The following is a 55,991-nucleotide window of genomic DNA, read 5'->3' as shown; positions in this document are numbered from 1 at the left end:
CGAATGCCAGAAACGTGCGCCGTAAGCGGGTTTCGGTAGGCGTATTCGGTGGGGTGTGAGCCGGATGTACTTACACCCAGTCCCCAGAGATGTGGCCTGGGGTGAAGCCGTTCCAATAGGTCATCAGTCACTGTATAGTTCAGTGTGTGCTGACTATTTCCTCACGCCTCGATGTCATGAACCGGCTCGGCCGGGCCATGGCCGATCCCACGCGTTCCCGAATCCTAATGTCTCTGCTCGGTGGACCGAGCTACCCGGCTGTGCTCTCTCGTGAGCTGGAGCTGACGCGTTCGAACGTGTCGAACCATCTCACCTGCCTGCGTGACTGCGGGATTGTCGTTGCCGAGCCGGAGGGTCGCCAGACCCGTTACGAGATCGCCGACCCGCATCTTGCGGCTGCGCTCGTCGCGCTCGTGGACGTGACGCTGGCGGTCGATGAGCACGCGCCGTGCGTGGACTCTGCGTGCACGGTGGCTGGCTGCTGTGGGACGGGGGCGGACGCGTGAGCGCGGCGTGTGGCTGCGAGCACGAGCCTGCCCAGCCTGCCACTGCGGCGGAGGATGAGACCGAAGAGGTGGAGCGGCCCTGGTGGAGGGACCGTGGGGTCATGGTGCCGGTCTTCTCCGGTGTCGCATTCCTGGCCGGTCTGATCCTTGAATGGTCCGGCCTCGAGATCCCGGCGCTGGTGTTGTTCTGGGCCGGTCTGCTCCTGGGCGCGTCGACGTTCACGCCCGGCGCGATCCGGAAACTGTTCAAGGGCAAGCTCGGTATCGGGCTGCTGATGACGATCAGCGCGATCGGTGCGGTCATCCTCGGCTACGTGGAGGAGGCTGCAGCTCTGGCGTTCTTGTACTCGATTGCTGAGGCGCTCGAGGACAAGGCGATGGACCGTGCCCGGGGCGGGCTGAGGGCGCTGCTGAAGCTCGTGCCGGAGACAGCGACCGTGCTGCAGGGCGGTGTCTCTGCGCAGGTGCCGGCGAGAGAGTTGACGGTCGGCCAGGTCATGGTGGTCCGCCCGGGTGAGCGGATCGCGACCGACGGGATCGTTCGTTCTGGTCGCTCCAGGCTGGACACCTCGGCGATCACCGGGGAGTCGATCCCGGTCGAGGTCGAGCCCGGCGATGCGGTGTCGGCCGGTGCGATCAACAGCGCCGGCGTGCTGGAGGTCGAGGCGACTGCTGCGGGCACCGATAACTCGCTCACGACGATCGTGGAGCTGGTGGAGAAGGCGCAGACCGAGAAGGGCGAGCGTGCGCGTCTCGCGGACAGGATCGCCCGCCCGCTCGTACCCGGCGTTCTGATCCTCGCAGCGCTCGTTGCGATCATCGGGTCGCTGCTGGGCGATCCAGAGGTGTGGATCACCCGCGCGCTTGTCGTGCTGGTCGCCGCTTCTCCGTGTGCGCTGGCGATCTCGGTGCCGCTGACGGTCGTCGCCGCGATCGGCGCAGCAAGCAAGTTCGGCGTGATCATCAAGTCCGGCGCCGTTTTCGAGCGCTTCGGCACGGTCCGCCACGTCGCGGTCGACAAGACCGGCACCCTCACCCGCAACGAACCTGCGGTCACCGCGGTGCTCACTGCGAACGGCGTGACCGAGACGCAGGCGCTGGCCTGGGCGGCCGCACTGGAGCAGCACAGCACGCATCCCCTTGCCTCTGCGATCACCGCCGCGGCCCCGGGCACACCGGCAGCTGCAGATGTGACCGAGCAGGCCGGGCACGGCATCGACGGCACTGTCGGCGGATCGAGAATCACCGTCGGCAGTCCTCGCTGGCTGGACGCGGGCGACCTCGGGAAGCAGGTCGCGGAGTTGGAGGAGCAGGGCATGACCGTCGTGATCGTCCACCGCGACGGAACCCCCGTCGCCGCGATCGGCGTCCGCGACGAACTGCGCCCTGAAGTCCCCGAGGTAGTCCGGACGCTCACCAACCAAGGCGTCGGCGTGACGATGCTCACCGGAGACAACGCCCGCACCGCTCGTGCACTGGCCGCGCAGGCCGGGATCAGCGACGTGCGCGCGGAACTGCGTCCCGAGGATAAGGCAACCGCGATCGGCGAGCTGTCAAAGGCGGGGCCGGTCGCGATGATCGGCGACGGAATCAACGACGCACCGGCCCTCGCTGGCGCAGACATCGGTATCGCGATGGGCGCCACCGGCTCCGACGCGGCAATCGAATCCGCCGACGTGGCCTTCACCGGCCATGATCTGCGCCTCATCTCGCGAGCGTTCGATCACGCCCGCCGCGGTCGACGGATCATCAACCAGAACATCATCCTGTCGCTGCTGATCATCACTGCACTGCTCCCGCTCGCGCTCTTCGGCGTCCTGGGGCTCGCGGCCGTCGTCCTGGTCCACGAGGTCGCGGAGGTCATCGTGATCCTCAACGGTCTGCGCGCCGCACGCACCCGCACGCCACGACTGGAAAGCTGATGCTCGCAACTATCGGTTCAGCGATCGGCCTGTTCGCGGCAACCAACATCGACGACATTGTCGTGCTCACCGTGCTGTTCCTGGCTTCCAGTCGAGGGAAGCCCCGGCCGTGGCAGATCGTCGCGGGCCAGTATCTCGGGTTCATCACCCTCGTCGTGATCAGCGTGATCGCCGCTCTCGGTCTCACCATCGTTCCGGACGAATGGGTCGGTTTCCTGGGTCTGATCCCGCTCGGCATCGGCATCTGGACGCTCATTCGCGGCCTGCGCCGTAACGGCGATGACGATGATGATGATGACTCCAAGATCACCGCGGTCGGACTATGGGGCGTCGCAGGGATCACGATCGCCAACGGGGCCGACAACATCTCCCTCTACACGCCGATCTTTCGCACCAGCGCCCCCAGCGACGTCGCGATCATGATCGTCGTGTTCCTGATCCTCGTCGCGGTCTGGTGCGCGGCCGGTCGGCTGATCGGTACCAACAAGGCTGTTACCGAGGGGCTGGAGCGCGTCGAGCACTGGCTCGTACCGGCCGTGTTCATCGGCCTTGGCCTGTTCATCCTGATCGAATCTGGGGTCATGGTCCGTCTGATCGAGGTGCTTGCATGACCTCCTCCCAGTCAGAGGCTCATCCGCCCGCTGCGCGCAAGCTGTCGTCGGCGCGGCGGCGGCAGCTCACTGGTGGAGCGCTCTTGATCGCCGTGGTCGTCGTGCTGATTGATCAGGGAACGAAGGTGTGGGCCGAAGCGACCCTCACCGAGCGTGAGCGCATCCCGCTGATCGGTGACCTGCTGGGTTTGCAGCTCGCCTATAACCCCGGAGCGGCATTCTCCTTCGGGGAAGGCTTCACCTGGGTGTTCGCGCTGCTCCCTGTCGCCGCCACGGTCACAGGGATTGTGTTCGCGTTCCGAGTGCAACGCGTGGGATGGGCGATCGTCATCGGCGCGCTCGGCGGCGCTGCCGCCTCACACGCAGGCGACCGCCTCGCATCCCATGGGATGCGAGACAGTTGACGCGCGCCGAAGTTCGCAGGCTCCAGGATCGATGCTCTAACGATCTGCACTCTTTCGACGGCGATCCGCCACAATGGGGTCGTGCTGAACACACATATCGGATATTCCAGCTTCGGCATCGTGGTCGCCGCCTGCCTACTGACCGGGTGTAGCGGTCCTGGCGCTGGCGTCGCCCAGACGACGAGGCCTGGCGTTCCTGAAGGCCTTGTCGTGGAGCCGTTGAGCGAAGGTCCCGCCGCGGCGTGGGTCGAGCGCGGCGCGACGTTCGCGATCGTCACCTGGGGCAGCAGCAGTTGTCCTGCCATCGCGACCGCCCTCTCCGCCGACGGCCCGGACCGCATCGCGGTGACCTTCGGGCCATCACCCAACGATCCCTGCACCGCAGACATGGCGCCGACAACACACGAGTTCGAGTTGCCGGAGGAGACCACCCGCAGCCCGGTCGTCATCGAGGTCCGGTACGAAGACTGGCTTGAGGCTGACACGCTCACGCTTGAGTAGCACTAGCACGACGCATCTCGCACGTGTCTCGCAACCTCGGTGTTTCGCAACCCATGGGTTAGACGACAGTGAGGAGTTACGCGCGACCGGTCGTATGAACTGCATGGCGCGGATACGCAACCAGAATTAATAGACGCTAGTCTCCTGCGCTCCGCGGCATAACGTCGAAGTTCACTCGAACAGGAACCGTGTCGATACGTGGATCGCAGTGCAATCGCTGTACAACCTCCGGTTCGGCAGCGACCACAAAAGAGTCCCCGTAAAGCCGTGCACCCCACGCCAAGCGGCCGCTATCGTCCCAGGCGAATTCCGGGATACGGCGGCCGATTTCTAGATCGGATGCCCGCGCGGTGGACGGGTAATATTCGTCACCGAATACACGGACGGGTTTTCGCGTCCGAGGTGCCTCCGGATATCCCATCCATCGCAACGATGACAGATTGATTGAGTCGATCGCGTCTATCAGGGCCGCTCGGGTTCCAGCATCCAGCTCACCCGTCGCAGGAGCATATTCCTGAATCCAGGGACGATCTTCGCGGACCTGCTCAACGACGTCTGACCATTCAAGCGAGGCTGTTTTATCGTCCAGGGAGACGAACTCAGACCAGCGCGCGAGCTCGTCAATTTCACGGCCTACGGGCAAGAACACTCGCAGCATCGGAAGATGCTGGTGGTGTTCGGGGATGAGGTCGTTCACGAGGTGCGGGTGCCCTTGCTCCGGGAACGGACTTTCGAAGAGAGCCCTAGACTTTTTGAAGAGAGCCATAGACGTAACTTACCGGCAGAGATTCGAACTCGGGCTGCCGCGCAGGTGAGGAAAGACGTCCTTACGTCTCACCACAGTGTTACGAGCCCGACATAGACAGCCGTCGGTAGGCCACTACTTCAAGTGCACGGTCACTGCCAGCCGAGCGTCTCGCAACCTCGGTGTCTCGTATCCCATGCGTTCTGAGACACCGAGGTTATGAGACAGTAAGGCCGACGAGAACGGACTGCGCTCAGCTTGTGACTCGTGTCGCCAGGTCAGCTCGCGACGTATTCACCGAACGCTTCCCGATGAACAGCCACGCCAGCGGTCCCGCGATTGGCACAAAGAGGGCAACGAGTGTCCACACGAGAGCTTGCAGCGACGAAAGCGATTTAGCCGAACGCGAGAGCGAGATTAGTGCGATCACGAGCAGAACAAACATGGCCACCGCCGTCGCCGACCAAACCACGTCGTACCACGCGGGGAGCAGCGGGTTCACAGATTCAGACATGCGGCGAGCCTAACGGGCAACCTTCTATGAGGTTAGGAGACAGACCCGGGATCTCTCGGAGGATCAGTAGCCGTTTCCTCTGGCTGGCCAGACATCGTGTCGGATGCTACTTTCCCAGAAGTGCAAGTCTGTGGACCACCAGTTGGCTCCTGTCAATACAATGGATGTGGCGCGTCGGGAAGTCTGGTCGACACCTCATCAGTCGACCAATCTCAGGAAGTTGCCCATGACGCGCGCGCCCTCATCCCAGACTCCTCGCCGGTTCCCTCAGTGGTCAGGCGCAGCAGAAACCGGGCGCGTCACCGCTCTGTTGCGGAAGGAAGCAGTAGGAGGGATCCTTCTTGTCGTTGCGGCAGCGGTCGCGATCATCTGGGCGAACTCCCCGGCATCCGAGGCGTACTTCACTCTCCGGGACTTGCGGATCGGGTACGAGCCTTGGCATCTTGAGCTGTCTCTCGGCGCATGGGCTTCCGACGGGCTCCTGGCGATCTTCTTCTTTCTCGTCGGCCTCGAGCTGAAGCGCGAAGTCGTCGCCGGTGATCTTCGGCGCTTCGGTACCGCGATCGTGCCCATCACGGCCGCTGTAGGCGGTGTGGTCGTGCCCGCACTCATCTACACAGCAATCGTGTGGCAGCAACCGTCGCTGCGCGAAGGGTGGGCGATCCCGACCGCAACCGACATCGCATTCGCTGTCGCCGTCCTCGCCCTCATCGGATCGCACCTCCCGAGTCCGCTGCGAGTGTTTCTCCTCACCCTCGCTGTCGTGGACGATCTCATTGCAATCGTCATCATCGCCGTGTTCTACACAGCCGATATCGAGTTAGTCCCGTTGCTCATCGCGGTCGCTGTTATTGCGCTCTATGGTGCGCTCGCGCAGCGGTATCGTGCTTTCTTCCGTGAGAAGGTTTTTGCGGCCTGGCTGATTCTTCTGCCTATCGGATTCATCGCCTGGGCTTTCCTGCATGCTTCAGGAATCCACGCGACTATCGCCGGAGTCGCATTGGCATTCACCATTCCCGTGCGCCCGAGCAGAAAAGACCCCAACCCTTCGACCGGCCCGGGTCTCGCCGAGGAATTCGAGCACCGGTTCCGTCCGCTCTCTGCCGGGCTCGCTGTGCCGATCTTCGCGTTCTTCGCGGCAGGGGTGGCCGTTGGCGGCATCGATGGGGTCATGCGCGCGGCCACCGACCCTGTCACCATCGGCATCGTCGTGGCGCTCGTCCTCGGCAAGCCCGTAGGCATTGTGTTGTCCGTGCGGCTCTTGACGCTCGCGCCCAAAGCCAAACTTGACTCCGCGCTCCGGTGGATAGACCTCATCGGTGTGGGACTACTCGCAGGAATCGGATTCACGGTCTCGCTCCTCATCGCCGAGCTGAGCTTCGGTGCCGACAGCCCGCACGGTGACGACGCCAAGATCGCGATCATGATCGCTTCTCTCCTCGCGTCGCTTCTCGCCTCGAGCATCCTGATAGCGCGCAACCGGCGCTACCGGGCAATCTCACTCGCGGAGCAGATCGACGAGGATCAAGACGGCACCCCTGATATTTACCAAGAGCCGCAGCAGCATAAGTAGGCACGCTCAATGCCACGACCAGCAACGGTGAGGAAGAACCCGCAAGCAACCGCAGATCATGTGAAAGCCTGATCCAACCAACGCGAAGATCGGAACCGCAATGCCTGCAGAGAGCGGGCGCAATCGATGTGCGAAGAGTTCCGCCTGTACCGGGACCAGGCTTCCCGACACTCCGTTGCTCAAGCGTAATCGTCAACCGGTTCCGACCTTGTAGTTGAACGACTAGTGTGGTCTCTCGGTGTGCCGGGAAGTCTGGTCGGCGTCGATGCAACGCGCTCGATATGACTAGAACGGATCCCCGTACGGATGACTTCACAAGCACAGGCAGATCGACCAGCACGACTGCTCCTGGCCACCCTGGGAAGCCGCGGCGACGTCGAACCCTTCGTGCACCTAGCACGCGCAGCGCAGAACGCCGGTTTCACTGTCCGCATCGCCATCCCGGATCAGCAAGACATCAACACCGACGGTCTCGATACCGTCAGCCTCGGCATCCGCTTCGCCGACCTCACACAAAAGCCGGGCACCTCGGCCAGCCGAAGCTTCCGGGAGCAGATCCGGCCCTCGATGAGCCGCGCCCTCGCAGCGTTCGTGGACACCGGCATGGACTGGACGCCCGACATCATCGTCTCGCACCCCAAACTACTCACCGCGCCCGTCCTCGCCGCCCGCTACGGCATCCCCCACCTCACCGTTGAGCTGACTCCCACAGTTACCTCAACCGCACAGTTCCCGGCCGCGGGCATAACATCGCGGTCATTGGGGTCAGTGCTCAACCGCGCCAGCTACAGGATCCTCGACATCGCCAGGGAAATGTTCGCCGCCGACGTCCGCACCGCACGCAGCCGACTCGGAATCCCCCGCGGGCGGCTCCCTGCCCCGGCTGCGTCGCTGGTTGCAATCAGCTCGAGCCTGTTACCACGCCCATCTGATTGGCCAGCAACAGCGCACATCACCGGCGACTGGCATCGCCCATCAAATGCTCGCATCTACGACGCTGAACTGCGGGAGTTCATCGAGGCGGATGCACCGTTCGTGTACGCCGGCTTCGGATCGATGACCGGCGGGGACGCCTCAGCCAGAGCCGAAGCGGTTATCGAAGGGGCCCGTCGTGCAGGTCTCCGTGTTGCCATGACGACAGGCTGGGGCGGCCTGCAACCACCCACGCGCTGTCTCGGCCCGGACGTGCTCGTCACGGAGTCCGCACCGCACGCTGCCGTCCTTCGACACGCAGTCGCCGCGATCCATCACGGCGGCGCGGGAACCACCCACGCCGTCGCCCGCGCAGGCATCCCCTCAATCGTCGTCCCGTTCATGGCTGACCAGCCGTTCTGGGCCGCGCAGCTCAGACGGATCGGACTCGCACCGGCACCCCTGCACCGCGACCGGCTCACCCCCGAACGCATACGCACAGCCCTCGCCACGTCCATGGACTGCGCCTCACGCGCCCGCACAGTCGCACAGCAAATGAGCGCGGAAGACGGCACCACACGAGCACTCTCACTCATCACCACTTACACCCGATCTCACCCCAGCGACACGTCACAACGCAGCAACCGTACAGACACGTCAGCACCCCGACCATGACGACGAAACTTTCCTACGAAGGGGACGATATCTTCCCCGAACGGCAGTCGCGGGACGACATGAAAGCATCGAACGCCACCTGTTTGATCTGGGGCGCCGACCTCACGAGCACCAATCGTCGTAGACAGGTCCGACACGAGCTGCGCGAGCACGCCATCGCAGCATTCGCCGCCACCCGAGCGCACGCTACCCTTCGGCATCTCATCGTTGCCTACCGATGCGCACTGCACCTTCGCGATCGTGTCCAGATCACTGCATACAGCGAGTCTCGACGAATCCATGCCGACCTCGAACTCAAACGCGCACGCGATATCGACGTCATCATGATCGACGTCACCGGACTCGTCGACAACCACCTCGCAGAGCAGCGATTCAATGAACTCGCCGTAAGGCGCGCAGGAGTCGCGGGATACGCCGCCATTTCGTGGAACGACATACGTCACCAATCCATCCAAGTCGCCAGCGCACAAGACATCGTCTAGCTCCACCAACCACCGGCACGCACCTCGTTAATCGTATATAGCCTGCTCGTCGTCGAAAAGGCATAGCTCGAACTCACCGCCCTGTCTCAGAACCCTAGAGAACCGAGACGTCTCATCGACGCCGCCGATCCGTGATGTCAGCCGAATAGCAAACGGTGTCCCGTATCCCATGGGATACAAGACACTATTGATCGACCGAATCTCGGTGGGACTAATGTTCGCAGCGATTCAGCGACTGCGGTTTGCATACGATGCGAAGGAGGCCTCATCATGGATCCGCTGGTTGCTTGGCACCTGAACATCGCTCTCATGGCCGTGCTTCTCGTGATCGTTGTGACGGCTGTCGTGTTTCTAGTCCGCCGGTTCTTGCGAAGGTACAGAAGCAACGAGGATCAGCAAAAGTGTGGAACACCCGAATCGCTCTCGTGAGGATTGGACGCACATCGGCGACGTCTCGCATCCCGGGATTCGGCGGCGCAGGAGTGAGGTGGTTTCAAGCGATGTAGCGCACTAGCGCTGCTCGAGTATGCGTGTGTCGATCTCTGGTCGGCCCTCGTTAAAGCCCGTACAAGTTTTCGTATACACAATTCTGTGAGTTTCGTATACGCTAATAGCATGAGTGAGCATCTACTGAACGGTAAGCCCGTGACCGACGAGCAGATCCAGGCGTGGGCGGACGAGGCCGAGGCCGGTTATGACCTGTCGAAACTCCCCAAGCCTCGACGTGGTCGCCCGCCCGTAGGCGATGGCCCGGGTGCGGTCATTCCCGTGCGTCTCGACGCGTCTACCATCGCGGCTCTGACCGCGCGAGCTGAAGCTGAGGGCATCACCACGCGCTCTGATGCGATCCGCGCCGCGGTGCGCGAGTGGGCACACGTTGCCTGACCTACACAAATCGGCCCGCAAGCACTACCGGCGTGACCAGCTTGATGACTCAGTTGTGCTCTACGCCACCGCGCACAGCAGGTCGTCTGATCGAGCTCGTCGCCCTGATCTACGACGACGGTTACGAGTTGATCATCCACGCCATGAAGGCGCGAGCTCAGTTCCTCGATGAACTGTAGACCAAGCTAGGTCGGTACTCACGCGTCGAATCTCCGCCATTGCCATCTGCGATTGAGGAGATACGTCCCTTTCATCGCGCGTTACGCCCGCCGGGCAGGTGTCTCGCAACCTCGGTGTCTCGAAACGCATGGGATACGAGACAAGCGACTACGGCGAGCGGCCAGACGAGACCGCGGTCAGCGTGGCGCCTATGTTCGGCATGCTGGTCGAGTCGGCCTGTTAAAAGATGAGGGCCTGCGACCGATTCTCGATTCGACATGGGACTGGACCGAGGCCAATCAGGCGCTTGCTCGTATGGAAAGAAACGAGAATGCGAGGAAGATCGTCTTGAGGATGACCGCAGATCATCACTAGTACTGCTGCTGGATCGCTGCCGCGATCGCTCCCACGTCGTCGTTCGCCTGGAATACGGCGTCGATGTACGCGTCTGGGCTCGCGAACGCGTTGTTCATGATCACCGTGAACAGCAGGGTGCGTCCGCTCTCGGCATCCATCACGCCGCCGAGGGTCTTAGTCACGATGCGGATGCGGGAATTGAAAGGGTCGAAGTCAGCGAGCGTGCCGGTCTTGGCGTAGACCTTGCCGGCAGCCTCGCTGTTGGGCTGCACCGTGGTCAGCGACCCGTCGACACCCAGGATCGGCAGCGTCTCGCGCCAGAGCTCGCCATCTGGGCGTTCAGCCATAATGCGCTGCACCTGCGCGGCGTTCTTCGCAGTGACGAAGTTGCCCGGGAGGCCCGACCCGTCGATCAGTGCGGCACCCTCAGTGTCGAGACCCGCCTCCTGCCAGATCTCCCCGGCGATCGCTATGCCGTCGTCGCACTTCTTCGAGCCGTTCGCGGCCGCGAGCCGGCAGACGAGGCTCTGCGCGCCACGGTTGTAGCTGATCTTCATGACGTACTTGACTTCTTCGGAGAGCGGGAGCGACTCCAACTCGGCGACCGCAGGGAGCGCCTCGACCTCATCCTCGGTTGGTAGTGCGCTGTCGGGATTCGTTGCGATCGGGTCGGTGGTGATCGCGACGCCCGCGCGCTTCAACGCCTCGATGAACGCCGTCCGGGCGTACGTCGCCGGGTCGTCGAAGACGTACACCTTCAGTGTCGGATCGGCATCGGCGGCGATCGTCCCCGTGACAATCAGTTTTCCGTCGCCGGTGTCGATTGGGTCTGCGAGCTTGGTCTCACCACCGGCTTCGACGGTCTCGACGTCCACGGTCAGCGTCCACGGAGCGACCGCGGGGATCAGCTCGCCCGTGGCGGGATCTCCCGCGGCTGCTCCCGGTGTGATCAGCACGTCGATGATGTTCTGGTTGATGTTGATCGGGGTGACGGGCTGCTCTGCCAGTTCGCCCACGAACAGGCGGTCATCGATGATCACATCACCACTGACGGCGTCGATACCCGAAGCCTTGACCTGCGCGGCGAGATCGTTGAGTCCGGTGAGCGGATCCTCGGGGGTGAGCGTCGCCCCGGGGATGGGGTTCGCGTCGTTGTGATCGAGCGCGGTGATGTCGACCGTACCGTCCGGCTTCGTGCGCCCGCCCATCGTGAGGTCGCCCTGGCCGACGAGGATCAGGTCGCCCGCGAGCGTCCCGTCGACGATGTCGCCCGAGGCCTTCACCGGGGTCGTGACGGTGCTGTCGGGTCCGAACTCGAGCCAGGCCGCCGCGGCGCTGTAGGTCTTGACGAACGAACCAGGTTCGGCCATCGCGTCGCCGAAGTAGTCGACCAGGACATCCCCGGTCTCGAGATCCTCGACGTAGATCTGCCAGCGGGCGTTCGCGTAGCGCTCCTCGTTCATGACAGTGAGCGCGGCTTCTGGGATTCCGCCTTCGTCGCCGGACCCCGACGCGGACTCGTCGCTGGCGGCATCCGACGTGCATGCGGTGATCGACGCGGCGACGAGGACCAGCGAGACCGCCGCGGCAGCCCCAGCCAATCGGCGGTTCACTGGGCGCTCTCTATCACTGCGGCGAGGCGACGGAAGAGCTGATCGGCGGGATGCGGTTGCGGGTTCGCTTGCGGATCGTAGTCCGACAGGTTGAAGAACACGGCGATCGTCGCTCCGGTCTCGTTGTTATGGAAGTTTGCGGCGGTGTAGCCGAGGCCTTCACCGTTGTGGCCCCACCATCCATCAGTCTGGCCGATGCCGAGCGCGTAGATGTCGTAGGGCGGACCCGCATCCAGAGGAGCGCCCTGCTCACGTTCGCTCTGGGTCGCGGGACTGAGGAACGCGCCTGTGGCGAGCATCTCGCCCCATGCGCGCGCATCGTCGAGAGACGTGATCATCGAGCCTGCGGGACCGAGTACGGAGAGATTCGGGATCCCTTCGTCCCAGCCTGTACCGGTCTCGGCGGGGGAATATCCGAGGGCGTGCGGCTCGGTCCATGCCGACACGTCGGTGATGTAGCGGGTGTCGGTCTGACCGAGGGGCGCGAGTATGCGCTCGTTCAGGACCTCGGCGAAGTCCTGGCCGGTCGCCACCTCGACGACCTTGCCGAGCAGGTTGGTGTTCGCGTTGGTGTAGACCTTCTCGGTGCCCGGCGCGAACTGCGCCGGTTGGTCGAGAACGTAGCTGTTCAGCTCGTCGAGGGTGAAGAGCCGGTCAGGGGCATCCACGTACCAGTCCTGCACGAACGCGTCCGTGAAGTAGTCGGAGTTGCCGCTGGACATGTCCGCCAGCTCACGCAGAGTGATCGTGTCGCCATCGGTGAGGCCCTCGACGTACTGATCGATCGTGTCGTCGAGGCTGATGACTCCCTCATCGACGAGCTGGAGGAGGAGCGTCACGGTGTACGACTTCGTGATGCTGCGGATGGGCCACTGCATCTCGGGCGTCACCGGCTCGTTGTTATCGACATTTGCGAGGCCCGCGACCTCGGTCCACGAGCCCGCCCCGGGGATCCACACGCCCACCGCGGCGCCGGGGACACCGTACTCGGCCATCGTGTCGTCCGTCGTCTTCTGCAGCTCGGACACCAGCTCGGCGGGCAGATCGCCTTCAGGCTCTGCGGGCCGATCGACCGCCGGTGGCGACCACTCTTGCGTCGACGGCTCCTCCGTCGGAGAACCGGCGCAGGCCGCGAGAAGCCCTACCGTCACCGCCGCGGACGCGAGTACCAGCGCCGCTCGACGAATGCGTCGCGTGCCGCGAGTGTGAGGAGTCAAAAGCTAACCGCCAACTGTGATCGGGGATGCTTGTCCGAAGCCAAGTAGGCAGCACTCGCCGTTTCTTGGCCCCTGCGGAACAGTGTGATGGACAGAAGAGGACATGACAAGGTCCGCTTGCGGTCACGTCCTGTTGCAGTCGTCCGGATGCGGCCAGGCGGTCTAAGAGAAGATCATCGGCATGTCATCGTCTTCTTCGGCGCCGCCGAAGTCGAGGTCGACGACCACCGGGACGTGGTCGCTGGGCTGCTCGCCCTTGCGCTCGTTGCGATGAATGGATGCTCCAGTGACGGCATCGGCCAGGGCGCGCGAGCCGAGCACGAAGTCGATGCGCACGCCCTCGTTGCGGGGGAACTTCAGGCGCTGGTAGTCCCAGTAAGTGAAGCCCTCCGGGATCAGCGGACGCACGACATCGGTCACACCGGCATCCTGAAAGGCGAAGAACGCGGCGCGCTCCTCGGGGGAGACGTGCGTGGAGACGCCCTCGACGATGTCGGGATCGCCGTTGTCGGAGTCGAACGGAATGATGTTGAAGTCGCCGACCAGGGCCAGTGGCAGATCGGGCTTCGACTGAAGCTCGGCAGCCGTCGCCTGACGCAGCTCATCGAGCCAGTGCAGCTTGTACCGGTAGTGCGGGTCATCGAGCGAGCGGCCGTTGGGAACGTAAAGGCTCCACACCTTCACGCCCTCGATCGTCGCGCCCAGCGCGCGTGCTTCGAGCGGAGCATCCGGACCTTCATGCCCCTTCGCGAAGCCCGGCATGCCGGCAAATGACGTCTCGACGTCGGTGATCGGCAGGCGGCTCGCGATCGCGACGCCGTTCCACTGATTCAGGCCGTGCGCCTCGACGTGGTACCCCGCTTCTTCGAACGGCGCGTAGGGGAACTGCTCCGGCTTGCACTTGATCTCTTGCAGCGCGAGCACGTCGATGTCTTCACGGACGGCGAAGTCGACGGCGCGGCCGACGCGGGTGCGGATCGAGTTGATGTTCCAGGTGGCCAGACGCATGCTTCCAGCCTACGGGCGAGGGCGGACACTGCAGACCTCGCACCGTGCCGCACGAGCGAGAGTCACGCAGTGAAGCAATGTGAAACCGAAGGAAATGCACGCGCGCGCGAAAGGCCGATCACCATAGTTTTATCGGCATGATTCAGCTCGACAAGCTCACCAAGGCGTTCGGAGAGGGCGCCGACGCGACCGTCGTCCTCGACCGCCTGGACTTCTCCGTCGACACCGGCGAGATCTTCGCCGTGGTCGGTCCTTCCGGCGCCGGCAAGTCGACGTTGGCACAGTGCGTCACGCTGCTCGAGCGGCCGACGTCGGGGCGAGTGATCGTCAACGGCGAAGACCTCACCGCCCTCGGAGAGAAGAACCTCCGCACTGCGCGCCGCCGTATCGGCACGGTGTTCCAGTCCGACGGCCTCTACGCCCGCAGGACCGCGGCAGAGAACGTCGCCCTGCCGCTCGAGTTCCTCGGCGTCACCAAGGCGGGGATCCGCTCGCGCGTCGCCGAGCTGCTCGATCGGGTGGGACTCGCAGATCGGACCGACCATTACCCGCACCAGCTCTCGGGTGGTCAGCGGCAGCGTGTGGGTATCGCCAGAGCGCTCGCGCTGCGGCCGAGTGTGCTGCTCTCCGACGAGGCGACAAGCGGGCTCGACCCCGACTCCACGGCATCGATCGTGAGCCTGCTCAAAGAGCTGCGCGACGAGCTGAGCCTGTCGATCCTGTTCATCACTCACGAGATGGACACCGTCGTGCAGATCGCGGATGCCGTCGCCCGACTCGATCACGGACGCATCGTCGAGTCGGGGCGGACCGTTGACCTGCTGCGTGACCCGAGTTCGCTGCTCGGCTCGCAGTTGCGCCCCGTGCGCGAACGGCAGGATGCCGCAACCGGCGAGGTGGCCATCGATGTCGTCTACATCGGTGATGTCGCCGGCGACTGGCTCACACGTCTCTCGCGCGAACTCGACACAGACGTGAACCTGCTCGGCGCCGCGGTCGAGACCGTCCGCTCGGCGGCCGTGGGAACCGCGCGCATCGCCGTGCCTGCGCACGCGCTCCCGCGGGCGCTACCGCTGCTGCGTGCCGCTGGCCTGCACGCAGCCGTGGTCGACGAGCAACCGGTCACCCTGCTCGCCGGCGCCGCCCCTGAACGCGAACTGGAGCTCTTGCCATGAGCCTGCTGAAGACCGCCCCTGAACGCGAACTGGAGCTCTTGCCATGAGCCTGCTGAAGACCGCCGCTGTGCCACTGTTCGAGATCCCTGCACTGGTGATCCCCGCTCTCGGTGAGACACTGGTGATGGTCGGCATCACCATGGTGATCGTCGTGATCGTCGGCATTCCGCTCGGGGCGATCGTGTTCAACCTCGCACCCGGAGGACTGTTTCCGCATCGCACGGCACACGTCGTGCTGAGCTGGATCGTCAGCATGGGCCGCTCGCTGCCCTTCCTCATCCTGATGGCGGCGATCATCCCGTTCACCCGTTTGATCACGGGCACGAACATCGGCATCCCTGCCGCGGTCGTTCCGATGTCGATCGCCGGCATCGCGTTCTTCACGCGGATCGTCGAGAACTCGCTGCGCAGCGTGCCGACCGACCGGGCCCGCGTGGCGATCGCCTCTGGCGCCTCGCCGGTGCAGGTCATCCACCGCGCACAGCTTTCTGAGGCCGTGCCGTCGATCGTCGGAGGCCTGACGATCAACACGATCGCGATGATCGAGTACTCCGCGATCGCCGGAACCATCGGCGCCGGCGGCATCGGTTATGTCGCCGTCACCTACGGCTACCAGCGGTTCGACCACACGGTGATGATCACCACGATCGTCATCCTGATCGCAACGGTGGCGCTCGTCCAGTTCATCGGCGATCGGGTGGCCCGCGCCCTCACCCCCGCCGCTCGCGTCGACGCCCGTCGCGCAGGCCGTCGCCTCACCGTCACAGCCTGAGCGGCACGCTTCCTCCCAACCCCCGCACTGATCAACCCCCGCACTGACCCATCCGAAACGGAGCACAACCATGTCCGCAACCCTCACCGAGACCCCGCCCGGCCCGCCCGGCGACGAGCACGGCTTCGCCGTCCGCACCCGGCGTCGCTGGCCCTGGATCGTCGGCGGGATCGTCGTTGTGCTCGGCCTCGCCGCAGCGCTCATCCTTCCGCGCTTCATCGGCGCCACCTCCCCGAACCTCGTCGAGGGAGCCACTCTGACGATCGTCACCGCGGAGGGCAACGCCTCGGAGCAGGCCCTTGTCGAGTTCGTCGCCGAAGAGGTCGCGCCGAAGTACGGCATCACGGTCGCGTTCAAGGGACTCGCCGACAGCACCACTCTGAACCGCGCGGTGAGCGAGGGAGAAGTTGCAGGCACTGTCTACCAGCACAAGCTCTGGCTCAGCCAAGTGCTCGAGGCGAACCCCGACTTCCGCGAAGAGGCCGCCACCCCTGTGTTCCGCTGGGGCTTCGGGCTGTGGAGCGACAAGTACACCTCAGTCGATCAGATCCCCGACGGAGCCAACATCTCGCTCTACTCCGACCCGGCCAATGAGGCACAGGGGCTGGGGGTGCTCGAGCGTGCCGGTCTCATCACGCTGGACCCGTCGATCGACAGGTGGAACGCGACGCAGGACGACATCATCGAGAACCCGAAGGGCCTCACCTTCACGCTGCTCGACTTCGCCGCGCAGTCGCGCTCACTGCAGGATCTCGATGCAGCTGTCGGCTACACCGAGTACTACCTGGCCGCGGGAATCGACGTCGAGAAGCAGATCTTCGCTCCGCCGGCGCCGGACGAGTTCGTGGGACAGCTGACGATCGGCTCCGACTACGCCGATGCCGACAACATCAAGAAGCTGGTCCAGGCGTTCCAGGACCCGGCGGTGCAGGAGTTCCTGCGCACCGATCCGAGCGTCAAGGACATCCTCCTGCCGCTGGATGCCGAGTAGCATCCGCACCACACCCGCCCCGCGGAGTGCTGACGTGGTCAGCGTTCCGCGGGGTCGGCGGTTCCCATCAGCACGCCCCGGGCGAGGGTGTGGAAGTGTCGGTTGAAGCCGAGCACCGCGGGCGTGGCCTCATCGTCGATGTCGAGCGCCTGTACGTCGAGCGCGTCGACCACGAAGAAATAGCGGTGGATTCCGGTGCCCGCAGGCGGAGCGGCACCGATGAAGCGCTTGAGCCGCGCCTCGTTCGGTAGGACTCGCGCGCCGGGCGGCAGTGCCGCAGTCGTGCCTTCGCCGCTCGCGAGCGTCGAAGTGTCAGCAGGCAGGTCGAAAGCCGCCCAGTGCCAGAAGCCTGAGCCGGTCGGAGCATCCGGATCGAAGCACGAGATCGCAAAGCTCTTCGTGCCCGCCGGGGCCTGCGACCACTGCAGTCCGGGGGAGCGATCCTCGCCGCCGCGATCGGTCGACCAGGCGAACAGCGGGAGCGGTCCACCGCCCTCGAAATCCGGACTCGTCAGCTCGAGCGGGGCGAACTCGCGGAGCGCGGCCAATTCGGCGTAGGGGTCGAAAGAGAACATGGGCCTCCCTGCGTTGTGGATCTCCCGTCACGATAGGACAAATGCGCATGCGTGGCCAGGACCGGTGCGCCATACACTGGATGCCGTGACTCTCGAAGCCGACCGCCAGTCCCTGCTCGCCCTGATCAAGGCTGAGGCGGTGTTCCACGGTGACTTCACGCTCTCGAGCGGCAAGCAGGCGACGTACTACGTCGATATGCGAAAGCTCACCCTCGATCACCGGGCGGCTCCCGCGATCGGCCGCATCATGCTCGACCTGATCGACGGTCTCGGCGCCGTCTCGGTCGGCGGCCTCACACTCGGCGCTGACCCGATCGCCAACTCGGTCATGCACGCCTCTGTCGCAGCCGACAATCCGGTGGATGCGTTCGTCGTCCGCAAGGAGCCCAAGGATCACGGCCGCGGCCGTCAGGTCGAGGGCGCGGATGTGGCGGGCAAGCGCGTCGTCGTTCTCGAAGACACCTCGACCACCGGGCAGTCCGCGCTGAAAGCCGTCGAAGTGCTGCGGCGTGAGGGCGCGGAAGTCGTTGCCGTCGCGGTGATCGTCGACCGCAAGACCGGAGCCCAGGCCGCGATCGAGGCCGAGGGCCTGCAGTGGCTGGCCGCGTTCGACCTCGACGATCTCGGTCTCGATCCGCAGTGATCCGCTGCGCGCTGGCCGTCGACGTCGGAGGCACCAAAATAGAGGCCGCCCTCGTCTCACTTGACGGCGAGGTCGCAGCCGGGAGCCGCAGCCGCGAGGCGACCGGACGCGGATCAACGCCGTCCTCCCTCGACGCGGCAGTGCGTGCCGTCATTGCCCACGCGCTTGCCGCACTGCCCGCCGACGCTGAGCTGATCGGCGTCGGAATCGGCAGTGCAGGGCCCGTCGATCGCCAAGCTGGAAAGATCTTCCCGGTGAACATGCCCCTCGCGCATGGCTACGCACTGGCGGATGCTGTGCGCACCGCGGCATCCGATGTTCTCGGTCGTGACGTGCACACCGTGTTCGGCCACGACGGCGGTGCGCTCGCGCTCGCCGAATCCTGGCTCGGGGCGACGCGCGACGCGCGCGCATCACTGTCGATCGTCATCTCGACCGGCGTCGGTGGCGGGTTCGTCGTCGCAGGACACTACATGCCCGGTGCGAGTGGAAACGCTGGCCACCTCGGACAGATGCGTCGCGAGGGCGGACTGACTCTCGAAGAGATCGCGTCGGGGCCGGCGAGTGCCGCCTGGGCGCGATCGCAGGGCTGGACGGGCTCTACCGGTGAAGATCTCGCACGTTCTGCGGCTGACGGCGACCAGGTCGCGCGCGCGGCGATCGAACGTTCCGCGCGCGCAGTGGGTCAGGTGTTGGCGGATGCCGCGACCCTGCTCGACCTCGACCTCATCGCAGTAGGCGGCGGGTTCTCGCGCGTCTCGGACGACTACATCGATCTCGTGCAGCAGGCGCTGGTGGCATCCGCGGCGCACGACTACTCGCGCGCTGCTCGCGTAGTGCGCTCCGGACTCGGCGATGAGGGGCCACTGATCGGGGCCGCGGCGTTCGTCCTGCGGTAGCGGTGGGGCGTCATGCCGGGCCCCAGAGTGTCGAACCATGCGCGGGTGGCGCATGTAGCCGCTAATGCTGCTGCGTAGCGACCATTTGCGACCCCAGCCGCACCGGGCGGGTCAGCCCTTGCGGTCGTCGTCCCAGGGGCCTTCCCACCAGTTGCCCGGCCTCCCGTCGCCACGGCCGCGGTTCGAGCGCACGAACTGCCAGATGACGATCGTGATCGATGACAGGCCGATCAGGATCAGCACGAGAAACAGCAGGTCGTTCTGATTCATGGTCGCTTCCCTTCTGCGGCATCCGCTGCCGTGATCCGTTCGCCGTCGTCGAGAACGCCCATCGATCGGTCCTCAGTCAGCCCTTGATCGTCGTGATCGCTTCGGTGATGGTGGGCAGCAGATCGGCAACAGAGTCGACGATCTCGTCGGGCCGGAACGGGTACTTCTCGATCTCGGCCTGATCGCTGATGCCGGTGAGGACGAGCACCGTGTGCAGGCCCGCCTCGATGCCGGCGACGATGTCGGTGTCCATGCGGTCGCCGATCATGCCGGTCTTCTTCGAGTGTGCACCGATCTTGTTGAGCGCTGAGCGGAACATCATCGGGTTCGGCTTGCCGACGACGTACGGCTCCATGCCGGTGGCCTTCGTGATGAGAGCGGCGACAGCGCCGGTCGCCGGCAGTGCGCCCTCGGCGCTGGGGCCGGTGGCATCCGGGTTCGTGATGATGAACCGCGCGCCCTTGTTGATCAGGCGGATTGCCTTGGTGATCGCCTCGAAAGAGTATGTGCGAGTCTCGCCGACGACGACGAAATCAGGATCCGTCTCGGTCATGATGTACCCGGCGTCGTGGAGCGCGGTGAGAATGCCGGCCTCGCCGATCACGAACGCAGAGCCGCCGGGCAGCTGCTGCTTCAAGAACGATGCCGTCGCGAGCGCCGACGTCCAGATGCGGTCTTCGGGAACGTTCAGGCCGCTCGCGCGCAGCCGGGCGGAGAGGTCGCGCGCGGTGAAGATCGAGTTGTTCGTCAGCACCAGATAAGGGATGCCGTTGCTCTCCCACCCGGCGAGCATCTCGGATGCTCCGGGGATCGGCACGTTCTCATGGACGAGAACCCCGTCCATATCGGTGAGCCAGCATTCGATGTCATCGCGGTGTGCCATGTGCTCAGCTTATTGGCTGAGCCACACCACATCAGCGGCACCATCGGGCAGCGCGACATTCTTTCCGTCGAGGTCGATGCCGCCGATGCTGACGCGGATCTCCGACCCCACGGCGAGTCCCAGCGCGTTCAGTGCCCGAAGTAGATCGGGGTCGGTGTCCGCGACGCGCAGCACGCGGCCGGTGTGTCCGGGCGCCGCATCAGCGAGCAGCACGAAGGGCTCGCGGATGGCGTCGCCTGCGGCATCCGGAATCGCGTCTCCGTGCGGGTCGAAGCGAGGGTGTCCGAGACGAGTGTCGATGCCCTCGAGCAGTCGATCGCTGATCGTGTGCTCGAGAACCTCGGCCTCGTCGTGCACTTCATCCCAGGAGTAGTCGAACTCCTGCACCAGCCAGGTCTCGATGAGGCGGTGGCGGCGCACCATCTGCAGCGCGCGGGCCTGGCCGGCATCCGTCAGACGCACCGCGCCATACGGCACATGTGAGACGAGGCCTGCAGCTGCGAGCTTTTTGACCATCTCGGTCACGCTCGAGGGGGCGATGCCGAGCTTGGCGGCCAGCTGCGACGGAGTGATCGGAGCATCCTGCCATTCGGTATGCGCGTAGACGGTCTTCAGGTAGTCGTCTGCTGCCGGGGATGCCACCGCTCCAGACTACGCTGAAGCAGTGACTGAGACTCCAGAGCACAGTTCCCACGGCCTCGGCCCCTGGGAAGGCGAATGGCCCACCGGTGACCAGTACGATCCGGAACTGCTCGAGAACGGCGACACCCGCAACGTCATCGATCGTTACCGCTACTGGCGGATGGATGCCATCGTCGCCGACCTCGACACGCACCGGCATTCGTTCCATGTCGCGATCGAGAACTGGCAGCACGACATGAACATCGGATCCATCGTGCGCAGCGCCAATGCGTTCCTCGCCGACACCGTGCACATCGTCGGCCGCCGTCGCTGGAACAAGCGCGGGGCCATGGTCACCGACCGGTATCAGCACGTCGTGCACCACGAGGATGTCGCCTCGTTCGCCGCATGGGCCGAGAGCGAAGGCATCCCGATCATCGCGGTCGACAATGTCGCAGGCGCTGTGCCCGTGGACAAGGCAGAGCTGCCCGAGCGCTGCGTGCTGCTGTTCGGACAGGAGGGGCCGGGTTTGACGGAAGAGGCGATCGCCGCGGCATCCGGACACATCGAGATCACCCAGTACGGCTCGACGAGGTCGATCAACGCGAGCGCCGCGGGCGCGGTCATCATGTACGAATGGTGCCGCCGCTACGCCGACTGAGGAGTCAGCGGATCAGTCGCGCTGGATTCCGAACGTGTGTCGCATGAGTGCGTTCACGTCTGAATCGAGGCGATCGAGCCTGCGGTGCACGCCGTGGATCTCGGTGCGGATGCTTCCGATCTCTGTCTTGATGATCCGCACGAACATCGTCGACATGAGCGTGATCATGCCGAACAGGCCGGTGGCGAAAACGCCGATCAGCGTCCATACCTGCGGTTCACTCATGGTCAACATCTCTCCATTGTCGGCCTAGTGAGACCAGGATGCCAGGGGGCGCGGCGGGTTCGTGCCGCAGAGCCGAAAATCGTGGACAGCCGTTCGTCGTGCCGCATTGTGCAGAACGAGTGCCCTACGCGTCCTGGCGCAGCCAGCCGCCGGTCTTGACGCGCCAGCCGAGGGTCGCGAACCGGGCGAGCAGGTAGACGCCGAAGAAGGCAACAGCGAGCCAGGTGACTCCGGGCATTCCGCTGACCCCGACCATCGCAATGATCACGAGCGTCGGGATGAAGGGCACGAGGTTCAGGCCGCCGGCGATCGCGAGATAGCGCACGTCGCCTGACCCCATCAGCACACCGTCGAGCACGAACACGACCCCTGCGATCGGCTGCGCGATGGCCAGCACGATCAGCGCAGGCTGGATCAATGCGGCAAGCGCTGGGTCCCCGGTGAAGGCGAGCCCGATCACGCCGGACAGCGCCCCGATGATGACCCCGACGGCCACTCCGAACCACGCACCCCACGCAACCGTTCGGGCCAGCACGAGACGCACGCCGGGAACGTCGCCGGCACCCAGCCCCTTGCCGATCAGCGCCTGCGCGGCGATGGCGAGGGCATCCAGAACGAAAGCCGCCGCCGAGAAGATCGTGAAGACGACCTGCCAACCGGCCAGCTCTTCTGTACCGAGGGCGGTCGCGACGCCGACCGTGAGCAGCAGAGCGACCCGCAGGCTCACCGTGCGCAGGAACAGCCAGCCGCCGGACCTCGCCGAACCGCGCACTCCCTCTCGCTGCGGGCGCACCGAGGCGGAGTGCGTGCGGGCGAGCCTGCCGACGATGATGACGTACGCGGCGACCATCGCCCACTGCGCGGTGACAGTGCCGATCGCGGATCCGGCGATGCCCCAGCCGAACCCGTAGATGAAGAGCCAGTTCAGCAGAGCGTTCGCACCGAAGCCGAAACCAGCGATCCAGAGAGGTGTGACAGTGTTCTGCATGCCGCGCAGAAGGCCTGTCGCCGCGAACACGATCAGCATCGCAGGCAGACCCCACATGCTGATCACGAGATAGGTGTCAGCCTGCTCGGCAACCTCGGGCGCAGCGCCGAAGAGCGACACCAGCCACGGCGAAGAGAACGCGCCGAGAGCGGCGAGCACGGCGCCGAGCCCGAGCGCCAACCACATGCCGTCGATCCCGATCGAGACGGCATCCTTGTGGTCACCCGCGCCGAACCGACGAGCAACCGCCGGCGTCGTCGAATACGCGAGGAACACCATCAGTCCGACGATCGTCTGCAGCACGGCACTGGCGATGCCCAGACCCGCGAGCGGGACGGTCCCGAGGTGGCCGACGAGCGCGGCATCCACCATGAGGAACGCCGGCTCTGCAACCAGGGCGCCCAGGGCAGGCACAGCGAGCCGCAGGATCTCGCGGTTCAGGGTCATCGCGCCTCTCACCTCTTGAGACTATGCGCTGGCACTGACGTTCAGAGCAGCTCTGCGCGCAGCTGCTCAGGTGACTTCGGCGAGAGCAGACCGGGGGCCACATCGAACACCGTGCGAGCGCCGATCTGACCATCGGCGTTCATGCGGTGCACTGCGCGTGCGTAGGCGACCAGCACGCTGGCGGTGAATTCCGGGTTGCTGCCGAGGGTCAGGCCGTACTCGATCGTCTGGGTGGCGCCGTCACCGGTCACTCCGCTGCGGATCACAAAGCCGCCGTGCGGCATGGCCGCGTGATCGCGGGCGAGCTCGTCAGCCGAGATGAACGTCACAGTGGTGTCGTAGTCGGCGAAGTAGTCGGGCATCGTCACGATCGCTTCGCGCACGGCATCCGCATCGGCACCGTCTTCGAGCACGACGAAGCACTCGCGCGTGTGCTTCTGTCTGGTGGTGAGGGTCGGGCGCTCGCCGGAACGAACGGATGCCACGGCATCCGCGCTCGGGACGGTGTACTGCACCCCGCCCGCGACGCCGTCGACCCGGCGGATCGCGTCGGAGTGGCCCTGGCTGAGACCGCGGCCCCAGAACGTGTAAGTGTCGCCCTCGGGCAGCAGCGCCTCTCCGAAGACGCGGTTCAGCGAGAACATTCCCGGGTCCCACCCGGCCGAGATGAGCGCGGTCGTCCCGGCAGCACGCGCCGCAGCATCCACCGCCGCGAAGTGCTCCGGAATGCGCGCGTGCGTGTCGAAGCTGTCGACCACGTTGAAACGTGCGGCGAGCTCCGGCGTCTGCACGGGCAGGTCGTTCTTGGATCCGCCGCAGAGGATCAGCACGTCGAGATCTCCCGTGCGCTGATCGAGGTCGTCCATGCGGTGCGCACTCGCGCCGGCCGTGTGCACATCTGCGGGATCGCGCCGCGTGAAGATGCCGACGAGCTCCATGTCGTCACAACGCTCGATGGCACGCTCGACCCCGCGTCCGAGGTTTCCATAACCGACGATTCCAATGCGGATCTTGGCGCTCATGCAGACGGTCTCCTTCGGTGGGCCCAGAATCCCTCAGCGTACCGAAGCCGTGCGCGTGAAACGGCCATGCGCGCGCACGCGGCGCATAGGGTGGACGCATGACTGATGTGCTTCCCGCCGGTCTCGCGACCGAAGAATTCAGCTCCGACATCCGCCCGCAGGACGATCTCTACCGCCACGTCAACGGCGCGTGGCTCGAGCGCACCGAGATCCCCGGCGATAAGGCGCGCTGGGGTTCCTTCCACCTGCTCGCCGAGCAGGCCGAGACGGACGTCCGCACGATCATCGAAGAGTCGCAGGCCGCTGACGCCGGCACCCTCGAGCGCAAGATCGGTGACCTCTTCACGAGCTTCATGGACACCGCGAGCATCGATGCCGCGGGCATCGAACCGCTGCGCGAGACCCTGGCCGAGATCGACCGGATCGACAGCATCCCGGCCCTTCTCGCCACCGCCGGCGCCTACGAGCGCGACGGCCGCGCCCACCTGATCGGGTTCTACGTCGACGGCGACCCGGGCAACCCCGAGCGCTATGTGCCCGTTCTCGTGCAGTCCGGCCTCTCGCTCCCCGACGAGAGCTACTATCGCCTCGACAGCTTCGCCGACACCCGCGCCGCCTACCGCGCGCACCTCGAGCGTCTGCTCGCGCTCGCCGGCATTGCGGATGCTGCCGGTGACGCAGAGCGCGCTTTCGCACTCGAGACCGAGATCGCCTCGCACCACTGGGACAACGTCCGCAGCCGCGACGCCGTCGAGACCTACAACCTGAAGACCTGGGACGAGCTGCAGGCGCTCGTCGGCGTCGACCTCGCGCCCTGGCGGGACGCGGTCGGACCCACGAACCCGGATGCTTTCGCCGAACTGGTCGTCAGCCAGCCGAGCGCCTTCGAGGGCCTCGGCGCGCTGCTGAGCGCAGAGCGTCTCGACGACTGGAAGGCCTGGCTGCGCTCGCAGGTCGTGCACGCTGCGGCGGCGTTCCTCACCGACGACTTCGTGCAGGAGAACTTCTCGTTCTACGGCACCGAGCTCACCGGCGTCCCCTCGATCCGTGAGCGCTGGAAGCGCGGCGTCTCGGTCACCGAAAGCGCCCTCAGCGAGGCGATCGGCAAGGTCTACGTCGAGCGCCACTACCCGCCGACGGCGAAGGCCGCGATGGATGAACTCGTCGCGAATCTCATCGAGGCGTACCGCCAGAGCATCAGAACGCTGGAGTGGATGAGCCCCGAGACCCGCGAGCGCGCGCTCGCGAAGCTCGACTCGTTCACCCCGAAGATCGGCCACCCCGCGGTATGGCGCGATTATTCGACGCTCGAGATCGATGCATCCGACATCTTCGGCAACGTGCGCCGCGCGAACATCTTCGAGCATGACCGCAACGTCGACAAGGTCGGAAAGCCCATCGATCGGAACGAGTGGCACATGCCGCCGCAGATGGTCAACGCGTACTACAACCCGTCGATGAACGAGATTGTCTTCCCCGCGGCGATCCTGCAGTACCCGTTCTTCGATGCATCTCGCGACGCCGCGGCGAACTACGGCGGCATCGGCGCCGTGATCGGCCACGAGGTCGGGCACGGATTCGATGACCAGGGCAGCCGCTACGACGGCACGGGCAAGCTCGATGACTGGTGGACGGATGCCGACCGCTCAGCTTTCGAGGAGCGCACGAAGGCTCTGATCGCACAGTACGACGCGCTCGTCCCGGTGGGGCTGGGCGAGGAGAACCACGTCAACGGTGCACTCACGATCGGCGAGAACATCGGCGACCTCGGCGGTCTCGGCATCGCGCTGAAGGCCTACGAGCTCTCTCTCGACGGTGCGGACGCCCCGGTCATCGACGGGCTCACCGGTGTGCAGCGTCTGTTGCTGAGTTGGGCCCAGGTCTGGCAGCAGAAGAGCCGGGATGCCGAGACGATCCGTCTGCTGACGATCGACCCGCACTCCCCGAACGAGTTCCGCTGCAACCAGATCGTGCGCAACATCGATGCCTTCTACGAGGCATTCGGGGTGACCGAAGATGACGCGCTGCACCTCCCTGTTGAAGAGCGGGTGACGATCTGGTGACAGGTGCTCAACGGCCCACAGCCGGGGGTCGGTAGGCGGGGTTACGATAGCCAATGCCGTCTCGGCTGTGCCGATGAGGGCAACCCCAACTACCTTCGCGGGAAGGAACATGTGTGGGCACCCCCCAGCCCTCTGAACCGGCCAAAACGACGGCGATGCTGCGTCGATCCCACCGCAAGACTCGTCGATTGCCGCGTCGAGCGGCAATCGGACGCAGATCGTTCGCAGCGACCACACGGGCGCTGGAGGGGTTGGCGGATGCGGGGGCCCAGGTCTCGGTGCACGTCAAGGATCTCGATACCGGCGCACCGGTGCTGACCGGTGACGATCATGTGACCCTTCCGATTGCCGGACTCGGCATCGTGCCGCTGCTCATCGAGGTGGCGGCACGATTCGAGGACGGAAGCCTCGATCCTCTCGAGATCGTCGAACGCTCGGCCGTGGAGCCGGTGACGGCATCGGGAGTGTGGCGCAATCTGCGCACTCCGATCTTCCCCCTGGCTGACCTCGCAACCCTTGCCGCAGCAACCGGTGATCCGCTGGCGGTGAATCTGCTGCTGGAGCGCGTCGGACACCACAGCGTTCGCGAGCGCATCGATGCGCTCGGGCTGCGGCGAACCGCAATGCTCGACCGTTTCCGCGATGAGCGCGGTCCCGATGATGCACCTCACGTCGCAGTCGGCACCACTCGTGAGCTGGCTGGGCTGTTCTCGGCGCTGGTCAACTCCAAGGTCGTCGATCCTGCCGTGAGCGCACAGGTCTCGGAGTGGCTGAGCCTGAACCATGACCTGAGTCTGGTCGCGGCATCCACTGGGCTTGATCCCTTCGCGCACGAACATGACGCGCATGGCCTGCTGTTCATCAACAAAACCGGTCGTGATCGCGGCGCGCGCGCTGAGTCCGGCGTGCTCGGGGGCCCGCGGGCCGGAATCTCTTACGCGATGATCGTCGGCTTCGATGATCTATCGATCGCGCACCGGCTTCGGGTGCACGAGGCGTTCCGCATTCTCGGCCTCGAACTCATGGAGTACGCGCACTGACCAGTGCCGCCGTTCAGAACGGACCGAACCTCCGCTGCGGATCGAGCGCTTCGACGACGGGTCCGAGCGCATCGGCGAGGTTCTCCAACTGCTCGTCGGTGAGGCGGTCGAGCACCAGACGGTGCGCCATGTCGAAGTGTCCCGGGGTGGCGAGAACGAGCTGTCGGCGCCCCTCCTTTGTGAGGGCCAGCAGCACGCTGCGGCGGTCCTTCGTGCTCTCTTCACGTTCGATGAGACCGCGCTGTTGCAGCCGGCTCACGACTTTGGAGGTGCGGGGGAGCGTCGCGTTGGTCGCGCTCGCGAGATCGCTCAGGCGCAATGCTCCCTGACGCTGCAGCACGCTGAGCAGGATGAACTCGTAGTGCGTCATGGACGAGTCTCGCTGCAACTGGGCGTCGAGAGCGGCCGGGAGCAGTTCTGCGGTGCCGATCAGGGCGAGCCAGGCCGCAGACTGCTGCGGCGTCATGCGCGAGAGCGGTGCGGACATGTCTCCATTGTGCCGGGAATAGTTGCCGGGGCAAGCGCGCCTGACACTTGTCAGTCTCGATCACAGAGGTCAGTAGAAAACGCGCGTTTCGGGCCGGCATCTGTGATCCGCGCTGACATCCGTCGCGGAGAGCCGGTGCGCTGAGGTCAACTCGGGCGAAGGCCAGCTCGGCCGAACTCAGCTGGGGAGCGACGGATGCTTCTCGAGCGGGCGGATCTTCGGGATGAACAGCGACAGCACCAGGGCGATGGCGCCCGCCGCGATCGCAAGCCAGAAGCAGACGTTGAAGGCCTCGCGGGTGGGAACGGCTACGCCATCGATCTCGATGCTCATCGCTGCGAGCACCGCACCCATGACGGCCGAAGCGCTGGAGGTGCCCACGGAGCGAAACAGAGCGTTCAACCCGTTCGAGGCGCCGGTCTCATTGGCCGGCACAGAGCGCATGATGATCATCGGCATGGCGGCGAAGGTGAAGCCGATTCCGACGCCGATCAGTGCATTGGCGACGAGGATGTGCACCCACTCCGACGACCAGACGAGCACATAGACGTATGCGACGACGATCGCGGCGCTTCCGACGGTGAACAACGGGCGAGGGCCGATCGTACGCTCAAGCCAGCCTGACAGCGGCGAGAGCACCATCATCACCAGTCCCGCGGGCATGATGATGAACGAGGCCGTGAGCATGTCGAGCCCGAAGCCGGAACCGGTCTCGGTGGGGAGTTCGAGCATCTGCGGGAACGTCACGTTCGACGAGAACAGCGCGAAGCCCATGCCGATCGCGGCGATGTTGGTCAGCAGCACCGCGGGGCGCGCGGCAACGCGCAGATCGAGCAGTGGATCCTTGGCGCGCAGCTGATACCAGCCCCAGAGCAGCAGCACGACGATGCCGCCGAGCACAAGGCTCAGGCCCACCGGCGAGGTCCATCCCCATTGGGCGCCGCGTGAGATGTAGAGCAGCAGGCCGGTGAGCCCGATCGCGAGTCCGATGGCACCGATGAGGTCGAGGCGACCGGGGGAGAGCAGCACGTCTTCGGGCACGAACAGCAAGACCAGGATGAGGCCTGTGATGCCGAGCCCAGCGGCGAGCCAGAACAGTGAGTGCCAGTCGGCGTTGAGGGCCAGGTACGCGGCCAGCGGCATCCCGATCGCTCCCCCGACGCCCATCGTCGCGCTCATCAGTGCGACGGCGGTGCCGAGACGCTTGGGAGGGAGGATGTCGCGCATGATCGCGATGCCGAGCGGGATGACTCCGGTGACACCGCCCTGCAGTGCCCGCCCGACGATGACGCCGACGATCGAGGTCGAGAGCGCCGCGATCACGGAGCCGATGATCAGCATGATCATGAGCACGACGATCACGCGCCGCTTGCCGTACATATCGCCGAGGCGCCCCGAGATCGGCGTGGCGATCGCGGCGACGAGCAGCGTGATCGTGACGACCCACGTGGTGTCTTCGCGCGATGCGTTCAGCAGGGTGGGCAGCTCGGCCTGGAGCGGCACGACGAGCGTGAACATGAACGACGAGGCGAGGCCGGCGAAGGCGAGCACCGCGACGGTGAGGCCGCGTCTGGGGGTGCGGGTGAGTCTCTTCCTGGCTCTCTCGTCGTCATTTCCCACCTGACCAGGCTAGTGGGCGATTGCGACTGCAGGCGCCTCGTCAGGGGGTCGGGACAAATGTTCCCGAGCGGATTCCGAGAGGATTCCCCAGACGCACGTGAGAGGGGCAGACTGGGGTCGTGCGAAACATCCGTGACCTCGACACCGTTGAACTGATCATCGACGCGCAGAGCCTGCTGGATTCCATCCGCGGACCTGAGCGCGTCGTCGACGCCGGAACGCTGCGCGCGCTGCAGCAGTCCGGCAATTACGTCGTCGGCCTCTTCGACGGCGAAGACGGGCAGGAGCAGATGGTCGGAGCATCCATCGCCTTCTTCGGTGCGCCCGCGAAGCGCCGGATGCATTCCCACATCACCGCCCTGCTTCCGGACTATCGCGGGCGCGGCTGGGGGCGCGAGCTCAAAGAGCACCAGCGCCAGTGGGCGTTCTCCCGCGATGTCGGATGCATCACCTGGACTTTCGACCCGCTGGTCGCGCGCAACGCGCACTTCTTCCTCACCGTGCTCGGTGCACGAGCGACCGGTTACACCGTGAACAACTACGGAATCTTCGGTGGCGGAGATGCCGGCGATGAGAGCGACCGGCTCGACGTCGAGTGGGCGCTGGCCGACATCGCCAAGCCGCCGGCGGATGCTGCCGTGGTCGCGACCCTCGAGATCCCCTCCGATGTCGAGTCCATGCGCGTCTCTGATCCGGATGCCGCGCACGAATGGCGTATGCGCCTGCGCGGAGAGATGGGAGAGCTGTTCGGTCGGGGCCTGCGCCTCGCCGGGTTCGACGTAACGCGCGGCTACCTGTTCACTGAATGACGGGCGCTGACTCTGCTCATAGGCAGATGACCTCCGACGCAGAAATCGAACAGCACCCGGCTGACTCCCCGTTCCATGCGCGCCTCCCGATCGGCGAGCGATTGGATGCCTCGGCTTTGACCGAAGGCTTGCCATGGGCATTCGAAGAGATCCGTATGCGTGCCCTCGAGCCGATGCTCGTGCCGGAGAGCCCGCGCGGCGGCGAGGCAGACCCCTCTCAGTGCCGCCCGTGCATGCCCTCACCGAGCACGATCTGGCAGGACGACCACTGGCAGGTGCGGGTCATGGCAGAGCCGAGTGGTCTGCCGTTCATGGCGGCGCTCTCACCGCGTGAGCACTGGCTGCTCGAGGATGCTCCGACCGAGGTTCTCGCCGCGCTCGGACCGCTCATGCAGCGTGTCTCCGAGGCGGTGAAGTCGATACCCGGTGTGGCCCGCTGCCATTTCGGCCGATGGAACGATGGCTCCGCTCATCTGCACCTCTGGGCCCTCGCGCGTCCGGCAGGAATGATGCAGGGGCGCGGTGCGGCGCTCGCGTTCTGGGATGACGTCCTCCCGCCGATCCCGCAGGAGATGGCTGACGAGCACATTCGCGTCGTCGCGGAGTCGCTCGCCACAGGCGGGGGAGAAGCCTTCCCGGACCGCTGAGCACCAGGGGCTGATCGTCAGCGGCAGCGCGGATAGGATTGAATGGCCCGTATTCACGGGCGCAATCCCCGTCGCATCCGACCATTGGAGCCACCGTGGCCGAACAGTCCCGTCTTGACAAGGTCATCAGCCTCGCCCGCCACCGCGGGTTCGTGTTCCAAGCGGGTGAGATCTACGGCGGTTCGCGCTCCGCGTGGGACTACGGACCCCTCGGCACCGAGCTGAAGGAGAACATCCGTCGCCAGTGGTGGCAGACCTTCGTCCGCGGCCGTGGCGACATGGTGGGTCTTGACTCCTCGATCATCCTGCCCAAGCGCGTGTGGGAAGCATCCGGCCACGTCGCCACCTTCAGCGACCCGCTCGTCGAGTGCCTGCAGTGCCACAAGCGCCACAGAGAAGACCACCTGCTCGAGGCATTCGAGGCGAAGAAGGGGCGCAAGCCCGAGAACGGCATGGCCGACATCGCCTGCCCCGACTGCGGCACCCGCGGCAAGTGGACCGAGCCGCGCTCGTTCTCCGGCCTCGTGAAGACGTACCTCGGCGTCGTCGACGATGAGTCGGGCCTGTACTACCTGCGCCCCGAGACCGCGCAGGGCATCTTCGTGAACTTCGCCAACGTGCTCACCGCGAGCCGCAAGAAGCCGCCGTTCGGTATCGGCCAGGTCGGCAAGGCGTTCCGCAACGAGATCACGCCAGGAAACTTCATCTTCCGCACTCGCGAGTTCGAACAGATGGAGATCGAGTTCTTCGTACCCCCGGCTGAGGCTCAGGAGTGGTTCGACCACTGGGTCGAGACCTGCTGGGCGTGGTTCATCGACCTCGGCATCGACCCCGAGAACATGCGTCAGTTCGACGTCCCCGAGGATGAGCGCGCGCACTACTCGGCCGGCACGATCGACTTCGAGTACCGCTTCGGTTTCGCGGGCTCCGAGTGGGGCGAGCTCATGGGTGTCGCCAACCGCACCGATTACGACCTGAACAGCCATTCCGAGGCATCCGGCCAGAGCCTGACGTATTTCGACCAGGCATCCGGCGAGCGCTACACGCCGTACGTGATCGAGCCCTCGTTCGGCCTCACCCGCTCGATGATGGCGTTCCTCGTCGACTCGTACGTCGAAGAAGAGGTGCCCAACGCGAAGGGTGGCACCGACACTCGCACGGTGCTCAAGCTCGACCCGCGTCTGGCCCCCGTCAAGGTCGCCGTCCTTCCGCTGTCGCGCAACGAGAAGCTCTCGCCGCTCGCGCGCGAGGTCGCCGATTCGCTGCGCGGCCGCTGGGCGATCGACTTCGATGACGCTGGTGCAATCGGTCGTCGCTACCGCCGCCAGGACGAGATCGGCACCCCGTTCTGCGTCACGGTCGACTTCGACTCGCTCGACGACAATGCCGTGACCGTGCGCGACCGCGACACCATGGCGCAGGAGCGCGTGCCGGTCGCCGAGCTCAACGAGTACCTCGCCGCACGGCTCAAGGGCGCGTGAGGCAGAGCCGTGGAGACGACGACTTTCGCCGCGACCGACGGCTTTGCGCACACCGCTCTCGTAGGGGTCACTGGCCCTGAGCAGACCATCACCGTGCAGGGCGACCCGCACACGGCGCTCGCACTCGCGTCGGTGAGCAAGCCGCTTACCGCGTGGGGTGCGCTGATCGCGCTCGAGCGCGGGCTGATCGACCTCGATGAGCCAGTAGGGCCTGAAGGGTCGACGCTGCTCAACCTGCTCGACCACACCAGCGGACTGCCGTTCGAGGGCGAGCAGGTGCAGGCGGATCCCGGCACTCGGCGCATCTACTCGAATGCCGGTTTCGATGCTCTCGGCGCGCACGTGGCCACGGCTGCGCGGATGGAGTTCTCCGAGTGGATGAACCGCGAGGTCGTCCAGCCGCTCGGCATGCGTGAGATCGACGTCAACGGCCGCCCCTCGGCCGGATACAAGGCGTCGATCGCCGACCTGCTGATCTTCGGTCGCGAGGTGCTGCGGCCCACCCTGATCCCTGCCGCTCTGCGCGACCTCGCACTGATGGTCTCGCGTGAAGATCTGAAGGGCGTCGTCCCCGGCTACGGCTCGTTCGATGACAACCAGTGGGGCCTCGGGTTCGAGCTCAAGGGCGTGAAGAGCCCGCACTGGCTGAGTGACTCGTTCCCGCCCGAGACGGCGGGCCACTTCGGTGGACAGGGCAGCTTCTTCTTCGTCGATCGCTCACGTGATATCGCCGCGGCATTCCTGTCTGGGGTGCCGTTCGGCGACGAGCACAAGCGCATCTGGCCGCCGCTCACTGACGAGATCGTCGCCCGCTACGCCGCGCGCTGACCTGGTCGCCGCCGCGACCGGGGGCGGGTGATCCCGTTCAGGTCGCAATCTGTGCCGCTATGACGACGTGAAAGCGGCACGAATCGCGACCTGAACGCCGCCTTGCTGGCCTGCGTGGCGCGGGATCGAGCCCGCGCGCCGGTAAGCTTCCTGTGTTCGCAGGACCGCTGGAGGGCGACGATGGAAGCTGAAGCAGTGAAGAAACACCAGGATTACAACCCTGGTCCGCGCGTGGGGATCACGTTTTCGACGTTCGATCTGCTCCACGCCGGTCACATCATGATGCTCGCCGAGGCGAAGCGGCAGTGCGACTACCTGATCTGCGGGCTGCAGATGGACCCGACGCTCGACCGCCCCGAGAAGAACGCACCCACGCAGACTGTCGTTGAGCGCTACATCCAGCTGCGCGGCTGCGAATCCGTCGACGAGATCGTGCCGTACTCCACCGAGCAGGACCTCGAGGACATCCTTCGTTCGTTCAAGCTCGACGTGCGTATCGTCGGTGATGAGTACGAGAACCGTGACTTCACGGGCCGCGAGTACTGCGAAGAGTCGGGCATCGAGCTGTACTTCAACAGCCGTCACCACCGGTTCTCCAGCTCAGGCCTGCGCAAGATCGTCGCAGCGAAAGAGGCGGAGCGCCTCGCGCGCGGCTGAGCCGCCGCCACGCTTGGGTCGCGATTTCTGTCGCTTTCGCCGCGCGAAAGCGACAGAAATCGCGACCTGAAGTTACTTGGCAGCCTTTGCCGCCGCCTTCATCGCCTTCTTGTGCTCGCGGACCTTCGCGAGCGATTCCGGTGAGACGATGTCGGCGACGCTGCGCAGCGCGCCTTCTTCTCCGTAAGGGGCGGATGCTTCACGCCAACCCGCACCGGCGAATCCGTACTGTTTGCCGAGCAGAGCGAGGAAGATCTTCGCCTTCTGTTCACCGAACCCTGGAAGCTTCTGCAGACGGCGCAGCACTTCGGCGCCGTCCGGGGCATCCCGGGTCCAGAGGGCTGCGGCGTCCCCGCCCCAAGAGTCGACGAGCTCCTGGCACAGCGTCTGCACACGGGTCGCCATGGAACCCGGGAAGCGGTGCACGGCAGGAGTCTGGCGGAACGCCTCGAGGAAGGCTTCCGGGTCCAGACCCGCGATGGCCGCAGCATCCACTGCTCCGGTACGCTGCTCGATCTTCAGCGGACCGGCGAACGCGGTCTCCATCGGCACCTGCTGGTCGAGCAGCATGCCGAGAAGCAGCGCGAGCGGGTTGTCGGTGAGCAGCGAGTCGGCGGCGGTGTCTCCGGTGATGTGAAGGGCCATGACTTCAGTCTGGCACCGGTCGCCGCTGTCGCAGACAGTTCAGGTCGCGAATTCGGCCGTTCTGACCGCGCCAAAGCGGCCGAATTCGCGACCCGAGCGCGTGCCGACCCGACCGAGCGCGTGCCGACCCGACCCGAGCGCGTGCCGGGCTCTCAGGCGGTTGCGGCTTCGTCGGACTCGCCGGCATCCGGCGTCAGCCCGTAGAGCGTCTCGAGCGCGTCCGTGAAATCACTCGCACGACCGTCGGCGGCGAGTTCATGCGCGCGCACCGTGGGCGTGTGCAGGAGCACACCGGCCAGATGGCGCATCGCCTGCTCGACGAGGCCCTTCTCGTCTCCGCGACGGCGCGCGCGGTCGATCTCATCTTCGAGCAGGCCGAAGATATGCGTGCGGAACGCGACGACGGCCGGCGTGACGCTCTGCCGGTCGCCGACGACGTTGAAGGTGTCTGCAGCTTCGCGCACGACAGACCTCGCAGCATCCGTCGCCTGCAGCTCTTCGAGCGGGGCGTGCAAGCGGATGGTGTCGAGATCCAGCAGTGCGACGCCTTCGATGGTTGCGACGGCGGGGTCGACGTTGCGAGGCATTCCGAGGTCGATCACCAGCTGCGACGACGCGGATGATGCGCCGATCGGGCATCCGCCCGCGGTCCCACCGGCCGATGCCTGCAGATGCTCAGGGCGCAGCACCGGCTCCTCAGCCGCATTCGTGCACGTGATCAGCAGAGTCGAGCCCGTCGCGACGCGCGTGTACTCGTGGTCGCCGACCGCGGCGATGCCGTGCTTCTTCGCGAACAGCTCGGCACGGCCAGATGGCGAGTAGACGGCGATGTTCGTCGCCCCGCGCTCGCGCAACGTCGCAAGAGTGACCGCGGCGTACGCCCCGGTGCCGACCAGTAGTACGCGTTCTGCCGACCAGTCGGCGATGCGGCTGTCGGCCAGTTCGAGCGAGAGACGCACGAGCGAGCGCCCGGCGCGCCCGATGGCGGTGACGTTCTTCACCTTGCGCTGCGCCTGGCTCGCACGCTGGAACAGGCGCTCGAGCTCGGGCGACGTCGTGCCCTCGTCGTGCGCCGTCTTCAGCGCGCGACGCACCTGGCCGGCGATCTCTCCCTCTCCGGGGACGACGGATTCCAGACCGGATGCCACGGCGAACAGGTGCTCGGCAACGCGACGACCGGAGTGCACGGCGTAAGCGCCGTCGAGTTCGGATGCCGGGATGCCGGTGGACTGCTCGATGGCCTCGAGCACTGCTTCCACTCCGACCGCTCCTGCGGCAGTCACCGGTTCGTCGACCTCGACGTACGCTTCGAAGCGGTTGCAAGTGGAGAGCACAACGGCCCCCTGCACGCACGAAGCGATGCGCAGAAGATTCGGCGCGACGTCGTCAGGGGTGCGGCTCAATCGCTCGAGCATGTCGAAGGAGGCGGTCTTGTGACTCGCCGTCACGCACAGCAGCACGCGGCCCAGTTTACCCGTCTCTCGCTGACAGGTCATTCATGAGCGCAAATGAGAGAATGCAGGCATGTCCGACTCGAACGCCCCGCTGCTTCGCGCCCTCGCCGGTGACCGCCCGGAACGGCCTCCCGTCTGGTTCATGCGCCAGGCCGGACGATCCCTCCCCGAGTACCGCGAGCTCCGCGTCGGCACGCGGATGCTGGATGCCTGCCTGACTCCGGATCTCGCGGCCGAGATCACGCTGCAGCCGGTCCGCCGGCACAAGGTCGATGCCGCGGTGTTCTTCAGCGACATCGTGATTCCGCTGCGCCTGGCTGGTGTCGACGTGGTGATCGAGCCCGGCCGCGGCCCTGTCTTCGCGGACCCGGTGCGCACCGCGGCAGATGTCGATCGCATCACCGCGATCGACCCCGACGATCTCGACACCACTGCGATCGCCGAAGCAGTGCGCATCGTGACCACCGAACTCGGCGAGACTCCGCTCATCGGCTTCGCCGGTGCACCGTTCACCCTTGCCGCGTATCTCGTCGAGGGCGGCCCCTCGAAGGAGCATCTGCGCGCGCGGGCGATGATGCACACCGACCCCGAATCCTGGAACCGTCTCGCCGGATGGCTCTCGCGCATCTCTCGTCGGTTCCTCGAAGCGCAGCGCGACGCGGGCGCGGCGACAGTGCAGCTGTTCGACTCGTGGGCAGGGTCCCTGAGCCCTGCCGACTACCGTGCGCACGTCGCCCCGCACTCGAAGGCGGCGGTTGCTGGCCTCGGGCTTCCCGTCATCCACTTCGGCGTCGGCACCGGGCCCTTCCTCGCCGATATGCGACTGGATGGCGAAGCATCCGCCGTCGGCGTCGACTGGCGCCAGCCCCTCGATGAGGCCGCCGGAATCCTCGGCCCCGACGTCACCGTCCAGGGCAACATCAACCCGGCCATGCTGCAGGCGCCGTGGCCGGTGCTCGAGGCCCACGTGCGCGACGTCATCGAGCGCGGCCGCGCCGCCCGCGCGCACATCCTCAATCTCGGCCACGGCGTGCCGCCCGAAACCGATCCTGACCAGCTCACCCGCATCGTGGAGCTCGCGCATTCATGAGCGAGAACAGCACCGCGGGGCTTGCTGAACGCGCGGCTGAACGCCACGTCATCGTGGTGGGCGGCGGCATCGGCGGACTCGTCGCCGCTCGCGAATGCGCGAAGGTCGGCATGCAGGTCACGCTGCTCGAGGCAGCGCCCGAGCTCGGCGGCGCGATCCAGCGCGCCGATCTGGACGGCGTGACGGTGGATGCCGGGGCCGAGAGCTACGCGACCCGCGGCGGGCACGTGCGAGAGCTCCTCGCCGAGCTCGACCTCACCGAGCGCATCGTCACCCCGAACCCCGCCGGTGCCTGGCTCGTCGGTGCTCCGGGGGTGAAAGCTGCACCGCTGCCCAAGGGCGGCATTCTCGGCATCCCCGCCAATCCGTTCGCCGACGACGTGCGCCGCATCATCGGCTGGGGCGGTGCGTGGCGTGCATACGTCGACCGTCTGCGCCCGCCGCTGACGATCGGAAAAGAGCACAGCCTCGGCAACCTCGTCGCCAAGCGCATGGGCGCCAAGGTGCGCGACCTGCTCGTCGCCCCGGTCACCGCCGGGGTGTACTCGGCGAACCCCGATGACGTCGACACCGAGATCGCGGCTCCTGGCCTCAACGAAGCACTCACTCGCACGGGATCGCTGTCGGGAGGCGTCGCCCAGCTGCTCGCCGAACGAACCGAGCGCGCCGAGCGCGCCGATCGCGCGAAGAAGGCGCCCGGATCTGCTGTCGAAGCGCTCGCGGGAGGCATGAGCGGGCTCGTCGACGCGCTCGCGGCAGACCTGGAAGAGCTCGGTGCGGTCGTCCGCACTGGCGTGACCGTTGCGACCGTCGCTCGCGACGGCGACGGGTGGACAGTGTCGTTTTCGACAGCATCCGAAGACGATGACCTCGAGATCGAGATCGAGATCGAGATCGAGATCGAGACCGGCCCCGAGACCGCTCCCGCAGTCGAGCCTGAGAACGAGACGCTCACTGCAGACGCCCTCATCGTCGCCACGGCCGAGCCGAGTGCCCGTCTACTGCTGACCGGTCACGTCGTAGGTCTCGGCACCCCGGGAGATGCCCCGCAGATCGAGATCATCAGCCTGCTCCTTGATGCCCCCGAGCTGAATACCGCGCCGCGCGGCACCGGGGTCCTCACAGTCCCCGGCAGTCACACGGCGAAGGCGCTCACCCACGCGACCGCGAAGTGGGAGTGGCTCCGCAAGAGCGCAGCGGGCCGCCACGTCGTGCGCGTCTCGTTCGGTGCGCAGGGCGAACCGGCCGCCACGGCGAACCTCGATGACGATGCTGCCGCGCAGCTCGCGCTGAGCGAAGCATCCTCTCTTCTCGGTCTCGACCTGCCCGAATCGGCGCTCGTCGCGGCGCACCGCGCGCGCTTCACGCAATCGCAGCCGGCATCGCTGATCGGTGCTGCCGAACGGCGCGATGAGATGCGGGCCGCGGTGCGCAAGACGCCTGGGCTCGGCGTGGTCGGCGCATGGCTGTCTGGCACCGGTCTCGCGCAGGTGATTCCGGATGCTGCGGCTGAAGCCGATCGCGTTCGCCGAGCTCTTCTCTGGGGAGAAGACGGTCCGCTGTCAACCCCTTGAGGTATTGATGCCGTTTTCGGCATATGGCGTTACGCTGGTACCCCTGGCCGACGGCATCCATCGCCTGCGGCTCGACCGGAACAACGTGAGGAGATCCCATGAAGGGGAAGATCGGACTCGTCGTCGGACTCGGCGCCGGATACGTGCTCGGAACCCGCGCCGGACGCGAGCGCTACGAACAGATCAAGACGCAGTGGCTGAAGCTGTGGAACACCGATCCGGTGCAGAACCAGGTGATCAAGGCGAAGGCGTTCGTGGGCGCGAAGGCCTCTGCGGTACCCGGTGCGATCTGGAACGGTGTCGTCAAGGTGGCCAAGGCTGCCGGTGACGGCAGCACCCCCGGCGAGAAGCTCGACTCCGCCATCGCGACGGGCAAGAAGGCTGTCGACACTGTCGAAGACGCTGTCGACGATGCTGTGGATGCCGCGAAGAAGGCCGCCACGAAGAAGACGAGCACGCCCAGCAAGACCGGTTCGTCCCGCGCGAAGAGCGCTTCGACAGGCTCAGCGACCAATTCGACGGGGTCAGCGAACAAGTCGACGGGGTCGGCGAACAAGACGAACGGAAAGTGACATGGTCCGCGGATATCGTGACCGCGCAGACGACAGTCTCCTGACGCTGCTCGGAGATCTTCCCGAGCTCGTGACCAAACTGGTCAAGGCCGAGATCGACTCCGCGAAGGCGTGGGTGTCGCGCACGGCGAAAGATGCCGGCATCGGCAGCGTGTGGTTCGTCCTCGCGCTGTTCTTCCTGTTCTGGCTGGTGCCGATCATCCTCGTGTTCGCGATCGTCGGGCTCTCCTCCTGGTGGCCGGTCTGGGTCTCTGTGCTGGCCACGCTCGGACTCCTGCTGGTGTGCGTGCTGGTGTGCGTCGTGATCGGCGCACTGAAATTCCGCAAGGTCCTCAGCCGAGAGAACCCTGGCCAAGCTGTCGCAACCGACGTTCGTATCGTGAAGGAGGCCGGAAATGAGCACGCCTGACTCCGCTCTGCCCCGCACCGCTGTTCCTGCCGGCATCACCGATCCGGTGGCATCCGCTCGCGCCGAACTGAAGGCCGCGCTCGCCGCGATCGAGATCAAGGGCAATGTGCCGCGCCGCGTCGAGAAGGCCTCGCAGCGAGGAATCGCGAAGGCCCGCGCCTTCGCCGACCGCAATCCGGCGGGAGCCGTCGCGGCCGCCGTCGGCATCGCCGCCGCAGCGGGCGGGTTGGTCTGGGCGATCGCCCGCGCAGTCGCCCGCTGAGGGTCTGCATTCGCTCCTCGGTCCCGAAAGGGGCACACTGGAAGAATGTCCGAAGCGAGTGAACAGAACCCGTCCGGTTTCACCCTCTGGGCCGTCTGGCGACGCAATCCTGATGCGCCTGTCGCCGAGACGGATGCCACGGAGCTTGAGACGATCGTCGGGCACATCGAGGATTCCGGCGTCACCGTCCGGGGCTTCTACGATGTGTCTGGGCTGAAGGCTGAAGCTGACCTTCTGGTCTGGCTGCACGGGCCCACCGCCGAAGGATTGCAGAAGGCGCTTCGTTGCCTGCGCCGCACCGAGCTGCTCCGCTCGCTCCTTCCGGTCTGGAACGTCATGGGCGTGCACCGCGACGCCGAATTCAACCGTGCGCACGTGCCGGGATTCCTGCGCGGCATCGAGCCGAAGGGCTGGCTGTGCCTGTACCCCTTCGTGCGCACGCCGGAGTGGTACCTCATCGATGACGCCGACCGTCGCAAGATGCTCGCCGATCACGGCCGCAAGGGCGCCGCATTCACGGGTGTCACCGCCAACACCGTGGCAGCATTCGCCCTTGGCGACTACGAATGGCTGCTTCCGCTCGAGGCTGATGACCCCACCGAGCTCGTCGACCTGATGCGCGACCTGCGCTACACCGATGCGCGCCGCTATGTGAAAGAAGAGGTCCCGTTCTACACGGGACGGCGTCTGTGTTTCGACGAGATCGCCGACGTTCTGCAGTAGGTCACGATGTCTACTCCTATCCGTCTTGGCACACGCCGAAGCGCACTTGCCCAAGCCCAGTCCGGCCACGTTGCCACTGCTCTCGAGAAGATCTCGGGCCGCAGAGTCGAACTCGTCCCGATCGTCTCCGAGGGTGACACGAACCGTGCGTCTCTCTCTGAGATCGGCGGTCTCGGCGTCTTCGCCACCCGGCTGCGCGAAGCCCTGCTCGCCGGCGAGTGCGACATCCTCGTCCACTCATTGAAAGACCTCCCCACCGCCGTTCCGCAAGGTCTCGTGATCGCCGCGACGCCGGTGCGCGAGGATGCTCGCGACGTCGTCATCACGCGCGACGGGGTGCCTCTTCATGCGCTGCGCGCCGGCGCGAAGGTCGGAACGGGATCGCCGCGCCGCATCGCACAGGTGCGGATCCGCGCCCCTCGCGCTGAAGTGGTCGACATCCGCGGCAACGTCGACTCGCGTCTCGCGCGGGTGGAGTCTGGCGAACTGGATGCTGTCATCCTCGCCGCAGCGGGACTCTCGCGTCTCGGATCCGAGACCAGGCTGAAGCGGGAGGACCTCGGCCTCGCTGAATGGCCGACTGCGCCAGGGCAGGGTTCGCTGGCCGTCGAGACGACGGTTGATGCGGCATCCGATCTGCGCGTAGCGCTCGCCGAACTCGACGATGCTGACACGCGTCTGGCCATCACCGTCGAACGCGGCGTCCTCGAAGGATTGGATGCCGGTTGCCAGGCGCCGATGGCTGCGCACGCCGTCGTCACCGGTGACTCCGTGCGGGTACGAAGCATCGTCTATGATCCTGCCAGTGAGCATCGAATTGGTCTCGACGTCACTGAATCCCTGAACCGGGGGTATATTCGGAGTCACGGCAGTGGCAACGATGCGGATGCTGCCGATGGTGCGGACCCGAATCACGCAGCGCGCGAGATCGGACTTTCTGTCGCCCGTCGGCTGCTCGAACAAGGGGCGGCCGAACTCGTACCCCGAGAGCAACCCTGATGACCAGCACACCCGAATCGAAACTTGAGAAGCCGTTGACCGGCTGGCGCGTCCTCGTCCCGCGAGGAGGCCCGTGGGGCGACGGTGTCGCAGCGTCCCTGCGATCCGAGGGCGCCATTCCTGTCGTGGCGCCGTTGATCAACTTCGGCCCGACCACCGACCAGGCAGCGCTTGACGACGCGCTCGAGAAGCTCGCCGCCGGCAGCTTCGACTGGCTGACCGTAACGAGCGCGACGACGGTCGACGTTCTCTTCGCGCACCGCGCCATCGTGCCGAAGACGACGAAGATCGCCGCGGTCGGTGAGACGACTGCCGCAGCGCTCCAGGCGGTCGGCTATGAAGTCGCTCTCGTTCCGGACCGCGACAATTCTGCCGCAGGTATGGCCGAGCAGCTCATCGCCCTCGAGCCGGAGCCGCGTCGCGTTCTGACGTTGCGCAGTGAGATCGCCAAGCCCGTGCTGACGCGTTCGCTCATTGACGCAGGCCACGACGTCTCGAGCGTCGTCGCCTACCGCACCGTGGGGGTTCCGGTCACCGACCGCATCCGCCGTGATGTCGACAGCGGACGCATCAACGCCATCCTGATCACCAGTGGTTCGGTGGCGCAGCAGGTGCGCGAGCAGTTCCCCGATATCCCCGATGGCACGCTGCTCGCTGCGATCGGCCCGCGCACCGCGAAGGATGCGCGCAAGGCCGGCCTTCCCATCACTGTGGTCGCCGACAAGCAGACCGTCGATGCGCTCATCGACGCGGTGTCGCACTTCACGCTTCCGCATGCAGCGGACGAGTTCGCTCCGTGATTTTCCCCGAGGTGAGGCCGCGGCGGCTGCGTCAGTCCGCGGCTGTGCGGGCGCTCGTGCGCGAGACCTCGCTCTCGCCGCGGCACCTCGTGCTGCCGATGTTCGTCCGCGAGGAGATCACTGACCCCGTCGCGATCTCTTCGATGCCGGGCGTGCTCCAGCACACCATGGACTCGCTGCGCCGGGCAGCTGTCGAGGCCGCAGAGGCCGGCGTCGGCGGTGTGATGCTGTTCGGCGTTCCCACCGTGCGGGATGCTGTGGGCTCGGGAGCCGACGACCCTGACGGGATCCTCAACGTCGCCACGCGCGCGCTGGTCTCCGAGGTCGGAGATGCGCTCGTCGTGCAGACCGACCTGTGCCTGGACGAGTTCACCGACCACGGTCACTGCGGGGTGCTCGCCGGCGACGGGTCAGTCGACAACGATGCCACCCTCGAGCGCTACGTCTTGATGGCGCTCGCGCAGGCGCGCGCCGGCTCTCAGCTGCTCGGGCTCTCTGGAATGATGGACGGCCAGGTCGCCGCCATCCGCCAGGGGTTGGATGCCGAGGGCTTCACCGACACTCTGCTGCTCGGCTACGCCGCCAAGTACGCCAGCGCGTTCTACGGACCCTTCCGCGAAGCGGTCGACTCGCAACTGCAGGGAGATCGCCGCACCTATCAGCTCGATCCGGGCAACCGCCGCGAGGGACTGCGCGAGGCACTGATCGACGAGGCCGAAGGCGCTGATGTCGTGATGGTGAAGCCCGCCATGGGCTTCCTCGATGTGCTGCGCGAGGTGCGTGACGCTGTTCACGTGCCGGTGTGGGCGTACCAGATCTCGGGCGAGTACGCGATGATCGAGGCGGCTGCAGCCAATGGCTGGATCGATCGCCGTGCGGCCGTGCTGGAGTCTCTGCTGTCGATCCGCCGCGCCGGCGCCGACGCAGTGCTGACGTACTGGGCGACCGAGGCCGCCGGATGGCTGCGCGAGCGCTGAGTACTACAGGAGGCATCATGACCGACCGCAATGATGAGCTGTTCGCCGCTGCGCGAGCCGTCACCCCGGGAGGGGTGAACTCGCCCGTGCGGGCATATGGTTCCGTCGGCGGGACGCCGCGGTTCCTCGCATCCGCTCGTGGCGCGTACGTCACGGATGCCGCAGGCGACGAGTACGTCGACCTGGTGGCGTCGTGGGGCCCCGCTCTGCTGGGGCACGCGCACCCCGAGGTCGTTCAGGCGGTTCAGGATGCCGCGACCCGCGGCCTCTCGTTCGGCGCACCCACCGAGGGCGAAGTCGCGCTCGCGCAGGCGATCACCGAGCGCGTGCGCTTCGGCGACCTCGCACCGATCGAACGCGTGCGGCTGGTGTCCACCGGCACCGAGGCGACCATGACCGCGATCCGCCTCGCCCGCGGTGTGACCGGACGCGACCTGCTTGTGAAGTTCGCCGGGCACTATCACGGGCACTCCGACGGTCTGCTCGCCGAGGCTGGTTCAGGCGTCGCGACACTCGCGCTGCCAGGATCTGCGGGCGTGCCCGCGCCGATCGCGGCCCAGACGCTGGTGATCGGCTACAACGACCGAGAAGCTCTTCAGGCAGTGTTCGCCGAGCACGGCGACCGCATCGCCGCCGTCATCGTCGAGGCAGCCGCCGCGAACATGGGCGTCGTCGCTCCGGATGCCGGATTCAACCGCTTCATCGCCGACATTGCCCACGCGCACGGGGCACTGATGATCCTCGATGAGGTGCTGACCGGATTCCGCGTGCACCAGGCCGGTTACTGGGCGCTGCAGGCGGCTGCGGGTGAGGAGTACCTTCCCGACATCATCACCTTCGGCAAGGTCATCGGCGGCGGCATGCCGCTGGCGGCGCTCGGCGGTCGCGCCGAGGTCATGGACCAGCTCGCTCCGACCGGCCCGGTCTATCAGGCTGGCACTCTGTCGGGGAACCCGCTCTCGGTCGCCGCTGGCCTCGCGACGCTGCGGCTGGCCACACCCGCCGTGTATGCCCGCGTGGATGAGGCTGCGGCGCGCGTGGCATCCGCTCTCGACGCGGCGCTCACCGACGCCGGCGTCGTGCACTCGATCCCGCGCGCAGGAAATCTGTTCGGCGTCGCGTTCGCGGCCACCGCTCCGCGCACGTACGCCGAGGCTCAGGCGCAGGAGTCGTTCCGCTACGCGCCGTTCTTCCACTCCATGCGCGAGCAGGGCGTGGCGCTGCCGCCGAGCGTGTTCGAGGCCTGGTTCCTGACCGCAGCGCACGACGACGACGCGCTCGGCCGCATCGAGGCTGCGCTTCCTGCTGCGGCGCGTGCCGCGGCATCCGCTCAGCCCGCCTGATTTCGCACAGCCCGCCTGATTTCGCACAGCACAGGGTGATTTTTGTCGTCCTATGCGGAAGTCGCAGACAGTTTGCAGGTCGACGCTGGCAGACTGGATGAATGGTCACCCTGCTCCTGGATCAGACGCAGCTTGAGGTCGTACTGTCTCCGTTCGAGCGCGCGGTGACGTTTCACCGTGAGAACCTGCAGGTTGCGCGCGACACGATCATCAAGGTGCAGCTGACCGACGATGCGTGGACCTGGCTGCGCGGAGTTCCCGGTCGCGGAACGCAGATCCCCGGGGTCCTGGCGGCAGGAACCTGGAAGGCTGCCGCAACGACGGACTTCGTCCTCATCCGCCGTCACCGTCCTGGCGTGGTCATCGACCTGAAGGGCGACGAGCAGTTCCAGCGGTTGATCTTCACCACCCGTCACGGGCTCGCGCTCACTCAGGCGCTGCGCCTCGACGTCTCTGAGGAGCCGGTCGACGTCACAGAGATCACTGGAGCGATCCCGGTTCCCGTGCAGAAGGGGCGCAAGCGGCCGGTCATCCGTCCGCGGCCGGCCTGAGTTCAGTCGGACTCTTTGGCCTCTTCGGTCTCGATGGCTGCTGCCGCGCTGTTCGGCTCCGTCATCGGGTTCGCGAACATGCTCGCGACGGCGGCCAGGTCGGCCAGCCCAGGAAGCGGGCGGGCGTCGAGGTTGAGCGCGAACTCGTCGTCAGCATCCGCTGCGGTCTCTGCGACCGGCTCCACCGCGACCGGCTCTGGCGCCTCTACATCCGGCAGGTCGAAGAGTGCGGTCTCTTCCACCACAGGTGCGGGTGTCGGCGGAACATAGCGGTCGTGCACGAGGTCGAGGAAGACGTCTTCGAGCGTCGGACCCCGCTGCTGCAGGGTCGTCAGCGCCACTCCGGCGCGGGTCGTGATGCTGCCGATGGTCGCCGCATCGCTGCCGCGCACGGTGAGACCCGAGCGCAGGATCTCGAAGTCATATCCGGCATCCTGGAGAGTTTTGGAGAGGGCGTCGCGGTCTGCGGCATCCACCACGACCGGCCCGCTGCGCGGATCGGCGAGGTCTTCCATGGTTCCGGCGAACTTCAGTTCGCCGCGCGAGATCACGAGGATCTCATCGGCGATCTGCTCGACCTCACTCAGTACGTGCGACGAGACCAGTACCGTGCGTCCTTCATCGGCGAGGCCGCGGATCAGCGTGCGCATCCAGCGGATGCCTTCGGGGTCGAGCCCGTTCGCCGGCTCGTCGAGGACGAGTACGCCGGGGTCGCCGATCAGCGCGGTGGCGGCGCTGAGACGCTGGCGCATGCCGAGCGACAGCGCAGCGATGCGGGTGTCGACGTCGTCGCCGAGGCCGACGAAAGCGATGAGCTCACCCACGCGCGAGAGCGGAATGTCATTCGCCTTGGCCGCCTGGATGAGGTGGCGCTCGACCGTGCGGCGCTGGCGGAAGCCCGGGTCTTCGAGCATGGCGCCGATGACGCGTGCAGGGCTGCGCAGTTCCGCATAGCGGGTTCCGCCGATCGTGGCGGTTCCGCTGGTGGGGCGCTCGAGCCCGAGCAGCATGCGAAGGGTGGTCGTCTTTCCCGCGCCGTTGGGCCCGAGGAAACCGGTCACCACGCCCGGGCGGACGCGCGCCGATAGATCCGACACTGCCGCGACAGCGCCGAAGCGCTTGGTCGCGTGGTCGAATTCGATCAACTGTCCGTCTGGCATCTGCTGCCTTTCCCGCATAGGTCCGCCTCTATCCTGCCGGAAAATGCGCACAATCCCGCATCGGACGTGCGGATAAAGGCCAGAACAGGCCCATGTAACGTGGCTTCCGTGACTGACTTTGACATCGCTGCAACGGTTCTGGTTCGCACTGAGGGCTCGCTCGGGCGCCTCAGCCTCAACCGACCGAAGGCGATCAACGCTCTCGACATCGACATGATCGGTCAGATCACCGCCGCGCTGGACGCCTGGCGCGACGACACCGACATCGACATCGTCCTCATCGACGGTGAGGGTGAGCGGGGGCTCTGCGCGGGCGGTGATGTGCGCGCGCTGTACGACCAGATCACGGCAGGCCACCCTGAGCGGGCCGCGGAGTTCTTCCGCGCCGAGTACGCCCTGAACCTGATGATCGCTGAGTATCCGAAGACGATCGTGGCCATCGCTGACGGGATCACGATGGGCGGGGGGATCGGCCTGGCCGGCCACGCCCACATCCGCATCGTCACCGAGCGCAGCAAGCTGGCGATGCCGGAGACCAGGATCGGCTTCACCCCCGACGTCGGGGGCACGTACCTTCTCGGCCGTGCACCAGGGCGCCTGGGGGAGTACCTCGGTCTCACCGGCAGCACGATGACGGCATCGGATGCTGTGTACGCAGGGTTTGCGGATCACTATGTGCCTTCGCAGCGCATCGATGAGCTCCGCGAGGCGCTGGGCAAGCGCGCCGACCCCTCGAGCCCCTCGGAGCTGGTGCTGCTGTTCGATGAGACTCCGGAGCCTGCCGCCCTCGCGGACGAGCGCGCGTGGATCGACGAGGTCTTCTCCGCCGACACCGTGGGCGAGATCGCACAGCGCCTCGCCGCTCGATCAGAGGTCTCCGCATCCGCCACTGGCGTGCTGCTCTCAGAGCTCGCCCCGACCGGTCTCGCCGTCACGCTGGATGCGGTGCGCGAGGCGCGCGAAGGACACCTGCGCGACGCGCTGATCGGGGAATATCGCCGGGTGATGTGGTTCGCCGGGCACCACCCCGATCTCGCAGAGGGCATTCGTGCGCAGCTGGTCGACAAGGATCGCTCGCCGCGCTGGCAGCCGGCGACCATCGCCGAGCTGGGGCCGGATGCTGGTGCGGGAGCCCGTGCGTTCGTCCCAGAGCGGCCGCTCTTCGACCGAGAGTGATTTCTGCCCCCGAGTGAAGAATCCGATCCCACCTTCGGATCGTTCGCCCTGAGCGGATATGACCGCTCTGGGATGTGCAATGTCGGCCGGTCGTGGCACGCTATCTGGTGGCCCATCTCGGCCCGCTCCGCAAAAGGACTCCTCATGCTCGGCAAGCTCCTCTTCCGCTATCTGTCCAGATACTGGCCGCTGCTGGTCGGCGTGCTCGTCTTCCAGTTCGCCAGCGCGCTGGCCACGCTCTACCTTCCTCGCCTGAACGCCGACATCATCAACCAGGGCGTCGCGACGGCCGACACCGACTACATCTGGCGCACCGGCGCCTGGATGCTGGTGGTCTCGCTCGGCCAGATCATCTGCGCGATCATCGCGACGTATTTCGCTGCGAAGGCGGCGATGAGCATCGGTCGCGATATCCGCAATGACGTGTTCGCACGCGTCAGCGCCTTCTCCGAGCGCGAGGTCTCGCAGTTCGGCGCAGGCTCGCTGATCACCCGCAACACCAACGATGTGCAGCAGGTGCAGATGCTGGCGATGATGGGCGCGACGATGTTCGTCACCGCTCCGCTGCTCGCCATCGGCGGCATCATCATGGCCGTGCAGCAGGACGTCGGCCTCAGCTGGCTGATCGGCATCTCCGTTCCGGTTCTGCTGATCGCCGCGGTGATCATCATCGGTCAGATGGTGCCGCTGTTCCGCCGCAACCAGGGCAAGCTCGACGCGATCAACCGTGTCATGCGAGAGCAGCTCACCGGCGTGCGCGTCGTTCGCGCATTCGTGCGCGAGCGCGTCGAAGAAGAGCGATTCCGCGAGACCAACACCGACCTCATGATCCTCGGCCGCAAGATCGGCTCGCTGTTCGTGCTGCTGTTCCCGCTGTTCATGCTGATCCTCAACGTCACCGTCGTCGGCGTGATCTGGTTCGGCGGTGTCGAAGTGCAGAACGGCAATGTCGAGGTCGGCACGCTGTTCGCGTTCATGCAGTACATCGGTCAGATCATGATGGGTGTCATCATGTCGAGCTTCATGGCGATGATGATTCCGCGCGCCGCGGTCTCTGCAGAGCGTGTCGGCGAGGTTCTCGATGCCGCGTCGAGCCTGGAGCGGCCGGTCGACGGCGCGACGGACTTCCCGCTTCCCGGCACCGTGATGTTCGAGAACATCGAGTTCACCTACCCGGGTGCGGAGTCGCCCGTGCTGCAGAACATCTCGTTCGGAGCCGAGCGCGGTGAGACGGTCGCGATCGTCGGATCGACGGGCGCCGGAAAGACCACGCTGGTCTCGCTCATTCCCCGCCTGTTCGACGTAACCGGTGGTACCGCACGCGTCGGCGGCGTCGACGTGCGCGAAGCCGACATGGATGCACTGTGGAAGACCATCGGGCTCGTGCCTCAGCGTCCGTTCCTGTTCACCGGCACGATCGCGTCGAACCTCCGATACGGTCGGTCCGACGCCACCGACGAAGAGCTCTGGCAGGCCCTCGAGATCGCGCAGGGCAAGGACTTCGTCGAGGCCATGCCTGAGGGACTCGAGACCCGCATCGCACAGGGCGGGACGAACGTCTCCGGCGGTCAGCGTCAACGGCTCGCGATTGCGCGAGCCCTGGTGCATCAGCCCGAGATCCTCATCTTCGATGATTCGTTCTCGGCGCTCGATCTGACCACAGACGCGCGACTGCGGCAGGCGCTCTGGCGAGAACTGCCTGACGTGACGAAGATCGTCGTCGCTCAGCGCGTATCCACAATCACCGATGCTGATCGCATCGTGGTCCTCGAAGGAGGAGAAATGGTCGGCATCGGAACGCATGACGAGCTTCTCGCGAGCAATGAGACCTACCGAGAGATCGTCGAATCGCAGCTGGGGGTGGACGCATGAGCTCCTCGATGCCTGAGCCCTCATCGGCGATCCCTGAGCCCGTTGAAGGATCCGAAGTCGGACCGACCGCGACGCTGACCGTCGATGAGCAGTACGAAGCCGAGCTCGCAGAAGCGGCACGCCTCGAGGGCGGCGGCTGGGATGCCCCGGCCGGCAAGGCCGACAACTTCGGCAAGAGCTTCGCCCGAATGATCGGTCTGCTCAAGCCTTCGGCGCTCTGGTTCGTGCTGGTGTCGTTCTTCGGTGCGATCGGAGTCGTGCTGACGGTCGCGGCTCCCAAGGTGCTGGGCGAGGCCACCAACCTCATCTACGAGGGCTTCATCTCGAAGCAGCTGGGCGACAGCGGCGTTCCTACCGGAACCTCGCAGGAGCAGGTCGTCGAGATGCTGCGCGCGCAGGGTCAAGACGACTTCGCCAACATGGTCGCCGCCTTCGACCACTTCCAGGTCGGCGGGGGCATCGACTTCGATCGGTTGCGCTGGGTCATCATCTCGGTGCTGGTGATCTACGTCGGCGCTGCGCTCCTGAGCTGGCTGCAGGGATACGTCATCAACGTCATCATGGTGCGCACCATGTGGCGGCTGCGTGAATCCGTCGAGGCGAAGATCAACCGCCTGCCGCTGTCGTACTTCGACAAGGTGCAGCGCGGCGAGCTCATCTCGCGCGTCACGAACGACATCGACAACATCACGCAGACCATGCAGCAATCGCTCTCCGGGGCGCTGACCTCTGTGCTGACCGTAATCGGTGTGCTGGTCATGATGTTCTCCATCTCCTGGCAGCTCGCTCTGGTGGCACTGGTCGCACTGCCGCTGATGGGCGTCATCTTCGGCGTGATCGGTCCGCGTTCGCAGAAGGCGTTCGGCACGCAGTGGCGCAAGGTCGGGCGCCTCAACGCACGTGTCGAGGAATCCTTCTCCGGTCACGCGCTGGTGAAGGTCTTCGGTCGTGAGCAGGAGGCCCTCGAGAGCTTCAAGGACGAGAACGAGGAGCTGTACGAGGCGAGCTTCAAGGCCCAGTTCCTGTCGGGCATCATCATGCCCGCCATGACGTTCATCGGCAGCCTGACCTTCGTCGGCATCGCTGTGCTCGGTGGGCTCATGGTCGCCGGCGGCCAGTTGCGCCTCGGCGACGTGCAGGCTTTCATCCAGTACTCGCAGCAGTTCACGCAGCCGCTGTCCGAGCTCGGTGGCATGGCGGCTGTCGTGCAGTCCGGAACCGCCTCGGCTGAGCGGGTGTTCGACTTCCTCGACGCCGACGAGCAGGAGCCCGACGCAGAGGACGCACCCGCACTGCCGGGCGCTGATGCCGCCGGTCGTGGTGTTATCGAGTTCCAGGATGTGTCGTTCGCGTACACGCCGGATCGTCCGCTGATCAAGGACCTGTCGTTCGAGGTGCAGCCGGGGCAGACGGTCGCGATCGTCGGGCCGACCGGGGCGGGCAAGACCACGCTGGTCAACCTGATCATGCGCTTCTACGAGCTGAGCTCTGGCCGCATTCTCATCGACGGTCAGGACATCGCCGAAGTCACCCGGGCAGAACTGCGCTCCCGCACGGGGATGGTGCTGCAGGACCCGTGGCTGTTCGCAGGTTCCATCCTCGAGAACATCCGCTACGGTCGTGCGACCGCCACCGATGAAGAGGTCATCGACGCGGCGACCGCAACCTATGTCGACAGGTTCGTGCACTCGCTGCCAGAAGGCTACGAGACCGTTCTCGATGAAGACGCGTCGAATGTGTCGGCCGGTGAGCGCCAGCTGATCACGATCGCCAGGGCGTTCGTGTCGAAACCGTCGATCCTGATCCTCGATGAGGCGACGAGCGCGGTCGACACCCGTACCGAGCTGCTGTTGCAGCACGCCATGGCGGCGCTCCGCCAGGGGCGCACCTCGTTCGTCATCGCGCACCGGCTCTCGACGATCCGTGACGCAGACCTCATCCTCGTGATGGAGCATGGTGACATCGTCGAGAAAGGTACGCACGATGAGCTCATCGCCGCACAGGGCGCGTACTGGCGGCTGTACCAGTCCCAGTTCGAGCAGGCGGCGACCGACATCGACGCAGAAGAAGCGATGACCGACGCGGTTCCGGTGGTTGCCTCCGGCGCGCCAGAGGCCGTCGAGGACGCACCGGCCGAACGTTGACGAACGGCCTGCTGACACAGGAGCGGGTGGGTGGCGTTGGCCACCCACCCGCTCTTTGTGCAGGGCCTACTTCTCGTCGATGCCGAGAAGCTCCATCGGGTGGGTCAGCCGCCACCACGGGCTGGGGTCTGCGATGTCTTCGGCCAGCGAGACGCTTCCGGTTACCGTGTTGATCGGGCCGTCGACGGTGAGCACGCCCACGGTGTCGCCCTCAGCACGCTCATCGCCGAGGTCGAGCACGACAGCAGCATCGGCGGTTGCGCCGTTCCACAGCACGACCGCGGCATCCTCATCAGTGACGACATCGATCTTCTCGCCCCAGAGCGTGCTCACTTCGCCCACCACGGTGCCGGAAGCTACAGCCGGTGCGATGTCGGCGAGTGCGGTTTCGATCTGCGCGAACAGGGAGCGGGTGACCGCAAGACGCTCATCGTCGCTGGCCTGGTTCAGGACCGAGGTGTACAGGTGCACCGTGGCGTCGCCGATGGTGACGTCCTTGGCAGTCAGAAGAGACCAACCGACCAACGTCCCGGTCTTGATGCCGACCACTCCCGGGTCGGCCAGCATACCGTTGGTGTTCGTGACGTAACCGGCGCCGGGGATCTCGGCACCGGGCGATCCGACGATCTCCGCGAAGACGGGGTTCTGCATGGCACGCTCGCCCAGGCGAAGCAGCGCCGCGGGGGTGGCGACATTGCCCTCATCGAATCCGGATGGGGTGACGATCGTGATGTCAGAGAGACCGCGCTCTGCCAGCCAGACGGCCGCCGCATCAGCGAACTGCGCGTCGGAGCCCCAGAGGTCACGGGCGAGGCGGTCGATGTAGTTGTTGGCGGAGCCCAGCAGCGTTCCCTGCAGCAGCTGATACTCGGTGAGCACTCCGTCGACCGGAACGTCGAGCGCCGACTGATCCGCGCGGCGGTAGTCCCAGTAGTCGACGCTGTCACCGTAGGTGAAGGAGAACTCCGGCCCCGGCTCGCCGACCTGCAGCGGCATGCGGTCGAGCACCATCAGAGTGCTGACGACCTTTGTGATGCTCGCGATCGATGCGGCATCGGCGGTCGATGAGCTCGCAGAGACACCGGCGATGCTCACACCGGCGCTGCCGGCGCCCGGCCACACGATCTCGACGGCCGGTGCAGGGGCGGTCGTGAACTCGACGGCCTCCACTGTGGGCGAGACTGCGTGCAGCGGCCAGAGCAGCATCGTCGCGCTGTACGCGATAGCCAGCGCCGCGAGCGTTCCCAGCGGGGTCAGCCACCGCCCGCTCAGCAGTGCGGGGCGCAGCTTCGCATCGGCGAAGAGATCGGGGCCCGGCTCGGCCATCGTTATGGCATTGAGATCCGCGGGGAGCGTGGATTCCTTGACGTCCGCAGTCTCGAGCCAAGCGAGGGCCGTGGCGGGGCGCTTCTCATCCGCCCATTCCTTGGGCGGCTCGTTCACTTCGAGGTCGTCATCGAACGTGATCTCGTCCACATCCTGGTCCGTCTCGGGCGCCTCCGAGCGGTCGAGGACACCGGTCGCAGCAGCATCCGCGGTGTCACTGAACGGCAGGGTCGGCGTGGGTGACGAATCTGTCACGCCGCCGTGCGCGCGCAGTGCGCGTCGAGTCATCCCGCCGGTCAACGGGGCCTGGTCTTCGGAGGTCACTTGATCACGCTACCCAATAGTGCGCGCGGAGCGAGTGCGAACACAGCGGTCGCAGTACGGGTAAGATCGTCTGCACAACCACGGGAGTCCGGGCATGCCGGGCTGAGAGGGAGCGAAAAGCGCTTCGACCGTCGAACCTGATCTGGGTCATGCCAGCGCAGGGAGGAGCAATATGAACACGTCTACCCGCACGCCCGCAATCACGCGCACCGGCCTGCGACGCCCTGAGATCTGGCGTTGGCGCATCGTCGACATCGTCGTCGCCAGCGTTCTCGGAGTCGCCTGCGGTTTCCTGTTCTTGGCCTGGAACGTGGGCTACCTCGGGCCGAAGGCCCTGCTCGAACCGCTGCTGCCTGGCATGCAGGGTCTCCTCGACGGGCCCTGGCTGATCGCCGGCGTGCTGGGCGGTCTGGTCATCCGCAAGGCCGGGGCGGCGATCTACGTCGAGACCATCGCCGCTGTCGTCTCGGCGCTCGCCGGAGCTCAGTGGGGCGGCTTTCTCACGATCGAGGCAGGCCTCGTGCAGGGTCTCGGTGCCGAACTGATCTTCCTGCTGTTCGCGTACCGCGTCTGGAAGCTGCCTGTGGCGATGCTCGCCGGCGCAGGCGCCGCCCTCTTCGGCGGCATCAACAACCTGATTCTGTGGTTCGCAGGCGCCGACGTCACCTTCACCGTCATCTATCTGATCAGCACCATCGTCTCCGGTGCGGTGCTGGCCGGAGCTCTCGGCTGGGCGCTGGCGCGCGGTCTCGCAGCGACGGGAGCCCTCGATCGTTTCGGATCAGGGCGAGAGGTCCGCGCGCGCGTCTGACATGACCGACGAGAACCGTCCCGCGGCGGTCGAGGCGCGCGGCTGGGGCTGGCGGCATGCCAGCCGTGTCGCCTGGGCGCTCCGCGACGTCACGTTCCGGATCGAACCGGGAGAGCGCGTGCTCGTCCTGGGAGCATCCGGAGCCGGCAAGTCGACTCTGCTGCACGGTCTCGCGGGGGTGCTCGGCGGAGACGAAGAGGGCGAGAGCACCGGGGGGCTGCTCGTCGACTCGGAGCCCGCCGCCGCCACCCGCGGGCGGTCAGGGCTCGTGCTGCAGGACCCGGACTCGCAGGTCATCCTCGCTCGCGTCGGTGACGACGTCGCATTCGGCTGCGAGAACCTCGGCATCCCGCGCGAACAGATCTGGTCACGGGTGCGCGACGCGCTCGACGCGGTCGGGCTCGACGTGCCCCTGGACCGGTCGACCAAAGCGCTGTCAGGAGGACAGAAGCAGCGCCTGGCGCTCGCCGGCATCCTCGCGATGCAACCCGGACTCGTGTTGCTGGACGAGCCGACCGCCAACCTCGACCCGGAGGGCGTCGTGGAGGTCCGCGATGCCGTCCGGCGGATGCTGGAGGCGCGACCGGCGACGCTCATCGTCGTCGAGCATCGACTCGATGTCTGGCTGCCGCTGATCACGCGAGTGATCGTCGTCGGAGACGGGGGAGTGGTTGCCGACGGGACACCGGATGCTGTGCTCGGCAGTCGCGGCGCGGAGCTGGCTGCCGCAGGAGTCTGGGTTCCGGGGCATCCGCCGGCTCTGCCGCCCGCGCCGCGCGCGGCCGGTGAGATCTTGCTCACCGCAGATGATCTGGCCGTGGCCCGCGTGAAGGATCGACCGGTGACAGCAGGCATTTCGTTGCAGGTGCGCGCCGGAGCGGCCCTGGCCGTCACCGGGCCGAACGGGGCGGGAAAGTCGACGCTGGCGCTCACGCTGGCCGGGCTCCTGCCGCCAGCCGCGGGGAGGGTCGTCGCCGAGCCCGCACTGGCGGATGGCGCAGGTCCGTCGCCGATCGCCTGGTCGTCGCGCCGACTGCTGACCAGGATCGGGATGGTGTTTCAGGAACCGGAGCATCAGCTGCTGGCGAAGACCGTGCGTGACGAGCTCGCTGTCGGTCCGCGTGCGCTCGGCCTGAGTGACGCCGAGACCGAAGCGCGCATCGAAGAGCTCCTTTCCCGCCTGCGCCTCGATCGTCTCGCGCGCGCGAATCCGTACACACTGTCGGGTGGCGAGAAGCGGCGGCTGACGGTCGCTGCGGCGCTGGCCACGAAGCCTCGGATGCTCGTTCTCGATGAGCCGACCTTCGGGCAGGACGCGCGCACATGGGCCGAGCTCATGGCCATGCTGGCGGCGCTGCGCGACGAAGGCACGGCGATCGTGACCGTGACCCATGACCCCGGCGTCGCCCCGGCGCTGCATGCCGAACGATTCGAGATCGGCCGATGACACTTCTGGACACCCATGCGCGCGTCGGAGTGGTCGCCAAGATCAACCCTGTCGCGAAACTCGGCGTCAGCGCGCTGATCGCGATCCCCCTGATTCTCACGCTCGACGTCGTCTCGGCGGCGGTGGCTCTGGGGATGGAGTGCGTGCTCTTCCTGTTCGCGGGCATCGGCTGGCGGGAGTTCTGGATCCGCACCTGGCCGGTGTGGATTGCCGCTCCCCTGACCGGAGTCACAATCGCGCTGTACGGAGAAGCGAGTGGTGCGATCTACTTCGAGTGGTTCGTCGTGAGGGTGAGCGAGGGGTCTCTGACGCTGGCGCTGGCGACGATGTTCCGCGTGCTCGCGATCGCGCTTCCTTCGGTCGTTCTGTTCATCACGGTCGACCCCACCGATCTCGCCGACGGACTCGCGCAGATCGTGAAGCTGCCGGCCCGGTTCGTTCTCG

The 55,991-nt window shown here is 66.1% G+C and carries 58 protein-coding genes and 1 riboswitch (1 of these 59 only partly in view); of the genes, 40 read left to right on the top strand and 18 right to left on the bottom strand.

What is annotated here, in order from left to right; all coding sequences use genetic code 11:
• The first annotated feature begins 146 nt into the window (after positions 1–146).
• The 5 genes from cmtR to ACN0RC_RS04460 all read left to right on the top strand — a co-directional run bounded on the left by cmtR (position 147) and on the right by ACN0RC_RS04460 (position 3,944).
• On the top strand, positions 147–506 hold the full coding sequence (cmtR, locus tag ACN0RC_RS04480; protein WP_029153952.1) for a Cd(II)/Pb(II)-sensing metalloregulatory transcriptional regulator CmtR: 360 nt from the start codon (positions 147–149) through the stop codon (positions 504–506).
• The gene (locus tag ACN0RC_RS04475) at positions 503–2,428 is read left to right on the top strand and encodes a heavy metal translocating P-type ATPase (protein WP_417509638.1); all 1,926 of its coding nucleotides are present in this window, start codon (positions 503–505) and stop codon (positions 2,426–2,428) included. Before cmtR ends, ACN0RC_RS04475 begins: the two co-directional genes overlap by 4 nt.
• Positions 2,428–3,039, top strand: coding sequence for a cadmium resistance transporter (locus tag ACN0RC_RS04470; protein WP_029153954.1), 612 nt, complete (start codon positions 2,428–2,430; stop codon positions 3,037–3,039). Before ACN0RC_RS04475 ends, ACN0RC_RS04470 begins: the two co-directional genes overlap by 1 nt.
• On the top strand, positions 3,036–3,443 hold the full coding sequence (locus tag ACN0RC_RS04465) for a signal peptidase II (RefSeq protein WP_417509214.1): 408 nt from the start codon (positions 3,036–3,038) through the stop codon (positions 3,441–3,443). Before ACN0RC_RS04470 ends, ACN0RC_RS04465 begins: the two co-directional genes overlap by 4 nt.
• Positions 3,444–3,524: 81 nt before the next feature.
• Positions 3,525–3,944: a hypothetical protein gene (locus ACN0RC_RS04460; protein WP_417509212.1), complete on the top strand. Its 420-nt coding sequence runs from the start codon at positions 3,525–3,527 to the stop codon at positions 3,942–3,944.
• Between the two features lie 136 nt (positions 3,945–4,080).
• Here the strand turns inward: ACN0RC_RS04460 and ACN0RC_RS04455 are convergent, their stop codons facing one another.
• Both ACN0RC_RS04455 and ACN0RC_RS04450 read right to left on the bottom strand, forming a co-directional pair.
• Complete coding sequence (locus tag ACN0RC_RS04455) at positions 4,081–4,710, bottom strand: hypothetical protein (RefSeq protein ID WP_417509210.1); 630 nt, start codon at positions 4,708–4,710, stop codon at positions 4,081–4,083.
• Positions 4,711–4,942: 232 nt separating this feature from the next.
• The gene (locus tag ACN0RC_RS04450) at positions 4,943–5,203 is read right to left on the bottom strand and encodes a PLD nuclease N-terminal domain-containing protein (RefSeq protein ID WP_417509208.1); all 261 of its coding nucleotides are present in this window, start codon (positions 5,201–5,203) and stop codon (positions 4,943–4,945) included.
• A 226-nt stretch (positions 5,204–5,429) separates the two neighbouring features.
• On the opposite strand from ACN0RC_RS04450, the gene nhaA reads away from it, so the two are divergent.
• From nhaA to ACN0RC_RS04425, 5 genes are all read left to right on the top strand, one after another.
• Entirely contained in the window at positions 5,430–6,776 is a 1,347-nt protein-coding gene (nhaA, locus tag ACN0RC_RS04445) for a Na+/H+ antiporter NhaA (RefSeq protein ID WP_417509206.1), read from the top strand.
• Between the two features lie 306 nt (positions 6,777–7,082).
• A complete protein-coding gene (locus ACN0RC_RS04440) occupies positions 7,083–8,363 on the top strand; it encodes a glycosyltransferase (protein WP_417509204.1) in 1,281 nt (426 codons plus the stop codon).
• Complete coding sequence (locus ACN0RC_RS04435; protein ID WP_417509202.1) at positions 8,360–8,845, top strand: hypothetical protein; 486 nt, start codon at positions 8,360–8,362, stop codon at positions 8,843–8,845. The genes ACN0RC_RS04440 and ACN0RC_RS04435 overlap by 4 nt, the downstream gene beginning before the upstream one ends.
• 615 nt (positions 8,846–9,460) lie before the next feature.
• On the top strand, positions 9,461–9,730 hold the full coding sequence (locus ACN0RC_RS04430; protein ID WP_417509200.1) for a ribbon-helix-helix protein, CopG family: 270 nt from the start codon (positions 9,461–9,463) through the stop codon (positions 9,728–9,730).
• 32 nt (positions 9,731–9,762) lie between these two features.
• On the top strand, positions 9,763–9,909 hold the full coding sequence (locus tag ACN0RC_RS04425; RefSeq protein ID WP_417509198.1) for a hypothetical protein: 147 nt from the start codon (positions 9,763–9,765) through the stop codon (positions 9,907–9,909).
• A gap of 351 nt (positions 9,910–10,260) precedes the next feature.
• Here ACN0RC_RS04425 and dacB read toward each other — a convergent pair whose 3' ends face one another.
• The 3 genes from dacB to ACN0RC_RS04410 form a co-directional block, all read right to left on the bottom strand.
• A complete protein-coding gene (gene dacB, locus ACN0RC_RS04420; protein WP_417509196.1) occupies positions 10,261–11,859 on the bottom strand; it encodes a D-alanyl-D-alanine carboxypeptidase/D-alanyl-D-alanine-endopeptidase in 1,599 nt (532 codons plus the stop codon).
• A complete protein-coding gene (locus ACN0RC_RS04415; RefSeq protein WP_417509194.1) occupies positions 11,856–13,076 on the bottom strand; it encodes a serine hydrolase domain-containing protein in 1,221 nt (406 codons plus the stop codon). The genes dacB and ACN0RC_RS04415 overlap by 4 nt, the downstream gene beginning before the upstream one ends.
• 162 nt (positions 13,077–13,238) lie before the next feature.
• The gene (locus ACN0RC_RS04410; RefSeq protein ID WP_417509192.1) at positions 13,239–14,084 is read right to left on the bottom strand and encodes an exodeoxyribonuclease III; all 846 of its coding nucleotides are present in this window, start codon (positions 14,082–14,084) and stop codon (positions 13,239–13,241) included.
• A gap of 137 nt (positions 14,085–14,221) precedes the next feature.
• Between ACN0RC_RS04410 and ACN0RC_RS04405 the strand changes: the two genes are divergently transcribed.
• From ACN0RC_RS04405 to ACN0RC_RS04395, 3 genes are all read left to right on the top strand, one after another.
• Positions 14,222–15,259, top strand: a complete 1,038-nt coding sequence (locus ACN0RC_RS04405; RefSeq protein WP_417509190.1) for a methionine ABC transporter ATP-binding protein — start codon at positions 14,222–14,224, stop codon at positions 15,257–15,259.
• A 43-nt stretch (positions 15,260–15,302) separates the two neighbouring features.
• Positions 15,303–16,031, top strand: a complete 729-nt coding sequence (locus ACN0RC_RS04400) for a methionine ABC transporter permease (protein ID WP_417509187.1) — start codon at positions 15,303–15,305, stop codon at positions 16,029–16,031.
• A 70-nt stretch (positions 16,032–16,101) separates the two neighbouring features.
• Entirely contained in the window at positions 16,102–17,022 is a 921-nt protein-coding gene (locus tag ACN0RC_RS04395) for a MetQ/NlpA family ABC transporter substrate-binding protein (RefSeq protein ID WP_417509185.1), read from the top strand.
• Positions 17,023–17,060: 38 nt separating this feature from the next.
• Here ACN0RC_RS04395 and ACN0RC_RS04390 read toward each other — a convergent pair whose 3' ends face one another.
• The gene (locus tag ACN0RC_RS04390; protein WP_417509183.1) at positions 17,061–17,597 is read right to left on the bottom strand and encodes a YbhB/YbcL family Raf kinase inhibitor-like protein; all 537 of its coding nucleotides are present in this window, start codon (positions 17,595–17,597) and stop codon (positions 17,061–17,063) included.
• A gap of 85 nt (positions 17,598–17,682) precedes the next feature.
• On the opposite strand from ACN0RC_RS04390, the gene pyrE reads away from it, so the two are divergent.
• Together pyrE and ACN0RC_RS04380 are read left to right on the top strand one after the other, a co-directional pair.
• Entirely contained in the window at positions 17,683–18,240 is a 558-nt protein-coding gene (gene pyrE, locus ACN0RC_RS04385; RefSeq protein ID WP_417509182.1) for an orotate phosphoribosyltransferase, read from the top strand.
• Positions 18,237–19,139 carry an ROK family protein gene (locus tag ACN0RC_RS04380; RefSeq protein WP_417509180.1) on the top strand — a complete coding sequence of 301 codons (903 nt, stop codon included), beginning with the start codon at positions 18,237–18,239 and terminating at the stop codon, positions 19,137–19,139. Before pyrE ends, ACN0RC_RS04380 begins: the two co-directional genes overlap by 4 nt.
• A gap of 111 nt (positions 19,140–19,250) precedes the next feature.
• Here the strand turns inward: ACN0RC_RS04380 and ACN0RC_RS04375 are convergent, their stop codons facing one another.
• The 3 genes from ACN0RC_RS04375 to ACN0RC_RS04365 all read right to left on the bottom strand — a co-directional run bounded on the left by ACN0RC_RS04375 (position 19,251) and on the right by ACN0RC_RS04365 (position 20,934).
• The gene (locus ACN0RC_RS04375; RefSeq protein WP_417509178.1) at positions 19,251–19,409 is read right to left on the bottom strand and encodes a hypothetical protein; all 159 of its coding nucleotides are present in this window, start codon (positions 19,407–19,409) and stop codon (positions 19,251–19,253) included.
• Positions 19,410–19,485: 76 nt separating this feature from the next.
• Positions 19,486–20,292: an HAD-IIA family hydrolase gene (locus ACN0RC_RS04370; protein WP_417509176.1), complete on the bottom strand. Its 807-nt coding sequence runs from the start codon at positions 20,290–20,292 to the stop codon at positions 19,486–19,488.
• A gap of 9 nt (positions 20,293–20,301) precedes the next feature.
• Positions 20,302–20,934, bottom strand: coding sequence for a metal-dependent transcriptional regulator (locus ACN0RC_RS04365; RefSeq protein ID WP_417509174.1), 633 nt, complete (start codon positions 20,932–20,934; stop codon positions 20,302–20,304).
• A gap of 22 nt (positions 20,935–20,956) precedes the next feature.
• Between ACN0RC_RS04365 and ACN0RC_RS04360 the strand changes: the two genes are divergently transcribed.
• Complete coding sequence (locus tag ACN0RC_RS04360; protein WP_417509172.1) at positions 20,957–21,574, top strand: TrmH family RNA methyltransferase; 618 nt, start codon at positions 20,957–20,959, stop codon at positions 21,572–21,574.
• 12 nt (positions 21,575–21,586) lie between these two features.
• Here ACN0RC_RS04360 and ACN0RC_RS04355 read toward each other — a convergent pair whose 3' ends face one another.
• The 3 genes from ACN0RC_RS04355 to ACN0RC_RS04345 all read right to left on the bottom strand — a co-directional run bounded on the left by ACN0RC_RS04355 (position 21,587) and on the right by ACN0RC_RS04345 (position 24,256).
• Positions 21,587–21,799 carry a hypothetical protein gene (locus ACN0RC_RS04355; protein WP_417509170.1) on the bottom strand — a complete coding sequence of 71 codons (213 nt, stop codon included), beginning with the start codon at positions 21,797–21,799 and terminating at the stop codon, positions 21,587–21,589.
• 124 nt (positions 21,800–21,923) lie between these two features.
• On the bottom strand, positions 21,924–23,234 hold the full coding sequence (locus tag ACN0RC_RS04350) for an MATE family efflux transporter (RefSeq protein ID WP_417509169.1): 1,311 nt from the start codon (positions 23,232–23,234) through the stop codon (positions 21,924–21,926).
• A 41-nt stretch (positions 23,235–23,275) separates the two neighbouring features.
• Positions 23,276–24,256: a diaminopimelate dehydrogenase gene (locus tag ACN0RC_RS04345; protein WP_417509167.1), complete on the bottom strand. Its 981-nt coding sequence runs from the start codon at positions 24,254–24,256 to the stop codon at positions 23,276–23,278.
• Between the two features lie 98 nt (positions 24,257–24,354).
• On the opposite strand from ACN0RC_RS04345, the gene ACN0RC_RS04340 reads away from it, so the two are divergent.
• Both ACN0RC_RS04340 and ACN0RC_RS04335 read left to right on the top strand, forming a co-directional pair.
• Positions 24,355–26,319, top strand: coding sequence for a M13 family metallopeptidase (locus ACN0RC_RS04340; protein ID WP_417509165.1), 1,965 nt, complete (start codon positions 24,355–24,357; stop codon positions 26,317–26,319).
• Between the two features lie 113 nt (positions 26,320–26,432).
• Positions 26,433–27,359, top strand: coding sequence for a serine hydrolase (locus tag ACN0RC_RS04335; protein WP_417509163.1), 927 nt, complete (start codon positions 26,433–26,435; stop codon positions 27,357–27,359).
• 13 nt (positions 27,360–27,372) lie between these two features.
• Here ACN0RC_RS04335 and ACN0RC_RS04330 read toward each other — a convergent pair whose 3' ends face one another.
• The gene (locus ACN0RC_RS04330) at positions 27,373–27,846 is read right to left on the bottom strand and encodes a MarR family winged helix-turn-helix transcriptional regulator (RefSeq protein ID WP_417509161.1); all 474 of its coding nucleotides are present in this window, start codon (positions 27,844–27,846) and stop codon (positions 27,373–27,375) included.
• A gap of 177 nt (positions 27,847–28,023) precedes the next feature.
• Positions 28,024–29,466: an MFS transporter gene (locus ACN0RC_RS04325; protein ID WP_417509159.1), complete on the bottom strand. Its 1,443-nt coding sequence runs from the start codon at positions 29,464–29,466 to the stop codon at positions 28,024–28,026.
• Positions 29,467–29,585: 119 nt separating this feature from the next.
• On the opposite strand from ACN0RC_RS04325, the gene ACN0RC_RS04320 reads away from it, so the two are divergent.
• The 5 genes from ACN0RC_RS04320 to ACN0RC_RS04300 all read left to right on the top strand — a co-directional run bounded on the left by ACN0RC_RS04320 (position 29,586) and on the right by ACN0RC_RS04300 (position 33,888).
• Positions 29,586–30,275, top strand: a complete 690-nt coding sequence (locus tag ACN0RC_RS04320) for a GNAT family N-acetyltransferase (protein WP_417509157.1) — start codon at positions 29,586–29,588, stop codon at positions 30,273–30,275.
• Between the two features lie 26 nt (positions 30,276–30,301).
• The gene (locus ACN0RC_RS04315; RefSeq protein WP_417509155.1) at positions 30,302–30,922 is read left to right on the top strand and encodes a hypothetical protein; all 621 of its coding nucleotides are present in this window, start codon (positions 30,302–30,304) and stop codon (positions 30,920–30,922) included.
• A gap of 95 nt (positions 30,923–31,017) precedes the next feature.
• The gene (locus tag ACN0RC_RS04310; protein ID WP_417509153.1) at positions 31,018–32,403 is read left to right on the top strand and encodes a glycine--tRNA ligase; all 1,386 of its coding nucleotides are present in this window, start codon (positions 31,018–31,020) and stop codon (positions 32,401–32,403) included.
• 9 nt (positions 32,404–32,412) lie between these two features.
• Complete coding sequence (locus ACN0RC_RS04305; protein ID WP_417509151.1) at positions 32,413–33,231, top strand: serine hydrolase domain-containing protein; 819 nt, start codon at positions 32,413–32,415, stop codon at positions 33,229–33,231.
• Positions 33,232–33,426: 195 nt separating this feature from the next.
• Positions 33,427–33,888, top strand: coding sequence for an adenylyltransferase/cytidyltransferase family protein (locus ACN0RC_RS04300; protein ID WP_417509149.1), 462 nt, complete (start codon positions 33,427–33,429; stop codon positions 33,886–33,888).
• A gap of 72 nt (positions 33,889–33,960) precedes the next feature.
• Here the strand turns inward: ACN0RC_RS04300 and ACN0RC_RS04295 are convergent, their stop codons facing one another.
• Both ACN0RC_RS04295 and ACN0RC_RS04290 read right to left on the bottom strand, forming a co-directional pair.
• Positions 33,961–34,533, bottom strand: coding sequence for an HhH-GPD-type base excision DNA repair protein (locus ACN0RC_RS04295; RefSeq protein ID WP_417509147.1), 573 nt, complete (start codon positions 34,531–34,533; stop codon positions 33,961–33,963).
• A gap of 152 nt (positions 34,534–34,685) precedes the next feature.
• On the bottom strand, positions 34,686–35,993 hold the full coding sequence (locus ACN0RC_RS04290; protein ID WP_417509145.1) for a glutamyl-tRNA reductase: 1,308 nt from the start codon (positions 35,991–35,993) through the stop codon (positions 34,686–34,688).
• A 64-nt stretch (positions 35,994–36,057) separates the two neighbouring features.
• Between ACN0RC_RS04290 and hemE the strand changes: the two genes are divergently transcribed.
• The 11 genes from hemE (at position 36,058) to ACN0RC_RS04235 (ending at position 45,287) form a co-directional block, all read left to right on the top strand.
• Positions 36,058–37,077 carry a uroporphyrinogen decarboxylase gene (gene hemE / locus ACN0RC_RS04285; RefSeq protein ID WP_417509143.1) on the top strand — a complete coding sequence of 340 codons (1,020 nt, stop codon included), beginning with the start codon at positions 36,058–36,060 and terminating at the stop codon, positions 37,075–37,077.
• Entirely contained in the window at positions 37,074–38,651 is a 1,578-nt protein-coding gene (locus tag ACN0RC_RS04280; RefSeq protein WP_417509141.1) for a protoporphyrinogen/coproporphyrinogen oxidase, read from the top strand. The genes hemE and ACN0RC_RS04280 overlap by 4 nt, the downstream gene beginning before the upstream one ends.
• Before the next feature lie 98 nt (positions 38,652–38,749).
• A complete protein-coding gene (locus tag ACN0RC_RS04275) occupies positions 38,750–39,223 on the top strand; it encodes a hypothetical protein (RefSeq protein WP_417509139.1) in 474 nt (157 codons plus the stop codon).
• Between the two features lies 1 nt (position 39,224).
• A complete protein-coding gene (locus ACN0RC_RS04270; RefSeq protein WP_417509137.1) occupies positions 39,225–39,632 on the top strand; it encodes a phage holin family protein in 408 nt (135 codons plus the stop codon).
• A complete protein-coding gene (locus ACN0RC_RS04265; RefSeq protein ID WP_417509135.1) occupies positions 39,619–39,894 on the top strand; it encodes a hypothetical protein in 276 nt (91 codons plus the stop codon). Before ACN0RC_RS04270 ends, ACN0RC_RS04265 begins: the two co-directional genes overlap by 14 nt.
• A gap of 45 nt (positions 39,895–39,939) precedes the next feature.
• On the top strand, positions 39,940–40,617 hold the full coding sequence (gene hemQ / locus ACN0RC_RS04260; RefSeq protein WP_417509133.1) for a hydrogen peroxide-dependent heme synthase: 678 nt from the start codon (positions 39,940–39,942) through the stop codon (positions 40,615–40,617).
• A 6-nt stretch (positions 40,618–40,623) separates the two neighbouring features.
• Positions 40,624–41,616 carry a hydroxymethylbilane synthase gene (hemC, locus tag ACN0RC_RS04255; RefSeq protein ID WP_417509131.1) on the top strand — a complete coding sequence of 331 codons (993 nt, stop codon included), beginning with the start codon at positions 40,624–40,626 and terminating at the stop codon, positions 41,614–41,616.
• Entirely contained in the window at positions 41,616–42,416 is an 801-nt protein-coding gene (locus ACN0RC_RS04250; protein WP_417509129.1) for a uroporphyrinogen-III synthase, read from the top strand. Before hemC ends, ACN0RC_RS04250 begins: the two co-directional genes overlap by 1 nt.
• Positions 42,413–43,393, top strand: coding sequence for a porphobilinogen synthase (gene hemB / locus ACN0RC_RS04245; protein WP_417509127.1), 981 nt, complete (start codon positions 42,413–42,415; stop codon positions 43,391–43,393). The genes ACN0RC_RS04250 and hemB overlap by 4 nt, the downstream gene beginning before the upstream one ends.
• 17 nt (positions 43,394–43,410) lie before the next feature.
• Positions 43,411–44,736 (top strand): glutamate-1-semialdehyde 2,1-aminomutase, encoded by a 1,326-nt coding sequence (gene hemL, locus ACN0RC_RS04240; RefSeq protein ID WP_417509125.1) that lies wholly within the window; start codon positions 43,411–43,413, stop codon positions 44,734–44,736.
• A gap of 101 nt (positions 44,737–44,837) precedes the next feature.
• Positions 44,838–45,287, top strand: a complete 450-nt coding sequence (locus ACN0RC_RS04235) for a hypothetical protein (RefSeq protein ID WP_417509123.1) — start codon at positions 44,838–44,840, stop codon at positions 45,285–45,287.
• 2 nt (positions 45,288–45,289) lie between these two features.
• Here ACN0RC_RS04235 and ACN0RC_RS04230 read toward each other — a convergent pair whose 3' ends face one another.
• Positions 45,290–46,447 (bottom strand): ABC transporter ATP-binding protein, encoded by a 1,158-nt coding sequence (locus tag ACN0RC_RS04230; RefSeq protein WP_417509122.1) that lies wholly within the window; start codon positions 46,445–46,447, stop codon positions 45,290–45,292.
• Between the two features lie 108 nt (positions 46,448–46,555).
• Between ACN0RC_RS04230 and ACN0RC_RS04225 the strand changes: the two genes are divergently transcribed.
• The 3 genes from ACN0RC_RS04225 to ACN0RC_RS04215 all read left to right on the top strand — a co-directional run bounded on the left by ACN0RC_RS04225 (position 46,556) and on the right by ACN0RC_RS04215 (position 51,639).
• On the top strand, positions 46,556–47,623 hold the full coding sequence (locus ACN0RC_RS04225; RefSeq protein WP_417509120.1) for an enoyl-CoA hydratase/isomerase family protein: 1,068 nt from the start codon (positions 46,556–46,558) through the stop codon (positions 47,621–47,623).
• Between the two features lie 144 nt (positions 47,624–47,767).
• Positions 47,768–49,495 carry an ABC transporter ATP-binding protein gene (locus ACN0RC_RS04220; protein ID WP_417509118.1) on the top strand — a complete coding sequence of 576 codons (1,728 nt, stop codon included), beginning with the start codon at positions 47,768–47,770 and terminating at the stop codon, positions 49,493–49,495.
• A gap of 8 nt (positions 49,496–49,503) precedes the next feature.
• The gene (locus tag ACN0RC_RS04215; protein WP_417509636.1) at positions 49,504–51,639 is read left to right on the top strand and encodes an ABC transporter ATP-binding protein; all 2,136 of its coding nucleotides are present in this window, start codon (positions 49,504–49,506) and stop codon (positions 51,637–51,639) included.
• 66 nt (positions 51,640–51,705) lie between these two features.
• On the opposite strand, the gene ACN0RC_RS04210 is transcribed toward ACN0RC_RS04215, so the two are convergent.
• Positions 51,706–53,289 carry a D-alanyl-D-alanine carboxypeptidase family protein gene (locus tag ACN0RC_RS04210; RefSeq protein ID WP_417509116.1) on the bottom strand — a complete coding sequence of 528 codons (1,584 nt, stop codon included), beginning with the start codon at positions 53,287–53,289 and terminating at the stop codon, positions 51,706–51,708.
• A 70-nt stretch (positions 53,290–53,359) separates the two neighbouring features.
• Positions 53,360–53,470: riboswitch (TPP riboswitch) on the top strand.
• Between ACN0RC_RS04210 and ACN0RC_RS04205 the strand changes: the two genes are divergently transcribed.
• From ACN0RC_RS04205 to ACN0RC_RS04195, 3 genes are all read left to right on the top strand, one after another.
• A complete protein-coding gene (locus ACN0RC_RS04205; protein ID WP_417509114.1) occupies positions 53,462–54,100 on the top strand; it encodes an ECF transporter S component in 639 nt (212 codons plus the stop codon). Its footprint overlaps the riboswitch before it by 9 nt.
• 1 nt (position 54,101) lies before the next feature.
• The gene (locus ACN0RC_RS04200) at positions 54,102–55,547 is read left to right on the top strand and encodes an ABC transporter ATP-binding protein (protein WP_417509112.1); all 1,446 of its coding nucleotides are present in this window, start codon (positions 54,102–54,104) and stop codon (positions 55,545–55,547) included.
• Positions 55,544–55,991, top strand: partial view of an energy-coupling factor transporter transmembrane component T family protein gene (locus ACN0RC_RS04195; RefSeq protein ID WP_417509110.1) — the 5' portion only. 341 nt of this gene lie beyond the right edge of the window; the window shows 448 of its 789 coding nt (coding positions 1–448); its start codon is at positions 55,544–55,546; its stop codon lies beyond the right edge, outside the window. Before ACN0RC_RS04200 ends, ACN0RC_RS04195 begins: the two co-directional genes overlap by 4 nt.

Source organism: Microbacterium sp., assembly GCF_048259935.1.
In the GTDB taxonomy this organism is placed as follows: domain Bacteria; phylum Actinomycetota; class Actinomycetes; order Actinomycetales; family Microbacteriaceae; genus Microbacterium.
The sequence above is the reverse complement of the archived record's forward strand: the minus strand, read 5'-3'. Positions and strand labels throughout refer to the sequence as shown.

Coding starts and splice junctions, on each gene's coding strand:
- ACN0RC_RS04470 (WP_029153954.1), top strand. CDS start 2,428: ATGCTCGCAACTATCGGTTCAGCGATCGGCCTGTTCGCGGCAACCAAC.
- ACN0RC_RS04465 (WP_417509214.1), top strand. CDS start 3,036: ATGACCTCCTCCCAGTCAGAGGCTCATCCGCCCGCTGCGCGCAAGCTG.
- ACN0RC_RS04455 (WP_417509210.1), bottom strand. CDS start 4,710: ATGGCTCTCTTCAAAAAGTCTAGGGCTCTCTTCGAAAGTCCGTTCCCG.
- ACN0RC_RS04450 (WP_417509208.1), bottom strand. CDS start 5,203: ATGTCTGAATCTGTGAACCCGCTGCTCCCCGCGTGGTACGACGTGGTT.
- nhaA (WP_417509206.1), top strand. CDS start 5,430: ATGACGCGCGCGCCCTCATCCCAGACTCCTCGCCGGTTCCCTCAGTGG.
- ACN0RC_RS04440 (WP_417509204.1), top strand. CDS start 7,083: ATGACTTCACAAGCACAGGCAGATCGACCAGCACGACTGCTCCTGGCC.
- ACN0RC_RS04435 (WP_417509202.1), top strand. CDS start 8,360: ATGACGACGAAACTTTCCTACGAAGGGGACGATATCTTCCCCGAACGG.
- ACN0RC_RS04430 (WP_417509200.1), top strand. CDS start 9,461: ATGAGTGAGCATCTACTGAACGGTAAGCCCGTGACCGACGAGCAGATC.
- ACN0RC_RS04410 (WP_417509192.1), bottom strand. CDS start 14,084: ATGCGTCTGGCCACCTGGAACATCAACTCGATCCGCACCCGCGTCGGC.
- ACN0RC_RS04405 (WP_417509190.1), top strand. CDS start 14,222: ATGATTCAGCTCGACAAGCTCACCAAGGCGTTCGGAGAGGGCGCCGAC.
- ACN0RC_RS04400 (WP_417509187.1), top strand. CDS start 15,303: ATGAGCCTGCTGAAGACCGCCGCTGTGCCACTGTTCGAGATCCCTGCA.
- ACN0RC_RS04395 (WP_417509185.1), top strand. CDS start 16,102: ATGTCCGCAACCCTCACCGAGACCCCGCCCGGCCCGCCCGGCGACGAG.
- ACN0RC_RS04390 (WP_417509183.1), bottom strand. CDS start 17,597: ATGTTCTCTTTCGACCCCTACGCCGAATTGGCCGCGCTCCGCGAGTTC.
- ACN0RC_RS04375 (WP_417509178.1), bottom strand. CDS start 19,409: ATGAATCAGAACGACCTGCTGTTTCTCGTGCTGATCCTGATCGGCCTG.
- ACN0RC_RS04370 (WP_417509176.1), bottom strand. CDS start 20,292: ATGGCACACCGCGATGACATCGAATGCTGGCTCACCGATATGGACGGG.
- ACN0RC_RS04355 (WP_417509170.1), bottom strand. CDS start 21,799: ATGAGTGAACCGCAGGTATGGACGCTGATCGGCGTTTTCGCCACCGGC.
- ACN0RC_RS04350 (WP_417509169.1), bottom strand. CDS start 23,234: ATGACCCTGAACCGCGAGATCCTGCGGCTCGCTGTGCCTGCCCTGGGC.
- ACN0RC_RS04345 (WP_417509167.1), bottom strand. CDS start 24,256: ATGAGCGCCAAGATCCGCATTGGAATCGTCGGTTATGGAAACCTCGGA.
- ACN0RC_RS04340 (WP_417509165.1), top strand. CDS start 24,355: ATGACTGATGTGCTTCCCGCCGGTCTCGCGACCGAAGAATTCAGCTCC.
- ACN0RC_RS04330 (WP_417509161.1), bottom strand. CDS start 27,846: ATGTCCGCACCGCTCTCGCGCATGACGCCGCAGCAGTCTGCGGCCTGG.
- ACN0RC_RS04315 (WP_417509155.1), top strand. CDS start 30,302: ATGACCTCCGACGCAGAAATCGAACAGCACCCGGCTGACTCCCCGTTC.
- ACN0RC_RS04295 (WP_417509147.1), bottom strand. CDS start 34,533: ATGGCCCTTCACATCACCGGAGACACCGCCGCCGACTCGCTGCTCACC.
- hemE (WP_417509143.1), top strand. CDS start 36,058: ATGTCCGACTCGAACGCCCCGCTGCTTCGCGCCCTCGCCGGTGACCGC.
- ACN0RC_RS04280 (WP_417509141.1), top strand. CDS start 37,074: ATGAGCGAGAACAGCACCGCGGGGCTTGCTGAACGCGCGGCTGAACGC.
- ACN0RC_RS04275 (WP_417509139.1), top strand. CDS start 38,750: ATGAAGGGGAAGATCGGACTCGTCGTCGGACTCGGCGCCGGATACGTG.
- ACN0RC_RS04270 (WP_417509137.1), top strand. CDS start 39,225: ATGGTCCGCGGATATCGTGACCGCGCAGACGACAGTCTCCTGACGCTG.
- ACN0RC_RS04265 (WP_417509135.1), top strand. CDS start 39,619: ATGAGCACGCCTGACTCCGCTCTGCCCCGCACCGCTGTTCCTGCCGGC.
- hemQ (WP_417509133.1), top strand. CDS start 39,940: ATGTCCGAAGCGAGTGAACAGAACCCGTCCGGTTTCACCCTCTGGGCC.
- hemC (WP_417509131.1), top strand. CDS start 40,624: ATGTCTACTCCTATCCGTCTTGGCACACGCCGAAGCGCACTTGCCCAA.
- ACN0RC_RS04250 (WP_417509129.1), top strand. CDS start 41,616: ATGACCAGCACACCCGAATCGAAACTTGAGAAGCCGTTGACCGGCTGG.
- hemL (WP_417509125.1), top strand. CDS start 43,411: ATGACCGACCGCAATGATGAGCTGTTCGCCGCTGCGCGAGCCGTCACC.
- ACN0RC_RS04235 (WP_417509123.1), top strand. CDS start 44,838: ATGGTCACCCTGCTCCTGGATCAGACGCAGCTTGAGGTCGTACTGTCT.
- ACN0RC_RS04230 (WP_417509122.1), bottom strand. CDS start 46,447: ATGCCAGACGGACAGTTGATCGAATTCGACCACGCGACCAAGCGCTTC.
- ACN0RC_RS04220 (WP_417509118.1), top strand. CDS start 47,768: ATGCTCGGCAAGCTCCTCTTCCGCTATCTGTCCAGATACTGGCCGCTG.
- ACN0RC_RS04215 (WP_417509636.1), top strand. CDS start 49,504: ATGCCTGAGCCCTCATCGGCGATCCCTGAGCCCGTTGAAGGATCCGAA.
- ACN0RC_RS04205 (WP_417509114.1), top strand. CDS start 53,462: ATGAACACGTCTACCCGCACGCCCGCAATCACGCGCACCGGCCTGCGA.
- ACN0RC_RS04200 (WP_417509112.1), top strand. CDS start 54,102: ATGACCGACGAGAACCGTCCCGCGGCGGTCGAGGCGCGCGGCTGGGGC.